The 57,041-nt window shown below is 70.4% G+C and carries 51 protein-coding genes and 3 tRNA genes (2 of these 54 cut by a window edge); 29 read left to right on the top strand and 25 right to left on the bottom strand.

The features are described from left to right. The 5 genes in view from ACFYQQ_RS18125 to rpmH are tightly spaced (at most 19 nt apart) and all read right to left on the bottom strand, a layout consistent with a single transcriptional unit that may run on beyond the window. Positions 1-432, bottom strand: partial view of a R3H domain-containing nucleic acid-binding protein gene (locus tag ACFYQQ_RS18125; protein WP_355792502.1) — the 5' portion only. 78 nt of this gene lie to the left of the window's left edge; 432 of the gene's 510 nt are visible here — the first part of the coding sequence; the start codon lies at positions 430-432; its stop codon lies beyond the left edge, outside the window. A gap of 15 nt (positions 433-447) precedes the next feature. Beyond that, on the bottom strand, positions 448-1,728 hold the full coding sequence (gene yidC / locus ACFYQQ_RS18120; RefSeq protein ID WP_355792499.1) for a membrane protein insertase YidC: 1,281 nt from the start codon (positions 1,726-1,728) through the stop codon (positions 448-450). A 3-nt stretch (positions 1,729-1,731) separates the two neighbouring features. Continuing rightward, on the bottom strand, positions 1,732-2,097 hold the full coding sequence (gene yidD / locus ACFYQQ_RS18115; RefSeq protein WP_355792496.1) for a membrane protein insertion efficiency factor YidD: 366 nt from the start codon (positions 2,095-2,097) through the stop codon (positions 1,732-1,734). Next, a complete protein-coding gene (gene rnpA / locus ACFYQQ_RS18110; RefSeq protein WP_355792493.1) occupies positions 2,094-2,465 on the bottom strand; it encodes a ribonuclease P protein component in 372 nt (123 codons plus the stop codon). The genes yidD and rnpA overlap by 4 nt, the downstream gene beginning before the upstream one ends. Before the next feature lie 19 nt (positions 2,466-2,484). Beyond that, positions 2,485-2,622: a 50S ribosomal protein L34 gene (rpmH, locus tag ACFYQQ_RS18105; protein ID WP_006381191.1), complete on the bottom strand. Its 138-nt coding sequence runs from the start codon at positions 2,620-2,622 to the stop codon at positions 2,485-2,487. A 398-nt stretch (positions 2,623-3,020) separates the two neighbouring features. Between rpmH and dnaA the strand changes: the two genes are divergently transcribed. The 9 genes from dnaA (at position 3,021) to ACFYQQ_RS18060 (ending at position 16,136) form a co-directional block, all read left to right on the top strand. Continuing rightward, complete coding sequence (gene dnaA, locus ACFYQQ_RS18100; RefSeq protein ID WP_388904835.1) at positions 3,021-5,069, top strand: chromosomal replication initiator protein DnaA; 2,049 nt, start codon at positions 3,021-3,023, stop codon at positions 5,067-5,069. Positions 5,070-6,226: 1,157 nt separating this feature from the next. Continuing rightward, a complete protein-coding gene (gene dnaN / locus ACFYQQ_RS18095) occupies positions 6,227-7,357 on the top strand; it encodes a DNA polymerase III subunit beta (protein ID WP_356163689.1) in 1,131 nt (376 codons plus the stop codon). A 139-nt stretch (positions 7,358-7,496) separates the two neighbouring features. Beyond that, positions 7,497-8,372 carry a phosphogluconate dehydrogenase (NAD(+)-dependent, decarboxylating) gene (gene gnd, locus ACFYQQ_RS18090; RefSeq protein ID WP_356238090.1) on the top strand — a complete coding sequence of 292 codons (876 nt, stop codon included), beginning with the start codon at positions 7,497-7,499 and terminating at the stop codon, positions 8,370-8,372. Positions 8,373-8,507: 135 nt separating this feature from the next. After that, positions 8,508-9,632 carry a DNA replication/repair protein RecF gene (recF, locus tag ACFYQQ_RS18085; RefSeq protein ID WP_355783113.1) on the top strand — a complete coding sequence of 375 codons (1,125 nt, stop codon included), beginning with the start codon at positions 8,508-8,510 and terminating at the stop codon, positions 9,630-9,632. Next, the gene (locus tag ACFYQQ_RS18080; RefSeq protein WP_355783110.1) at positions 9,629-10,204 is read left to right on the top strand and encodes a DciA family protein; all 576 of its coding nucleotides are present in this window, start codon (positions 9,629-9,631) and stop codon (positions 10,202-10,204) included. Before recF ends, ACFYQQ_RS18080 begins: the two co-directional genes overlap by 4 nt. Positions 10,205-10,481: 277 nt before the next feature. Continuing rightward, positions 10,482-12,584: a DNA topoisomerase (ATP-hydrolyzing) subunit B gene (gene gyrB / locus ACFYQQ_RS18075; protein ID WP_355783107.1), complete on the top strand. Its 2,103-nt coding sequence runs from the start codon at positions 10,482-10,484 to the stop codon at positions 12,582-12,584. A gap of 42 nt (positions 12,585-12,626) precedes the next feature. Then, positions 12,627-15,221 (top strand): DNA gyrase subunit A, encoded by a 2,595-nt coding sequence (gene gyrA / locus ACFYQQ_RS18070; protein ID WP_355783104.1) that lies wholly within the window; start codon positions 12,627-12,629, stop codon positions 15,219-15,221. Between the two features lie 18 nt (positions 15,222-15,239). Beyond that, positions 15,240-15,950: a DUF3566 domain-containing protein gene (locus ACFYQQ_RS18065; RefSeq protein WP_355783101.1), complete on the top strand. Its 711-nt coding sequence runs from the start codon at positions 15,240-15,242 to the stop codon at positions 15,948-15,950. Positions 15,951-16,062: 112 nt separating this feature from the next. After that, positions 16,063-16,136, top strand: a tRNA-Ile gene (locus ACFYQQ_RS18060). Between the two features lie 122 nt (positions 16,137-16,258). On the opposite strand, the gene ACFYQQ_RS18055 is transcribed toward ACFYQQ_RS18060, so the two are convergent. Next, positions 16,259-16,513, bottom strand: coding sequence for a lipopolysaccharide assembly protein LapA domain-containing protein (locus tag ACFYQQ_RS18055; protein ID WP_355783099.1), 255 nt, complete (start codon positions 16,511-16,513; stop codon positions 16,259-16,261). Between the two features lie 435 nt (positions 16,514-16,948). After that, positions 16,949-17,305: a DUF6344 domain-containing protein gene (locus ACFYQQ_RS18050; protein WP_355783096.1), complete on the bottom strand. Its 357-nt coding sequence runs from the start codon at positions 17,303-17,305 to the stop codon at positions 16,949-16,951. A 326-nt stretch (positions 17,306-17,631) separates the two neighbouring features. On the opposite strand from ACFYQQ_RS18050, the gene ACFYQQ_RS18045 reads away from it, so the two are divergent. Together ACFYQQ_RS18045 and ACFYQQ_RS18040 are read left to right on the top strand one after the other, a co-directional pair. After that, positions 17,632-17,760 (top strand): DLW-39 family protein, encoded by a 129-nt coding sequence (locus tag ACFYQQ_RS18045; RefSeq protein WP_003999697.1) that lies wholly within the window; start codon positions 17,632-17,634, stop codon positions 17,758-17,760. 250 nt (positions 17,761-18,010) lie between these two features. After that, entirely contained in the window at positions 18,011-19,510 is a 1,500-nt protein-coding gene (locus ACFYQQ_RS18040; protein ID WP_388904834.1) for a hypothetical protein, read from the top strand. Positions 19,511-19,677: 167 nt separating this feature from the next. Here ACFYQQ_RS18040 and ACFYQQ_RS18035 read toward each other — a convergent pair whose 3' ends face one another. Continuing rightward, positions 19,678-21,519, bottom strand: a complete 1,842-nt coding sequence (locus ACFYQQ_RS18035) for a protein kinase (RefSeq protein WP_355789713.1) — start codon at positions 21,517-21,519, stop codon at positions 19,678-19,680. Positions 21,520-21,790: 271 nt separating this feature from the next. After that, positions 21,791-22,339, bottom strand: a complete 549-nt coding sequence (locus tag ACFYQQ_RS18030; protein ID WP_355789710.1) for a DNA-binding protein — start codon at positions 22,337-22,339, stop codon at positions 21,791-21,793. Positions 22,340-22,521: 182 nt separating this feature from the next. Here ACFYQQ_RS18030 and ACFYQQ_RS18025 point away from each other — a divergent pair. Further along, a tRNA-Ala gene (locus ACFYQQ_RS18025) sits at positions 22,522-22,594 on the top strand. Positions 22,595-23,085: 491 nt separating this feature from the next. On the opposite strand, the gene ACFYQQ_RS18020 is transcribed toward ACFYQQ_RS18025, so the two are convergent. After that, positions 23,086-23,784: a DUF5324 family protein gene (locus ACFYQQ_RS18020; RefSeq protein WP_355787585.1), complete on the bottom strand. Its 699-nt coding sequence runs from the start codon at positions 23,782-23,784 to the stop codon at positions 23,086-23,088. A 430-nt stretch (positions 23,785-24,214) separates the two neighbouring features. On the opposite strand from ACFYQQ_RS18020, the gene ACFYQQ_RS18015 reads away from it, so the two are divergent. Beyond that, positions 24,215-24,748 (top strand): peptidylprolyl isomerase, encoded by a 534-nt coding sequence (locus ACFYQQ_RS18015; RefSeq protein ID WP_355787582.1) that lies wholly within the window; start codon positions 24,215-24,217, stop codon positions 24,746-24,748. 139 nt (positions 24,749-24,887) lie between these two features. Further along, a complete protein-coding gene (locus ACFYQQ_RS18010; protein ID WP_355787579.1) occupies positions 24,888-25,799 on the top strand; it encodes a rhomboid family intramembrane serine protease in 912 nt (303 codons plus the stop codon). A gap of 283 nt (positions 25,800-26,082) precedes the next feature. On the opposite strand, the gene crgA is transcribed toward ACFYQQ_RS18010, so the two are convergent. Then, on the bottom strand, positions 26,083-26,337 hold the full coding sequence (gene crgA, locus ACFYQQ_RS18005) for a cell division protein CrgA (protein ID WP_355787576.1): 255 nt from the start codon (positions 26,335-26,337) through the stop codon (positions 26,083-26,085). Positions 26,338-26,479: 142 nt separating this feature from the next. Between crgA and ACFYQQ_RS18000 the strand changes: the two genes are divergently transcribed. The 6 genes from ACFYQQ_RS18000 (at position 26,480) to ACFYQQ_RS17975 (ending at position 31,072) form a co-directional block, all read left to right on the top strand. Next, positions 26,480-27,259, top strand: coding sequence for a DUF881 domain-containing protein (locus ACFYQQ_RS18000; RefSeq protein WP_355787574.1), 780 nt, complete (start codon positions 26,480-26,482; stop codon positions 27,257-27,259). A 67-nt stretch (positions 27,260-27,326) separates the two neighbouring features. Continuing rightward, complete coding sequence (locus ACFYQQ_RS17995; RefSeq protein ID WP_355787571.1) at positions 27,327-28,049, top strand: class E sortase; 723 nt, start codon at positions 27,327-27,329, stop codon at positions 28,047-28,049. A gap of 37 nt (positions 28,050-28,086) precedes the next feature. Next, complete coding sequence (locus tag ACFYQQ_RS17990) at positions 28,087-28,284, top strand: hypothetical protein (protein WP_355787568.1); 198 nt, start codon at positions 28,087-28,089, stop codon at positions 28,282-28,284. After that, a complete protein-coding gene (locus ACFYQQ_RS17985; RefSeq protein WP_355787565.1) occupies positions 28,281-28,919 on the top strand; it encodes an aminodeoxychorismate/anthranilate synthase component II in 639 nt (212 codons plus the stop codon). Before ACFYQQ_RS17990 ends, ACFYQQ_RS17985 begins: the two co-directional genes overlap by 4 nt. Then, on the top strand, positions 28,916-30,229 hold the full coding sequence (locus ACFYQQ_RS17980) for a class E sortase (RefSeq protein WP_388904833.1): 1,314 nt from the start codon (positions 28,916-28,918) through the stop codon (positions 30,227-30,229). Before ACFYQQ_RS17985 ends, ACFYQQ_RS17980 begins: the two co-directional genes overlap by 4 nt. 90 nt (positions 30,230-30,319) lie before the next feature. Further along, positions 30,320-31,072 carry a class E sortase gene (locus ACFYQQ_RS17975; RefSeq protein WP_355781745.1) on the top strand — a complete coding sequence of 251 codons (753 nt, stop codon included), beginning with the start codon at positions 30,320-30,322 and terminating at the stop codon, positions 31,070-31,072. Positions 31,073-31,153: 81 nt separating this feature from the next. Here the strand turns inward: ACFYQQ_RS17975 and pknB are convergent, their stop codons facing one another. From pknB to ACFYQQ_RS17945, 6 genes are all read right to left on the bottom strand, one after another. After that, on the bottom strand, positions 31,154-33,163 hold the full coding sequence (pknB, locus tag ACFYQQ_RS17970; protein WP_355781748.1) for a Stk1 family PASTA domain-containing Ser/Thr kinase: 2,010 nt from the start codon (positions 33,161-33,163) through the stop codon (positions 31,154-31,156). A gap of 170 nt (positions 33,164-33,333) precedes the next feature. Beyond that, positions 33,334-34,815: a penicillin-binding transpeptidase domain-containing protein gene (locus tag ACFYQQ_RS17965; RefSeq protein WP_355781751.1), complete on the bottom strand. Its 1,482-nt coding sequence runs from the start codon at positions 34,813-34,815 to the stop codon at positions 33,334-33,336. Beyond that, entirely contained in the window at positions 34,812-36,257 is a 1,446-nt protein-coding gene (locus ACFYQQ_RS17960; RefSeq protein ID WP_355781754.1) for an FtsW/RodA/SpoVE family cell cycle protein, read from the bottom strand. Before ACFYQQ_RS17960 ends, ACFYQQ_RS17965 begins: the two co-directional genes overlap by 4 nt. 26 nt (positions 36,258-36,283) lie before the next feature. Then, on the bottom strand, positions 36,284-37,825 hold the full coding sequence (locus ACFYQQ_RS17955) for a Stp1/IreP family PP2C-type Ser/Thr phosphatase (protein WP_355781757.1): 1,542 nt from the start codon (positions 37,823-37,825) through the stop codon (positions 36,284-36,286). Positions 37,826-37,953: 128 nt separating this feature from the next. Further along, a complete protein-coding gene (locus ACFYQQ_RS17950; RefSeq protein ID WP_121405035.1) occupies positions 37,954-38,475 on the bottom strand; it encodes an FHA domain-containing protein in 522 nt (173 codons plus the stop codon). 10 nt (positions 38,476-38,485) lie between these two features. Beyond that, entirely contained in the window at positions 38,486-39,337 is an 852-nt protein-coding gene (locus ACFYQQ_RS17945) for a DUF3662 and FHA domain-containing protein (protein WP_356163700.1), read from the bottom strand. Positions 39,338-40,132: 795 nt separating this feature from the next. On the opposite strand from ACFYQQ_RS17945, the gene ACFYQQ_RS17940 reads away from it, so the two are divergent. Further along, positions 40,133-40,216, top strand: a tRNA-Leu gene (locus ACFYQQ_RS17940). Positions 40,217-40,533: 317 nt separating this feature from the next. On the opposite strand, the gene ACFYQQ_RS17935 is transcribed toward ACFYQQ_RS17940, so the two are convergent. Continuing rightward, positions 40,534-41,187: an NAD(P)H-dependent oxidoreductase gene (locus ACFYQQ_RS17935; RefSeq protein WP_355785212.1), complete on the bottom strand. Its 654-nt coding sequence runs from the start codon at positions 41,185-41,187 to the stop codon at positions 40,534-40,536. 175 nt (positions 41,188-41,362) lie between these two features. On the opposite strand from ACFYQQ_RS17935, the gene ACFYQQ_RS17930 reads away from it, so the two are divergent. From ACFYQQ_RS17930 to ACFYQQ_RS17915, 4 genes are all read left to right on the top strand, one after another. Next, positions 41,363-41,674, top strand: a complete 312-nt coding sequence (locus ACFYQQ_RS17930; RefSeq protein ID WP_388904832.1) for a winged helix-turn-helix transcriptional regulator — start codon at positions 41,363-41,365, stop codon at positions 41,672-41,674. Positions 41,675-41,769: 95 nt separating this feature from the next. Beyond that, positions 41,770-43,266 carry a DUF2252 domain-containing protein gene (locus tag ACFYQQ_RS17925; protein ID WP_355785217.1) on the top strand — a complete coding sequence of 499 codons (1,497 nt, stop codon included), beginning with the start codon at positions 41,770-41,772 and terminating at the stop codon, positions 43,264-43,266. Between the two features lie 422 nt (positions 43,267-43,688). Continuing rightward, a complete protein-coding gene (locus ACFYQQ_RS17920) occupies positions 43,689-44,489 on the top strand; it encodes a hypothetical protein (protein ID WP_355785229.1) in 801 nt (266 codons plus the stop codon). A 183-nt stretch (positions 44,490-44,672) separates the two neighbouring features. After that, positions 44,673-45,002 carry a rhodanese-like domain-containing protein gene (locus tag ACFYQQ_RS17915; protein WP_355785220.1) on the top strand — a complete coding sequence of 110 codons (330 nt, stop codon included), beginning with the start codon at positions 44,673-44,675 and terminating at the stop codon, positions 45,000-45,002. A 103-nt stretch (positions 45,003-45,105) separates the two neighbouring features. On the opposite strand, the gene ACFYQQ_RS17910 is transcribed toward ACFYQQ_RS17915, so the two are convergent. The 6 genes from ACFYQQ_RS17910 to paaA form a co-directional block, all read right to left on the bottom strand. After that, positions 45,106-46,239: an acyl-CoA dehydrogenase family protein gene (locus ACFYQQ_RS17910; RefSeq protein ID WP_355785223.1), complete on the bottom strand. Its 1,134-nt coding sequence runs from the start codon at positions 46,237-46,239 to the stop codon at positions 45,106-45,108. Positions 46,240-46,554: 315 nt separating this feature from the next. Next, positions 46,555-47,622, bottom strand: a complete 1,068-nt coding sequence (locus ACFYQQ_RS17905) for a 2Fe-2S iron-sulfur cluster-binding protein (RefSeq protein ID WP_355785226.1) — start codon at positions 47,620-47,622, stop codon at positions 46,555-46,557. Further along, complete coding sequence (locus tag ACFYQQ_RS17900) at positions 47,622-48,260, bottom strand: iron-sulfur cluster assembly protein (protein ID WP_356238084.1); 639 nt, start codon at positions 48,258-48,260, stop codon at positions 47,622-47,624. Before ACFYQQ_RS17900 ends, ACFYQQ_RS17905 begins: the two co-directional genes overlap by 1 nt. Continuing rightward, complete coding sequence (gene paaC / locus ACFYQQ_RS17895; protein ID WP_355793483.1) at positions 48,257-48,991, bottom strand: 1,2-phenylacetyl-CoA epoxidase subunit PaaC; 735 nt, start codon at positions 48,989-48,991, stop codon at positions 48,257-48,259. The genes ACFYQQ_RS17900 and paaC overlap by 4 nt, the downstream gene beginning before the upstream one ends. Further along, entirely contained in the window at positions 48,988-49,272 is a 285-nt protein-coding gene (gene paaB, locus ACFYQQ_RS17890) for a 1,2-phenylacetyl-CoA epoxidase subunit PaaB (protein ID WP_355793485.1), read from the bottom strand. The genes paaC and paaB overlap by 4 nt, the downstream gene beginning before the upstream one ends. Continuing rightward, on the bottom strand, positions 49,269-50,312 hold the full coding sequence (paaA, locus tag ACFYQQ_RS17885; RefSeq protein WP_355793487.1) for a 1,2-phenylacetyl-CoA epoxidase subunit PaaA: 1,044 nt from the start codon (positions 50,310-50,312) through the stop codon (positions 49,269-49,271). Before paaA ends, paaB begins: the two co-directional genes overlap by 4 nt. A 269-nt stretch (positions 50,313-50,581) precedes the next feature. On the opposite strand from paaA, the gene ACFYQQ_RS17880 reads away from it, so the two are divergent. From ACFYQQ_RS17880 to ACFYQQ_RS17870, 3 genes are read left to right on the top strand one after another with little or no spacing between them, the layout of a single operon-like run. Then, positions 50,582-51,601, top strand: a complete 1,020-nt coding sequence (locus ACFYQQ_RS17880; protein ID WP_356238083.1) for a DUF5819 family protein — start codon at positions 50,582-50,584, stop codon at positions 51,599-51,601. Next, on the top strand, positions 51,601-52,896 hold the full coding sequence (locus ACFYQQ_RS17875; RefSeq protein ID WP_355783028.1) for an HTTM domain-containing protein: 1,296 nt from the start codon (positions 51,601-51,603) through the stop codon (positions 52,894-52,896). The genes ACFYQQ_RS17880 and ACFYQQ_RS17875 overlap by 1 nt, the downstream gene beginning before the upstream one ends. After that, complete coding sequence (locus tag ACFYQQ_RS17870; RefSeq protein ID WP_355783031.1) at positions 52,893-53,696, top strand: TrmH family RNA methyltransferase; 804 nt, start codon at positions 52,893-52,895, stop codon at positions 53,694-53,696. The genes ACFYQQ_RS17875 and ACFYQQ_RS17870 overlap by 4 nt, the downstream gene beginning before the upstream one ends. A 21-nt stretch (positions 53,697-53,717) precedes the next feature. On the opposite strand, the gene paaN is transcribed toward ACFYQQ_RS17870, so the two are convergent. Continuing rightward, positions 53,718-55,424, bottom strand: coding sequence for a phenylacetic acid degradation protein PaaN (paaN, locus tag ACFYQQ_RS17865; protein WP_355783033.1), 1,707 nt, complete (start codon positions 55,422-55,424; stop codon positions 53,718-53,720). A 148-nt stretch (positions 55,425-55,572) separates the two neighbouring features. On the opposite strand from paaN, the gene ACFYQQ_RS17860 reads away from it, so the two are divergent. After that, on the top strand, positions 55,573-57,041 hold the 5' portion of the coding sequence (locus ACFYQQ_RS17860) for a 3-hydroxyacyl-CoA dehydrogenase (protein ID WP_355783036.1). The gene runs 46 nt beyond the window's last position; the window shows 1,469 of its 1,515 coding nt (coding positions 1-1,469); the start codon lies at positions 55,573-55,575; its stop codon lies beyond the right edge, outside the window.

The following is a 57,041-nucleotide window of genomic DNA, read 5'->3' as shown; positions in this document are numbered from 1 at the left end:
GTCGTGGACCACCTTGCGCTCGAAGGGCGTCATCGGGTCCAGCTTCACGGGCTGGCCGGAGTTCCGGGCGTCAGCCGCGGCCTTGGCGCCGATCTCGGAGAGCTCCTCACGCTTCTTCGCGCGGTAACCCCCGATGTCCAGCATCAGGCGGCTGCGGTCGCCGGTCTCCCGGTGCACGGCCAGGCGCGTGAGCTCCTGGAGGGCCTCCAGCACCTCGCCGTCCCGGCCGACCAGCTTCTGCAGGTCACGGCCGCCGGCGTCGCTGATGATCGAGACAGCGGCGCGGTCGGCCTCGACGTCCATGTCGATGTCACCGTCGAGATCGGCGATGTCGAGCAGACCTTCGAGGTAGTCCGCCGCGATCTCGCCCTCCTGCTCCAGACGGCTCAGGGTGTCGCCCTCGGCGGCGGCGGAGGTGGTGCCTTCCGTCACGGGATGGACTCCTTCTTACTTCTTGGACGGGGACTTGGGCCGCTGCGGACCCTTGCGCCCGGACTGGGCTTTGCTGCGGGTACCGGTGCCGGGCTGGGTCGCGCCACCTGCCGGCTTGGCGGTGCCGGGCGCGGCGTCCTGCGGCTGGTCGGACTTGGTCAGCGAGGTCTTCGGCTCGGCCTCGGCCGCTGCCTTGGCCGCGGCCGAGGCACGCTGGGACTTCGACTGCCGCTTCGGCTGCTGGCGCTTTGGCGTGGCGGCGACGGTCGTCGTGGTGCCGTCCTCGGTCTCCACGACGGTCGCGGTGTCGCTCTTCGCCACCGTGCCGTCGGCCTGGGCCGCGAGGCCCGCCTTCGTCAGGCTGTTGATGAACTTCCGCTCGAACTCGTTGCGGTCACGGCCCTTGGCGACGATGGCCTTGACGATGGCCTTCTCGCCGCGCCGGCGGATCTTGCCGTGGCTGACCACGTGCTTCTGCAGGCGCTCGAGGTAGGCGGCCTGGGCCTTGCTGCCCGGGGTCGGGTTGTTGCGGATGACGAACATCTGCTGGCCCATGGTCCACACGTTGGTGGTCAGCCAGTAGACGAGGACACCGACCGGGAAGTTGATGCCGAAGACGGCGAACATGACCGGGAAGACGTACATCAGCATCTTCTGCTGCTGCATGAACGGCGTCTTCACCGTGGTGTCGACGTTCTTCGTCATCAGCTGGCGCTGCGTGTAGAACTGCGACGCGGACATCATGACGATCATGACCGCGGTCACGACCCGGACATCGGTCAGGGTGGCGCCGAGGGAGGAGACCTTCTCCGCGCCGTCCGTGAACTTCGCCGCGAGCGGGGCACCGAAGATGTGCGCCTTACGGGCGCTCTCCAGCAGCTGATCGTCGATGACGCCGATCGTCTTGCCGGTCGCGATGCCGTTGAGCACGTGGTACAGGGCGAAGAAGAACGGCGACTGCGCCAGGATGGGAAGGCACGAGGAGAGCGGGTTGGTACCCGACTCCTTGTACAGCTTCATCATCTCTTCGGACTGGCGCTGCTTGTCGTTCTTGTAGCGCTCCTGGATCTTCTTCATCTCGGGCTGCAGCGTCTGCATCGCCCGGGTCGCCTTGATCTGCTTCACGAAGAGCGGGATCAGGCAGATACGGATCAGGATCACCAGGGACACGATGGACAGGCCCCAGGCCCAGCCCGTGTCGGCCCCGAAGAGCTTTCCGTACACGGAGTGGAACTGGACGATGACCCAGGAAACGGGTGTCGTGATGAAGCTGAAGAGACTGGCAATCGTGTCCACTAATCAGGCTCCTTGAGCATGGGACGGGGTCTCGGCGGCCGGGCTCGAGGGATGGTCGGACATGCCATGCCCTTCGATGGCCGGTTCGGCGGCGGAGGTCCCGCCCTTGCGTGCACGCCAGGCGTTGCGGATCATCTCGTGCCACCGCGGACGCTTGCGCTGCGGAACATGGTCCACACCGCCCAGCGACCACGGATTGCACCGGAGGATGCGCCAGGCGGTGAGTGCCGTTCCCTTGACCGCACCATGCCGGTCGATGGCCTGGTAGCCGTAGTGGGAGCACGACGGGTAGTACTTGCACACCGGCCCGAGCAGCGGGCTGATGGTCCACTGGTACAGCTTGATCAGCGCCAGCAGCGGGTACTTCATCGCGCGCCCCCTCCCAGCAGCCGCTCCAGGGCGGCATCCAGGTCTCGGGCCAGCTGTGCATGGTCGGCGTCGCCCGCACCGGGCAGCGCTCGTACTACTACCAGGCTACCGGGGGGCAACAGGGCCACTCGGTCCCGCATCAGATGGCGAAGCCTGCGCTTCACCTTGTTGCGTACGACCGCCCCGCCCACGGCCTTGCTGACAACGAAACCCGCACGCACCGGGGGAGCGCTCTCCCCAGGCGCGTGCGGGTCCGTTGCACCGCTACGTAGATGGACGACGAGAAGCGGGCGTCCGGCCCGGCGTCCTCGGCGTACCGCGGTCGCGAAGTCCTCGCGCCGCCTCAGCCGATGCTCGGTAGGCAGCACGTCATGACCTGTTAAGTGATCAGGCGGACAGGCTCGCGCGACCCTTGCCACGACGGTTCGCGAGAATCGCGCGGCCGGCACGGGTGCGCATCCGCAGGCGGAAGCCGTGGGTCTTGGCGCGACGACGGTTGTTCGGCTGGAAGGTGCGCTTGCTCACTCGGGGGCTCCAGAAAGAATCGGTGGTGGCGGGGTGCCGTCCTGGCTGTCACCGTGCGCCCACGAGTAGCTCGTATTACGCCCGAGTGCACCGCTTCCCGATCACTGAACGTGACCTGTGCCCATCGGAGGCAGGCGGCAGCAGCCATCGACAACTCGACCTGGTTACGGTACGCGCGGTTACGCCATCCGGTCAAACCAGCCTCTCGCAGGGGACACTGTCCACAGGCTGGGGACAACAACTTGAACCGCATGGGTCGCCCTGACTACCGTGGCCGAACTCCGATTCGTTCCCTTCTCCCTGCGCCATCTGATTCGTTCCCCCCTGCCCCACCCGAGTTACATCCCGACCTGTTCCCAGAACCACACGTTCGTGGGACCCGTGAGAGAGCGTGCCCTGTGGCTGACGTACCTGCCGATCTTGCCGCAGTGTGGCCACGAGTACTGGAACAACTTCTCGGTGAGGGCCGCGGGCAGGGTGTGGAGGCGAAGGACGAGCACTGGATCAAGCGCTGTCAGCCCCTGGCCCTCGTCGCGGACACGGCGCTGCTCGCGGTTCCGAACGAGTTCGCGAAGGGCGTACTCGAAGGCCGGCTCGCCCCTGTCGTCAGTGAGACGCTGAGCCGCGAGTGCGGCCGGCCGATCCGCATCGCGATCACGGTCGACGACTCCGCGGGCGAGCCCTCCGGCCCGCCCGCGCCCCCCCGCTACGAGGAGTCCGAGCTCCCCGCCGGTCCCGACCAGGGACGTGATCCGTACGACGGCCAGGGCCGCGACGGGCGCGAGGGGTACGACGGCCCGGCACGTGACACACGGGACGGCCGTGACGCACGTGACAGCCGTGATCCCCGTGACGGGCACAGCCAGGGCGGCCGGCACTCGCGTGACAGCCGGGACGGCTACGACCAGGGCCGCGACGAGCGGAATCCTTACGACAACCGGGACAACCGGGACAACCGCGACGGCTACGAGCGCTACGGGCGGCACCGCGCCGACGACCACCGGTCCGGCCGCCCCGAGCAGCTGCCGCAGGGTCCCGGCGACCACCTGCCGACCGCCCGCCCCGCCTACCCGGACTACCAGCGCCCGGAGCCGGGCGCCTGGCCGCGTCCGTCGCAGGACGACTACGGGTGGCAGCAGCAGCGGCTCGGCTTCCCCGACCGCGACCCGTACGCGTCGCCCTCGCAGGACTACCGCCCCCAGGCGATGGACCGCCCGCCCTACGAGCAGCAGCGCCAGGACTACGAGCCGCGCGACGGCCGTCGCGACCTCGACCGGCGCGACCTCCAGGAGCCGCAGTCGCCCTCCGGCCATGTGCACCGCGGTGGCTCGGTCGGCTCCTCGCTGCCCGCGGCGAGCGGCGCACCCGGTCCGCTGGCCGCCCAGCCGGCGCCGGCGGCGGGTCCCGGCGAGCCCACCGCGCGCCTCAACCCGAAGTACCTCTTCGACACCTTCGTCATCGGCGCCTCGAATCGCTTCGCGCACGCCGCCGCGGTCGCCGTCGCCGAGGCGCCCGCGAAGGCGTACAACCCGCTCTTCATCTATGGGGAGTCGGGCCTCGGCAAGACGCACCTGCTGCACGCGATCGGGCACTACGCCCGCAGCCTGTACCCCGGCACGCGCGTGCGGTACGTGAGCTCGGAGGAGTTCACCAACGAGTTCATCAACTCGATCCGCGACGGCAAGGGCGACAGCTTCCGCAAGCGGTACCGCGAGATGGACATCCTGCTGGTCGACGACATCCAGTTCCTCGCGGACAAGGAGTCGACGCAGGAGGAGTTCTTCCACACCTTCAACACGCTCCACAACGCGAACAAGCAGATCGTGCTGTCCTCGGACCGGCCCCCCAAGCAGCTGGTGACCCTGGAGGACCGACTGCGCAACCGCTTCGAGTGGGGTCTGATCACGGACGTCCAGCCGCCCGAGCTGGAGACGCGTATCGCGATCCTCCGCAAGAAGGCGGTGCAGGAGCAGCTCAACGCCCCGCCGGAGGTGCTGGAGTTCATCGCGTCCCGGATCTCGCGGAACATCCGCGAACTGGAGGGCGCGCTGATCCGGGTGACGGCGTTCGCGTCGCTCAACCGGCAGCCCGTGGACCTCGGACTCACCGAGATCGTCCTCAAGGACCTCATCCCGGGCGGCGAGGACTCCGCTCCCGAGATCACTGCGACGGCCATCATGGCGGCCACCGCCGACTACTTCGGGCTGACGGTGGACGACCTGTGCGGGTCCTCCCGCAGCCGCGTCCTGGTGACGGCCCGCCAGATCGCCATGTACCTCTGCCGGGAGCTCACCGATCTGTCGCTGCCGAAGATCGGCGCGCAGTTCGGCGGCCGTGACCACACGACCGTCATGCACGCGGACCGCAAGATCCGCGCGCTGATGGCGGAGCGGCGCTCCATCTACAACCAGGTCACCGAGCTCACGAACCGCATCAAGAACGGCTGACGCCAAAGCGATACGGCCGCACGGGCGCTCTCGGGTCTTCTCCCCGGGGGCGCCTTTCGCCGTCCCGGGACAGCCCCCGGGCGCCGTTCCCGGACAGTCCCCGGGCGTCCCCAGCGCCCAGGAGGGGGCTCGGCCGGCTCCCCCAGGCGCTCATCCAGATCCGGGGCCGCACCTCCATAGGCGGACCTTCCCAGTCGTCCCAGCCGATCCCCGGAACGCCCCGGAAGCGTTCTCCCGCGCCTTCGGAGTTCCCCCAGGGGGCATCTCCCGGGCTCCCGAACCGCCTCCAAAACCGTTCCGCGGACCTCCCGCGGCCCCTCCGAGGGCGTTTTCACCCCCCGAAATCGGCCCGTGCACCGACGCACAACCGTCATCCACTGTTCGAATAGGGCCGGGGTTACGGCCGCCCTCCACAGATGTGGGGACTTTCTCGCGTCCACATCCTGGGGACCGCGAAGTTGTCCAGACGGTGTCCACAGGGGACCCTGTCCAAAGTCCGTCGGGCCAGGTCAGGGGGCTGTGGATCCGTGGACGAAGGATCTCCACAGGCTGTGGACGAAGAAATGATCCACAGGCTGTGCAGGAAGTTGTCCACCGGCGGCCCACAGGACCGGGCCGCTTGTCCCCAGCCTCTCCCAGCTTCTCCACATGCCTGTCCACTGTTCGGCAACGCGGCGCGCCTTCTCACCGTCTCGAGTGAAAGGCGTCACACCAAGGTGTCTGGTTGGCCTGTGGGGAACGTGGGTAAAACTGGGGACGGCGTTGGGGAGAAGTGCCCCCTGCCTGTGCATCGGGTGTGCAGAACTTTTCCCCGTCCACAGAGAACCCCGGTTGTCCACCGCCGTCGCCCACAGGGCCGGTGGACAAAATTTGCCGTCTGAGCTGCGAAAACGGGGTTATCCACGGTTTCCACAGCCCCTACTACTACTCCCAACTAGAGAGAGCTGGGAATCCGTTTCGAAGTGGGGGCTGTGCACAACTCGGGGTCGGGAGCTCCGCTGCCGCTCGGCACGACTTGACCGAGGGGGGCACCGACTGTCAGTGCGGTGCGTCAGACTGGTCCCCGGTGTCCTTCCCGTCACAGGGACCGACGACACCGAGTCAGACAGCGAAGGCCAGCAGGGCGAGAGCGCCGGCAACAGACGGAGGCGGCAACGGTGAAGATCCGGGTGGAACGCGACGTACTCGCGGAGGCAGTGGCCTGGGCGGCACGCAGCCTCCCGGCCCGTCCGCCGGCGCCTGTCCTCGCCGGCCTCCTGCTGAAGGCCGAGGACGGCTCCCTGAGCCTGTCGAGCTTCGACTACGAGGTCTCGGCCCGCGTCTCCGTGGACGCCGAGATCGACGAGGAGGGCACGGTCCTCGTCTCCGGCCGCCTCCTCGCCGACATCTGCCGCGCGCTCCCCAACCGGCCGGTGGAGATCTCCACAGACGGTGTACGGGCGACCGTGGTCTGCGGCTCCTCGCGCTTCACCCTCCACACCCTGCCTGTGGAGGAGTACCCGGCGCTGCCCCAGATGCCGTCGGCGACCGGCACGGTCCCCGGCGAGGTCTTCGCCTCGGCGGCCGCCCAGGTGGCCATCGCCGCCGGCCGTGACGACACGCTGCCGGTGCTCACCGGTGTGCGGATCGAGATCGAGGGCGACACCGTCACGCTGGCCTCCACCGACCGCTACCGCTTCGCGGTCCGCGAGTTCCTGTGGAAGCCGGAGAACCCGGACGCCTCCGCGGTCGCCCTGGTGCCCGCCAAGACGCTCCTGGACACCGCCAAGGCCCTCACGAGCGGCGACAACGTGATCCTGGCCCTGTCCGGCTCCGGCGCGGGCGAGGGGCTCATCGGCTTCGAGGGCGCCGGCCGTCGTACGACCACCCGTCTGCTCGAAGGCGACCTGCCGAAGTACCGCACGCTGTTCCCGACGGAGTTCAACTCCATCGCCGTCATCGAGACCGCCCCCTTCGTGGAGGCCGTCAAGCGTGTGGCCCTGGTCGCCGAGCGGAACACCCCGGTGCGCCTCAGCTTCGAGCAGGGCGTGCTCATCCTGGAGGCCGGCTCCAGCGACGACGCACAGGCTGTGGAAAGGGTCGACGCCCAACTGGAGGGCGACGACATCTCGATCGCCTTCAACCCGACGTTCCTGCTCGACGGCCTGAGCGCCATCGACTCGCCCGTCGCCCAGCTCTCCTTCACGACCTCGACCAAGCCCGCCCTGCTCAGCGGCAGGCCCGCGGTGGACGCCGAGGCGGACGAGGCCTACAAGTATCTGATCATGCCGGTGCGCCTCAGCGGCTGACCCGCGGACAGACGAAGACCGCAGGTGGGGGCGTACGCCTGAGCGGCTGTGCCCACAGGTGTGCGTGAGCGTCCGGGTTTAGGCTCGGACGAGGCACGAAAGTGCTCTCACGCCACGTCGAAAACCTAAGGAACAACTGATGGAGCTCGGTCTCGTCGGCCTCGGCAAGATGGGCGGCAACATGCGCGAGCGGATTCGCCGCGCAGGCCACACCGTCATCGGATACGACCGCAACCCGGACGTCGCCGATGTCCACAGCCTCGAAGAGCTCGTGGGCCGGCTCAAGGGCCCGCGCGTGGTGTGGGTGATGGTCCCGGCCGGTGCCGCGACCCAGTCCACCATCGACGAGCTGGCCGCCCTCCTGGAGCCGGGCGACGTCGTCGTGGACGGCGGCAACTCCCGCTGGACCGACGACGAGAAGCACGCCGTCGAGCTGGGCATCAAGGGCATCGGCTTCGTCGACTGCGGAGTCTCCGGCGGTGTCTGGGGCCTGGAGAACGGTTACGCGCTGATGTACGGCGGTGCCGCGGAGGACGTCGCGAAGGTGCAGCCGGTCTTCGACGCGCTCAAGCCCGAGGGCGACTTCGGGTCGGTGCACGCGGGCAAGGTCGGCGCCGGCCACTTCGCGAAGATGGTCCACAACGGCATCGAGTACGCCATGATGCAGGCCTACGCCGAGGGCTGGGAGCTGCTGGAGAAGGTCGACTCCGTCACCGACGTGCGCGAGGTCTTCCGGTCCTGGCAGGAGGGCACGGTCATCCGCTCCTGGCTGCTCGACCTCGCCGTCAACGCCCTGGACGACGACGAGCACCTGGACAAGCTCAAGGGCTACGCCCAGGACTCCGGTGAGGGCCGCTGGACCGTCGAGGCGGCCATCGACAACGCGGTCCCGCTGCCGGCGATCACCGCGTCGCTGTTCGCCCGCTTCGCCTCCCGTCAGGAGGACTCGCCGCAGATGAAGATGATCGCCGCCCTGCGCAACCAGTTCGGCGGCCACGCCGTGGAGAAGAACTGATCCACACCCTGGGGGCGACGCCCCCGGGGAACGACCCGGTTGTCCACAACCGGGGGACGACCGTGAGGCCGGGACTGACCCGGCCCACGGGGGAAACACCCGAAGTACCACGTTGGGGGAGGTCGGCGAACGACCATGCACGTCACGCATCTGTCGCTGGCCGACTTCCGCTCGTATCCCCAGGTGGAGGTCCCGCTCGACGCCGGTGTCACCGCGTTCGTGGGCCCCAACGGCCAGGGCAAGACGAACCTCGTCGAGGCGGTCGGCTACCTCGCCACCCTCGGCAGCCACCGGGTCTCCTCGGACGCGCCGTTGGTGCGCATGGGCGCCGACCGCGCGATCATCCGGGCCAACGTCCGGCAGGGCGAGCGCCAGCAGCTCATCGAGCTGGAGCTGAACCCAGGCAAGGCGAACCGCGCCCGCATCAACAGGTCCTCGCAGGTCAGACCCCGTGACGTGCTGGGGATCGTCCGGACGGTGCTGTTCGCGCCCGAGGACCTCGCGCTGGTCAAGGGCGACCCCGGGGAGCGGCGCCGCTTCCTCGACGAGCTGATCACCGCCCGCTCCCCGCGGATGGCGGGCGTGCGCTCGGACTACGACCGGGTCCTGCGGCAGCGCAACACCCTCCTCAAGTCGGCCGCCCTCGCCCGCAGGCACGGCGGCCGGACCATGGACCTGTCGACGCTCGACGTGTGGGACCAGCACCTCGCGCGCGTGGGTGCCGAACTGCTCGCCCAGCGCCTCGACCTGGTCGCCGCGATCCAGCCCCTGGCCGACAAGGCGTACGAGCAGCTGGCACCCGGCGGCGGCCCGATCGCCCTGGAGTACAAGCCGTCCTCCCCCGACATCACCGGCCACGCGCGCGAGGAGCTGTACGAGCAGCTCATGGCCGCCCTCGCGGAGGCCCGCAAGCAGGAGATCGAGCGAGGCGTGACCCTGGTGGGCCCCCACCGCGACGAGCTGCTCCTCAAGCTCGGCCAGCTGCCCGCGAAGGGGTACGCCTCCCACGGCGAGTCCTGGTCGTACGCGCTGGCGCTGCGCCTGGCCTCGTACGACCTGCTCCGGGCCGAGGGCAACGAGCCCGTGCTCGTCCTGGACGACGTCTTCGCCGAGCTGGACACCCGTCGGCGCGAGCGGCTCGCCGAACTGGTCGCGCCGGGCGAGCAGGTGCTCGTGACGGCCGCGGTGGACGACGACGTCCCGGGCGTCCTCGCCGGGACGCGGTTCGCCGTGTCGGAGGGCACGGTGGAGCGCGTATGACGGAAAACACACCGGGAGCCGCCGGGGACGTTCCCGGGGATGCGTCCGGGGGCGGGGCCAAGAAGATTCCCGAGCCTTCGGGCGTCGACCTCGCGCGCGTGGCCCTGCGCGCCGCGAAGGAACAGGCACGCGCGCGTGGGGACGCGGCCCAGCAGAAGAAGCATGTACGGCGCGGTGGCGGACTGCGCTCCGGCGCGCGCGCCGACGGGCGGGACCCGATGGCGCTCGGCGCCGCGATCAACCGGCTGCTCACCGAGCGGGGCTGGGAGGCCCCGGCCGCGGTCGGCGGGGTGATGGGTCGCTGGCCGCAGATCGTCGGCGACGACCTGGCCAAGCACTGCGTGCCCCAGAAGTACGACGAGGACGAGCGCGTGCTGACCGTGCAGTGCGATTCGACGGCCTGGGCCACGCAGCTGCGGCTGCTGGCCCCGCAGCTGGTCGCACGGCTCAACGAGGACCTCGGGCACGGCACCGTGAGGGTGATCAAGGTGCTCGGTCCCGGTGGCCCCGCACGCCGTTTCGGCCCCTTGCGCGCCCCTGGGAGCACCGGTCCCGGTGACACCTACGGGTGACCTGACCCGTCAGTAGCTAGGGGTTGACACCCGGAAGCGCTGAGTGCCTCCGTGAGCCTCTTGGAGCCCCGCTCCGCATATGGGGAGTCGCGAGAGACCGGTTGAGGGCGGCACATGCGGACTCAGGTACCCGCAAACCCCCATCACTGTCGGCGCTACCGGTAGACTGGAAGCCAATCCCGCCCCGCTCGCGGGGAGCTTCGGGAAAAGGTGTGCAAGGCAGGCTTACCAACGCAACACGCCGCAGCCGCTCCGGCCACCGCCGGAAGCTTGGTTCGTGCTGTGCCAGAAAGGGCGCTTCGTGGCCGATTCCGGCAACCCCAACGAGAACATCGCCGCTACCGAAACGGATGAGGAGGGTAAGGCGCCCCGCTCACAGGCACACGCCGGCACAGCTGAGGCCCAGAGCGTCGCGTACGACGCCAGCGCCATCACCGTCCTCGAAGGGCTGGACGCGGTCCGCAAGCGGCCCGGCATGTACATCGGCTCGACCGGTGAGCGCGGCCTCCACCACCTCGTGTACGAGGTCGTCGACAACTCCGTCGACGAGGCCCTCGCCGGTCACGCGGACACGATCGAGGTCACGATCCTCGCCGACGGCGGCGTACGCGTCGTGGACAACGGCCGCGGCATCCCGGTGGGCATCGTCCCGTCCGAGGGCAAGCCGGCCGTCGAGGTCGTGCTGACGGTGCTGCACGCGGGCGGCAAGTTCGGCGGCGGCGGTTACGCGGTCTCCGGTGGTCTGCACGGCGTGGGTGTCTCCGTCGTGAACGCGCTGTCCACGAAGGTCGCCGTCGAGGTCAGGACCGACGGCCACCGCTGGACGCAGGACTACAAGCTGGGCGTCCCGACGGCCCCGCTGGCCAAGCACGAGGCGACCGACGTCACGGGCACCTCGGTCACCTTCTGGGCCGACGGCGACATCTTCGAGACCACGGACTACTCCTTCGAGACGCTGTCGCGGCGCTTCCAGGAGATGGCGTTCCTCAACAAGGGCCTGACGATCAAGCTCACGGACGAACGCGACTCCGCGAAGGCCGTGACCGGTGCGGACGAGGCGGGTGCGGACGAGAACGACGAGGTCAAGACCGTCACGTACCACTACGAGGGCGGCATCGTCGACTTCGTGAAGTACCTCAACTCCCGCAAGGGCGACGTCATCCACCCCACGGTGATCGACATCGAGGCCGAGGACAAGGAGCGCCTGCTCTCCCTCGAGGTCGCGATGCAGTGGAACAGCGGCTACAGCGAGGGCGTCTACTCCTTCGCCAACACCATCCACACGCACGAGGGCGGCACGCACGAAGAGGGCTTCCGGGCCGCTCTGACGGGTCTGATCAACCGGTACGCGCGCGACAAGAAGCTGCTGCGCGAGAAGGACGACAACCTCACGGGCGACGACATCCGCGAGGGTCTGACGGCGATCATCTCGATCAAGCTGGGCGAGCCCCAGTTCGAGGGCCAGACCAAGACCAAGCTGGGCAACACCGAGGCGAAGACCTTCGTCCAGAAGGTCGTCCACGAGCACATCAGCGACTGGCTGGACCGCAACCCGAACGAGGCCGCGGACATCATCCGCAAGTCGATCCAGGCGGCCACCGCGCGCGTGGCGGCCCGCAAGGCCCGCGACCTCACCCGCCGCAAGGGCCTGCTGGAGTCGGCTTCCCTGCCGGGCAAGCTCTCCGACTGCCAGTCGAACGACCCCACCAAGTGCGAGATCTTCATCGTCGAGGGTGACTCCGCCGGCGGTTCGGCCAAGTCCGGCCGCAACCCGCAGTACCAGGCGATCCTCCCGATCCGCGGAAAGATCCTCAACGTCGAGAAGGCGCGGATCGACAAGATCCTGCAGAACCAGGAGATCCAGGCGCTGATCTCCGCCTTCGGCACCGGAGTCCACGAGGACTTCGACATCGAGAAGCTCCGCTATCACAAGATCATCCTGATGGCGGACGCCGACGTCGACGGCCAGCACATCAACACCCTGCTGCTGACCTTCCTGTTCCGCTTCATGCGGCCGCTGGTCGAGGCCGGGCACGTGTTCCTGTCCCGCCCGCCGCTCTACAAGATCAAGTGGGGCCGTGACGACTTCGAGTACGCCTACTCGGACCGCGAGCGCGACGCCCTGATCGAGCTCGGCCGCCAGGCGGGCAAGCGGGTCCGCGAGGACTCGATCCAGCGCTTCAAGGGTCTCGGCGAGATGAACGCCGAGGAACTGCGCATCACGACGATGGACCAGGAGCACCGCGTCCTCGGCCAGGTCACGCTGGACGACGCCGCCCAGGCCGACGACCTGTTCTCGGTCCTCATGGGCGAGGACGTCGAAGCACGCCGCGCGTTCATCCAGCGCAACGCCAAGGACGTCCGCTTCCTCGACATCTGAGTCGGTCTCAGCTGACCGCCGCAGAAAGGATCTTCACCAGCAATGGCCGACGAGAACATTCCGAGCATCCCTGACGAAGAGGGCGAGATCGCCCTGCGCGTCGAGCCCGTCGGGCTCGAGACCGAGATGCAGCGCTCCTACCTCGACTACGCGATGTCCGTCATCGTGTCGCGCGCGCTGCCCGACGTACGGGACGGCCTCAAGCCCGTCCACCGCCGCGTCCTGTACGCCATGTACGACGGCGGCTACCGGCCCGAGAAGGGCTTCTACAAGTGCGCCCGCGTCGTCGGCGACGTCATGGGCAACTACCACCCGCACGGCGACTCCTCGATCTACGACGCGCTGGTCCGCCTCGCGCAGCCGTGGTCGATGCGGATGCCGCTGGTGGACTCCAACGGCAACTTCGGATCTCCCGGCAACGACCCGGCGGCCGCCATGCGGTACACCGAGTGCAAGATGATGCCGCTGTCCATGGAGATGGTCCGCGACATCGACGAGGACACCGTCGACTTCACGGACAACTACGACGGCCGCTCCCAGGAGCCGACCGTCCTGCCGGCCCGGTTCCCGAACCTGCTGATCAACGGCTCCGCCGGTATCGCGGTCGGCATGGCCACCAACATCCCGCCGCACAACCTGCGCGAGGTCGCGGCCGGCGCCCAGTGGTACCTGGAGAACCCGGAGGCCTCGCACGAGGAGCTCCTGGACGCGCTGATCGAGCGCATCAAGGGCCCCGACTTCCCGAGCGGCGCCCTCGTGGTGGGCCGCAAGGGCATCGAGGAGGCGTACCGCACCGGTCGCGGCTCCATCACGATGCGCGCGGTCGTCGAGGTCGAGGAGATCCAGAACCGCCAGTGCCTGGTGGTCACGGAACTCCCCTACCAGGTGAACCCGGACAACCTCGCGCAGAAGATCGCCGACCTCGTGAAGGACGGCAAGATCGGCGGCATCGCCGACGTCCGCGACGAGACCTCGTCCCGTACCGGCCAGCGCCTGGTCATCGTCCTGAAGCGCGACGCGGTCGCCAAGGTCGTACTGAACAACCTGTACAAGCACACCGACCTCCAGACGAACTTCGGCGCCAACATGCTGGCGCTCGTCGACGGAGTGCCGCGCACCCTCTCGCTGGACGCGTTCATCCGGCACTGGGTGGCGCACCAGATCGAGGTCATCGTCCGCCGTACGAAGTTCCGGCTGCGCAAGGCCGAGGAGCGCGCGCACATCCTGCGCGGCCTTCTGAAGGCCCTGGACGCCATCGACGAGGTCATCGCGCTGATCAGGCGCAGCGACACCGTCGACATCGCGCGCGAGGGCCTGATGGGCCTCCTGGAGATCGACGAGATCCAGGCCAACGCCATCCTCGAGATGCAGCTGCGCCGACTGGCCGCCCTGGAGCGCCAGAAGATCATCCAGGAGCACGACGAGCTCCAGGCCAAGATCCGCGAGTACAACGAGATCCTCGCCTCGCCCGTGCGCCAGCGCGGCATCATCAGCGAGGAACTCAACGCGATCGTCGAGAAGTTCGGCGACGACCGGCGCTCCAAGCTGGTCCCCTTCGACGGCGACATGTCCATGGAGGACCTGATCGCCGAAGAGGACATCGTCGTCACCATCACGCGCGGCGGCTACATCAAGCGGACCAAGACCGAGGACTACCGCTCGCAGAAGCGCGGCGGCAAGGGCGTCCGCGGCACGAAGCTGAAGCAGGACGACATCGTCGACCACTTCTTCGTGTCCACCACGCACCACTGGCTGCTGTTCTTCACGAACAAGGGCCGGGTCTACCGCGCGAAGGCGTACGAGCTGCCGGACGCCGGCCGTGAGGCGCGCGGACAGCACGTCGCGAACCTGCTCGCCTTCCAGCCGGACGAGGCGATCGCCGAGATCCTGGCGATCCGCGACTACGAGGCCGCGCCCTACCTGGTCCTCGCCACCAAGGGCGGACTGGTCAAGAAGACGTCTCTGAAGGATTACGACTCCCCGCGTTCGGGTGGCGTCATCGCGATCAATCTCCGTGAGACGGAGAGCGGTTCTGATGACGAACTGATCGGTGCGGAACTGGTTTCGGCAGAGGACGATCTGCTTCTGATCAGCAAGAAGGCGCAGTCGATCCGGTTCACCGCCACGGACGACGCCTTGCGCCCGATGGGCCGTGCCACCTCGGGTGTCAAGGGCATGAGTTTCCGCGCGGGCGACGAGCTGCTCTCGATGAATGTTGTTCGACCCGGTACGTTCGTGTTCACTGCTACGGACGGCGGGTACGCGAAGCGGACCGCTGTCGACGAGTACCGCGTCCAGGGTCGCGGTGGCCTGGGCATCAAGGCCGCCAAGATCGTCGAGGACCGCGGCTCCCTCGTCGGTGCGCTGGTGGTCGAGGAGACCGACGAGATCCTCGCCATCACGCTGTCCGGCGGTGTGATTCGTACGCGAGTCAACGAGGTCAGGGAGACGGGCCGTGACACCATGGGCGTCCAACTGATCAACCTGGGCAAGCGCGATGCCGTGGTCGGTATCGCTCGGAACGCCGAGGCCGGTCGCGAGGCGGAGGAAGTCGACGGCGTGGACGCCGAGGACGACACCGCCGAAGCAGTCGCGGCCGCGGGAACGGACGAGGGCGAGCAGACCCCGGCCGAGTAGCGCGAGGAGTGAGTCATCGTGAGCGGAGCCACGGGCGCCGGAACGACCGGCAAGGAAACGGACGGCGGCCGTGGCTCCGCCACTGATGCGACCGACTCCCATGACTCTCATGGATCCCAGGGGGGAACTGTGACGGACACCCGAGGTCCGCAGGCTCAGCAGTACGCGGCCGGAGCGGGCCCGGACACACCGGCCGCCACGGCTCCCTCCACGGCGGCGGCGCCCGCCGGCTCCGCGCTCCCGGGGGAACGCCAGCCGCAGCAGGCCGCCGCCGGCCCCTACCACCCGCCGCAGGCCTACCAGCCGGCCCCGGCGGGCGCGGTACGCCGTCCCCGGACCGGCGCACGCACCACGCCGCGCACCCGCAAGGCGCGGCTCCGGGTGGCCAAGGCCGACCCGTGGTCGGTGATGAAGGTCAGCTTCCTGCTCTCCATCGCGCTCGGCATCTGCACGATCGTCGCGGCCGCGGTGCTGTGGATGGTCATGGACGCGATGGGCGTCTTCTCGACCGTCGGCGGCACGATCTCCGAGGCCACCGGCTCCAACGAGTCGAACGGCTTCGACCTCCAGTCGTTCCTGTCGCTGCCGCACGTCCTGATGTTCACGACGATCATCGCGGTCATCGACGTCGTCCTGGCCACGGCGCTGGCGACGCTCGGCGCGTTCATCTACAACCTCTCCGCGGGCTTCGTCGGAGGCGTCGAGCTGACCCTCGCCGAGGACGAGTAGCAGCGGCTCTCCGGGGCCTTCCACAGGCCCCGGGATACCGATTTTGGGACTGGCCGCGTCGTGCGCTAATCTTCAGAGGTCAGCGCGCGGGACATACACCGCAGAGCGCGGCGGGGCTATAGCTCAGTTGGTTAGAGCGCATCCCTGATAAGGATGAGGCCACAGGTTCAAATCCTGTTAGCCCCACAGTACGAAGACCCCCGGTCCGGATGGATCGGGGGTCTTCGGCGTCCACGGGGCTCGTGAAGTCGAGGGACTGGCGACTCCCCGCCGCCGGTCCTGGCCGGGACCGTCTATCCAGGCGCCGGCTACCTGCGGGCCCTGCGGTAGGCGATCAGCAGGCCCAGGAGGATGCCGACGAGGAGCGTCACGGACAGGACGATCCACAGGGGGAGGGTGACCTCGGAGACCCAGAGCCGGATGGTCACCGACTTGGTGTTGGCGGCGATGAACCAGATGGCGAGGGCTGCGAGCACGAGGAAGCCGACGGAACGCAGCCGGAAGTCCCGTCCCTTGACCGTCAAGGTGGACGGCCCATGAGGTTTCTCGGTTTTCTGGGCCATAAAGCCAGTATCAGACGGTTCGCCGGGGCTGGCGACTCAGTGGTCCCGGGCCGCCTTCCGTGTTCGGGATGCAGCCGGGGGCAACCTCAGAAGTTGCTCAGGGCTTTGCCGTGGGAGTGCCGCCGGTTTGATCGTCGTGCCATGGTCGTCCCACGTCACAGCGGGACCGCGGCCTGCGGTCGATTCATGGGGGTTGCAGATGTTCGGAGTCATGGGCGTGGGCACCGGGGTTGCCATTCTCGTCACGATCGCCGCGATCACCGCGCTGGCCGTCGTCGCGGTCCGGTGGGCCGGGGGACAGAGGCGCTGACTCGATGGGTCCGTACACGTCGAAGGCCCGGCGACTCGCAGGAGTCGCCGGGCCTCTGCCCTGTGTGGCTTTGTACGCAAGTTCGCCGCTACGTCAGGGGCGTGCCTTGTGGTGGTGCCGTGGGCTCAGCGCTGGAGGGGTGTGAGGGGCTCCGTACCGGCCTCGGCAGGGGAGTCGGCGTCGCAGGGGGCGTCCGTGTCCGCGGCCGCCTCGTCGTCGGTCGCGCGGTGGCGGCAGCTCGGTGAGGAGCCGTGGGCCTCGGCGCGGATGCGCTGCTTCATCGTGGGGGGCAGGGACCGGCTGTAGGACCAGGCCCAGGGGGATGCCGTCGGCACGTTCACTGCGGTGCCGGTGTTGCGCGGTGCCTCGGCCTGCGGTACCGCGGCGGCCGCGACGGTCGTGATCAGTCCGAGCGTCGTGCACACCGCGAGGAAGGCGGTGACGATGGCGATCCACAGCTTCATGACCTTGTTCTGGGCCATGGCCCCTCACTTTCGGGTTGGGCGATTTGCGTACTTTCCTCATGATGTGTATGAGCGCCGCGAAGTGGTGGACCGACGCCCGTGGCGCGTCGATGTTCAGATGAACACCACCCGGATGGACGCAGGACGCCCGAAAACCCGGGATCTGCGGTGGGAAATCACAGTGTGTGATGAGTTGTCACCCTATGAACGCGCCCGGCCTCACGGTCCTACTGGGCTGCGCAGGGCGGGAGTTGAGGGCTGACGCAGGTCACCGATCGGTATCGGTCGGTGTGTATAGTCGGGCGCCAGAGGTCCCCTACGTCAAGGAAAGACGAGGTAGCGCGGTGAAGAAGCTTCTCCTGGTCGCACTGGCCGCCATCGGCGGGCTCCTCGTGTACCGCCAGATCCAGGCGGATCGCGCCGAGCAGGATCTGTGGACGGAGGCGACTGACTCCGTGCCCACGGGTTCGTGAGTAGCGACACCAGTCTCAGAACAGACCCCGGCCGTTCGTACGGTCGGGGTTTTGTGTTGTCACGGGCCGGGCGGGGCCGCCGAGGCGGCTGAATCGGGCGTGTGGGGACGGGGGAAGGCACCGTTCCCGGGTCCCGGCCGTGATCCGGGGAGTTTCGTTTCGGCCGCTCCTGACCGGAGTGCGGGCGCCGCGGGGGCGTGCGCGGCAGGATGGGCCACGGTCCGGGGGATACGACGAGGGGTGGCGCGGGATGGGGCGGCGCACGGTGGGGCGGCGCGGCCGGACACCGGTGGCGATGGTGGCGGTGCTGTGCACGGCGGGGGCCCTGGGCGTGACGGCGGTGGTGCCGGGACAGGCGGCGGCGAGTCCGTCGTCGTGGCCGGCCGGTGCCGCTCAGGGCGCCGGTGACCGTGCGGGAGCCGTTTCCGCGTCCCCTGTGCACGCCGGCCGACTGCTCCCCTCCGACGGTGACCCGGACCCGTACGCCTTCGACGAGGACGCGAGGACGGTCGAGGGCGCGGACGGCATCACCGGGGCCGCACGCCTGGAGCCCGGTGGGACGTACCGCAGTTCCATAGCCGAGGACGGCGAGGTCTACTACCGCCTCGAACTCGACGCGGCCTCCAACGCGTACGTCTCCGCCACGGCCGTGCCCGCCCCCGGAAGCGAGGTCTCGGCGGCGGACGGCATCAAGGTGACCGTGCAGGAGGCCGACGGTTCCACCTGCTCCACCAAGTCCGCCCACATCGGTGCCACCCAGAGCCCGCACCCGATCGCCGCCGCGGCGTCCCGTGAGATCGGGCGCACGAAGTACGTGTGCCAGGAGCCGGGGACGTACTACGCGGTCGTCGAGCGCAGCGGGCCGCTCGGATCCTCCCCGGAGGACTGGGACCTGGAGATCGGCTACGTGACGGAGCCGAGGCTGGGCAAGGCCGACGCGACGGCCGCCCCGGAGAACTGGGACTCGGCCCCGCCCGAGGGTCTCCTGGGAGAGGCCGGACGCCGCGCGGGCGGTACCGGCTTCAGCACCGCCGCTCCGCTCGGCCAGGGCGTCTGGCAGACCGGGATCGAGGCCGGGCAGACCCTCTTCTACAAGGTGCCCGTCGACTGGGGCCAGCAGGTCTACGCGGACGCCGAACTCGGCGGCGTGGACAGCGGCGGCCGCTATGTCGGCACAGCTCTGTCCATGGCGCTCTACAACCCGGTGCGGGGCTTCGTCGAGGACGTCGGCTCCGGGTACGGCGGCAGCCGGCGGTCGGCCGCGTTGCCCGTGCTGCCGCCGGTCGCGTACGACAACCGCCATGCGATCAGCGCCCGGGTGAGCGCGATGCGCTTCGCCGGTTCCTACTACCTCGTCGTGCACCTGGGTGCCGGGGTCGCCGAGAAATTCGGGGACGGTCCGGTCCAGCTGACGCTGCGTGTGCGGGTGCGCGGCGACGCGGGGGACGGCCCGGCCTACCTGGGCAGCGCCCGGCCGGAGGGCGCGTTCGAGGTCACCGCGGAGGACCGCGCCGAGGCGTCCGGAGCAGCGGGAAGCGGTCCTGCGGGCGGTACCGGGAGCGGCGACGGCGACGGCAACGGGGACGGCGGCACCGGCGGAGTCGGTGGGAAAGCCGCGATGAAGGTGGTCGCCGCCACGGGAATCGGCTCGGGCTGTGCGCTGGTGCTCACGCTGGTCTTATGGACGGCGCTGGCACGCCGGCGCGCGAGCCCGGCGCGTGCGGGCTCCGGGCGTAGGCGGGGCCGCTGAACCCCGGTTCCTGGAGGTGGGGGCGTCGGCGAGTTCGGCACGGCGCTCAGGGCCGGTCTCCCGGCGACGGCCCGGCTGGACGTCGCGCGGGAACCTCCGATTCCGCCCCGCTCCTCTGTCTGGACGCCACGTGCGCTCTCAGCAGGCTCCCGGGGCCTGTCGGCCGGTCAGATCCTCGCCAGCGCCCAGAAGCCCACGGCGAAGCAGGCGAGTGCCAGGAGCAGCATCGGCAGGGCCACCTTGGCGGGCGGTCCCGGGCGCCTGGTGCGGTGCCGTGCGGTCGACGGTGACGGACGCGGGGTCTGCGAGGCGGGTGCCGGGGCGGCGTACGGGGCCGTGGAGACGAGCGCGTGCTGCGGCAGCGCGGTCATCGGCGCAGCGGGTTGGTGGGCGGTGGAGACGTGCGTGGACGCGTAGGGGAGGGCGTGCACGGGAGTCGGCGTCGGCAGCTCGGCGGGGGCGGGCGGCGTGTACGGCTGCACGGGGACGGCCGGTTGCGGGCGGGGGGTCTCAGCCAGGGCGCGGGGAGGCGGCAGATGGAAGCTCCCGGTGTCCGACATGGTGGACGGCTGGGGCGCGGTGTCGTCGCCGACGGCCGACGGTGTCGGGTTCCCCGGAGAAACGGGGTGTGCCGTCGCGCCCGGGTGCCGGGCCTGTTCCTCCTGACCGGGAGAGTCCTGGGGAAGTACGGGTTCGGCTGCCGGGCGGGGAGGTATCGCACCGGCAGGCGGGCGGGGCGGTATGCCGGTTGCGGGGTGGGGCGGCACTCCGGCACCGGTGCCGAAGCCAGTCCCCGTGCCGAAACCGGTGCCCGTGCCAGTCCCCGTGCCGAAACCGGTACCCGTGCCGGAGCCGGTACCGGGATACGGGGGGACGGCGCCGTTGAGCGCATGCGGAGGTGTCCCGGTGCCGGGCGGCCGGGGCGTCGCACCGTGGCTCGGGCGCGGCGGGACCGTGCCGTCGGCCGGTACCTGGGGCGGCGTTCCGCCGTCGGGCCGCGGGGGGATGGGGGTGCCGTCGGGCAGCGAGGGGGCAGTGCCGGTGTCCGGCCACGGTGGCGTCGTGTCGGAGCCGTCGGGGGAGGCGGCGCCCGGGGGCGGGGGTGTCCGCGTCACTCCCGGTGCCCGGCGGAGCGGTCCCTCGGGGCCGAACCCCGCGGGCAGCGGGCCCACCTGGTCGAAGACCTCGACCAGCTCGTCGTCGGGCCCCGGCTCGGGCAGGAGTTCGATGGCGGAGGCGAGGGCCTTGCGCGCTCCCGTCGCCGTACGGAACCGTGCGTCGGGGTCGGGCTGGAGCAGCGTCGCGACGACCTGCCACAGGGGCTCGGGGATGCTCTGGGGCGCCCTGGGCGTGCCGTGGGCCGCGAAGTGCTCGATCAGCGCCTTGGCGTCGGGCTTGGCGCCTTCGAGGAGGTAGACGGCGACCAGTCCGACGGCGAACAGGTCGGCGGGGAAGTCGGGGTCGGCGCCCGTCATCTGCTCGGGCGCGAAGTAACCGGGCGTGCCGACCACGTAGTTGGTCTCCGTCAGCCGGGGCTCGCCCAGACGCATGGCGATGCCGAAGTCGGAGAGCCTGAGCCGCGGCCGGGCCGTGCCGGTCGCCTCCAGGAGCACGTTGGCGGGCTTGATGTCGCGGTGCACGACACCTTCCGCGTGCACGGCGGCGAGCCCGGCGAGGAGCTGGTCGAGCAGGGTGCAGACGAAGTGCGGGGGCAGGGGGCCGTAGTCGCCGACGAGATGGACCAGTGAGCCTCCGGCCACCAGGTCCATGGTGAAGAGGACCTTGTCGTCGTCCGCGGCCCAGCTGGCCGGGGCGAGGACATGGGGATGGTCGATCCGCAGCGCCTGCTCCCGCACGAACCGCAGCAGCGAATGCGCGTCGCTCTGCTGCAGGACCTTGGCGGCCACGTACCGGCGTCGCCGGTGGTCCCAGGCGCGCCAGACGGCACCGACTCCCCCGCGTCCGATCGGGTCGACCAGTTCGTACCGGCCGGCGAAGACCTCACCCATGGTCGTGCCTCGCTCCCCCTTCGGAGTCGGCCCGGCTGCCGCGTGCGCGGTGCCCGGTCGGCTGGAGCTCGTCGAAGTGCCCACGCCCCCGGGGCACTCCGGGGCGCCCCGCTGTCGGGCCGCCCGGCGGTGTCGGTTGCCGGGTGCCGTGCCCGGTCCGTCGTGCGGTCTCCCGCTGCGCATACCCCGTGAGGTGCCCGGCTGCCCGCCTCCCCGTGGCCGAAGGCCCAAGAGCCCTTCACCGCGGGGGTGTTGCCGCCGGGCGGTCTGCTCAGCTCTGGTGGGACTGGTAGTGCGCCACCGCGTCGGAGGTACGGCCCGCGCCGTACACCCGGAGGAACTCTGCCAGTTCCGGGTGGGTCGGGGCGAGGGTGTCCGCCGCTTCGATGATGTCCCCCGCCGCGGCCACGGAACGCAGCAGCGACTGGATCTCGCGGACCACCCGCTTCACCGTCGGCGCCCCTGAACTGCTGGTCGTCTGCGTGGTGTTGCTGAGCACCGAGCCCCCCTGGGACTTCTTGATCTCGTCCATCCGGGCGGTGGCCTCGGCCGCGCTGACACTGCCGTCCGCGACCTGCCCCGCCAGGTCCTGGAGCAGCTGGACCCGCTGGACCACCGCGGGGTTGCCGATCTTGGCGCGCTGGCCGCTCATCAGCTGCGACAGCATGGGGGCGGACAGCCCCAGTACCCCGGCGAGACGCGCCTGGTTGAGACCCAGATCGTCGATGAGCCTACGGAAGAGCGCCCCCAACGGCTCCCCGTACCAGTTCCGCTGCAGCTCCCGGGCTCTTGCGGTCGCTTCCTGCTGTGCGGCGTCCATTGCGTCTCCCCATCGCTTCCCCAAGTACGGCGGTTCGCTGCCGCGAACCACGCCGAGCATCTTACGGAGAGTGGTCGTCCACGGGGACCCCCTATCTTTTTGCGAGATCCCGGGGGTGACCCGGTACTCTGGTCTGCGGCGCCCGCCGGTGCGAGTCTCCTCCGGTCGGACGTTCCTCTTCCGGGGCCTTAGCTCAGTTGGTAGAGCGCTGTCTTTGCATGGCAGATGTCAGGGGTTCGACTCCCCTAGGCTCCACACCTCGGACCGGCCGGACGCCCTCAGCGGGCGGCTGGCCGGTTTTCGTATGCCCTTGTTTCTCCCGGTCTCCGACTCCTCCGAGGTCCCGGTGCAGCCGGTCGGTCGACGCGTGGGTGACCTGTGTCACACGTCGGGGCTTTGCTTCGTTGCATTTATTTGCGCAAATGGGTGTCGAAAACGGGGCCCGTCAGGTCTTCTCGTCGGCGCGCTGCGGCTCCGCGGTGTGGCGGTCGCCGATGGGCGGGCCTTACGGGGGCGGGGGCGGTCGCCGTCCCGTAACCGGTGCAATGCGCTCCGTTAAGGTTTTTGTGTGGATGTCATGTGTGCGGGTCATTGCAAACGTCATCGGGGACGAGTGCTGTAAACGCCGGTGCCCGCACCCGGAACCGGGGTTCCGGTTGATGTTCCACGTGAAACAACGCCGTGGGGCAGAAGACCCTCAAGTCTTCTGCCCCACGGCGTTGTTGAGGCCGGCGCGGTGGCCGGGATCAGCGGTTCTCGTCGCGGTCCGCCGACTCCTCCTCTGCTTCCTTGGCCTGAACCTCAGGGTCCAGGGCGGCCTGGCTGCCGTCCACGGCCGACAGGTGGCCGTTGTCCGGCACCTCGGTCGCGGCGGGGGGCTCGACCAGCCAGTCGGGGTTGGCCTGCTTGTCCCACCACTTCCAGGCGGCGAAGGCACCGCCGGCCACGACGCCCAGGATGGCCAGGCCCTTGGCGATCCGTCCGGCCCTGGCCCGCCGCTCGTGCTTGCGGACCAGCTTCTGGATCTCCTTGGGCGAGACCTGACCGCGCAGGGCGGCGAGTGCGGCGACTCCGCGGGCCGCGGCCTCCTTGCTCACGGGCTGGGCCACCGCGACCGCCTGGTCGATCCTCGGCTTCGAGTAATCGGCGGCCTGGCGGGCGGCCTTGCGGGTGCGGACCGCCGCGTCGTGGGCGGCCTGGTCGACTTTCGGCGGTACGTGCGAGCGGGCCTGTTCCAGCCGGGGCGCGAGATGAGCGTCGTACTGGACGCGGGCCTGGTCGGCGGCCAGCGACACCTTCGGCGCAAGCCGTACGCGTGCCTCGTTTGCGTAGTGTGCGGCCCTGTCCTTGGCCGTGTCGGCATAGGGCGCCACCACTTCCGCGGCGTGCAGCACGCTGTCCTTTGCCGAGCCGGTCGCGGCGCGCACGCTCTCGATGCGGGTCACGGGTTTCCTCCTCCTCGGTGGCGTACGGTATTTCACCTTTCCGCCCTCATCGGGATCATGCCCGTCGGTGACCACCGGGGCATGTGAGGACGGGCATCCGGGTCACGAATGCCCCCCTCCCGGGCGAGCCTGGAGCAGTCGCCGATCACGGGATGATCGGTGACCGTCAGGCGACGATCAGGTCCAATAGCGGATTAATACAGGGCAACAGGAGCTTGTCGACGACAATGCCACGGATCGTCGTGACGCGCCCCCATCCGGGAGGACTCGACCGGTTTTCTGCAGACACCACCCCCGGACGGCTGTCCGGGGACATGATCCGGGTGCCCGGTAGAAGGAGTACCAATCGCCGGGACGAGTGGTGGCGGGCTTCGGAAAGGCCGGTCCGTGCGAGGATCGGGGAGTCAGAGAAGGCAACGGAAGGCACATCGTGGCTGAGCAGCTCTACGCCACCCTGAAGACCAACCAAGGCGACATCGAGATCCGGCTTCTGCCGAACCACGCGCCCAAGACGGTCCGCAACTTCGTCGAGCTCGCCAAGGGCGAGCGGGAATGGGTCAACCCGGAATCGGGCCAGAAGACCACGGACAAGCTGTACGACGGCACGGTCTTCCACCGGGTGATCAGCGGATTCATGATCCAGGGCGGCGACCCGCTGGGCAACGGCACCGGCGGCCCCGGCTACAAGTTCGAGGACGAGTTCCACCCCGACCTTGCCTTCGACAAGCCGTACCTGCTGGCCATGGCGAACGCCGGCCCGGGTACCAACGGCTCGCAGTTCTTCATCACCGTCTCCCCGACGGCCTGGCTGACCCGCAAGCACACCATCTTCGGCGAGGTCACCGACGCGGCCAGCCAGAAGGTCGTGGACGCCATCGCGAGCGCCCAGACCAACCCGCGCACCGACCGTCCGGTCAACGACGTCGTGATCGAGTCCGTCGTCGTGGAGACCCGGCAGGGCTGAGCCCCCGGGGTTCCGCCGGGAACCAAACGCCCCGTTCGTCCGTAGGGATGGACGGGGCGGTGCGTTCGCGCACGAGCCCGGGCGGACCGCTGCGCGCCGGCCGCGCAGCCCGTCGTACGCAGAGGTGAGGGGACCCGTCATGGACAAGGTGCCAGGCAGCCCGCAGGGACCGGGCGACCACGGACCGCAGGACGCCCAGAGCCTGCCCGCCTGCTATCGGCACCCCGACCGCGAGACGGGCGTCCGGTGCACCCGCTGCGAGCGCCCCATCTGCCCCGACTGCATGGTCAGCGCCTCCGTCGGCTTCCAGTGCCCCGAGTGCGTGCGCGACGGATCCGGCACCGGACACGCCCCTGACGCCGCCCGGCCCCGCACCCTCGCGGGAGGCACGGTCGCCGCCGACCCCCGGCTCGTCACGAAGATCCTGATCGGCCTCAACCTCGCCGCGTTCCTGCTCCAGCAGACGGTCGGAGACCGGTTCACGAGCCGCTTCCAGCTCGTCGGCCGGGGCTACGACTCGGTGCTCAACTCGGTCCAGGGCGTCGCGGAAGGCCAGCCGTACCGGCTGCTGACGTCGATGTTCCTGCACAACGGCCTCACGCACATCGCCTTCAACATGCTTCTGCTGTGGTGGATGGGCGGGCCGCTGGAGGAAGCCCTCGGCCGGGCCCGCTACCTCGTCCTCTACGTGGTGTCCGGCCTCGCGGGCGGGGCGCTCACGTATCTGATCGCCGCGCAGAACCAGCCCTCGGTCGGGGCGTCCGGAGCGATCTACGGCCTGTTCGGTGCGACCGTCGTCCTGCTGCGCCACCGGGACTACGACCTGCGCCCGGTCCTGATCCTGCTCGCGGTGAACCTGGTCGTCACCTTCACCGTGCCCGACATCGCCTGGCAGGCCCACGTCGGCGGGCTGGTCGCGGGGCTCGTCGTCGGGTACGCCATGGTCCACGCCCCGCGGGAGCGGCGGAGCCTCGTGCAGTACGGGACCTGTGCCCTGGTCCTGGCCGTGGTGGTCGTCATGACGCTGGTCAGGACCGGTCAGCTGACCTGAGTGACCGATGTTGTCCACAGACTGTGGCGGATCTTGTGCACGCTGTGCGGGAACAACTGTGCCCCCTGTCGCTGACCCGAGTTTTCCCAGGTAGGACAGGGGGCGAACAGACTTCCGCATCCCGGTAGGCCAGTCACACCGGCGTCAACACCCGGTGGGTTATCCACAGATCGTCGTTCTTTTTCCCCACTGTGGAAAACTTCTGTGGATAACTCAGTGGATAGCTGGGGGCAGAGCTCCGTCCACCCGGCAGTGGGCCACCGTTATCCCACCGGGAACGACGTCACTTCCACTGCGTGGAGACGCCGAATCCCGCCGCGATGAAGCCGAAACCGACCACGATGTTCCAGTTGTCGAGCGCGTCGATCGGCAGTGAACCGTCGGTCACGTAGAAGACGACGATCCAGGCCAGGCCGATGAGGAACATGGCCAGCATGACCGGGGCGACCCAGCTGCGGCTGTTCAGTTTGATGGCCGTCGTCTGCTTGGACGGCGGCGGCGTGTAGTCGGCCTTCTTGCGGATACGTGACTTCGGCACGAGGGTCTCTCCTGTCGATGCGCTGCGTGGCCGCGCAGGGAACTGGGGCGGGCTCCGGGGCAGCGTACAAGGGGACACTGAGTGCTCCCCCGGGCGTCCGTTAGCGTAGTGCTTCCGCGGCGCCTAAGGAGATAAGGGTACGTTGAGCAATTCTGCCGACTCCCCCGGGACGGGTCCCACCCCTGGCCGCACGCGCCGTTTCCGGCCCGTGCGGGTGCTCACCGTAGCGGTGTTCGCCCTGGCGGGCCTCATCTTCTTCACCAGCTTCAACACGGCCAAGGGCACCAATATCCGTACGGATGCGTCCATGCTGAAGCTCTCCGACCTCATCCAGGAGCGGAGTCACAAGAACGGGCGGCTCGACGAGTCCAACGGGGCCCTGCGCGACGACGTGGAGTCCCTCGCCGAGCGGGACGACGGCCGCACGGCGGCCGAGGACGCGAAGCTGGCCGCGCTGGAGAAGAACGCCGGCACCCGGAAGCTGCGGGGCAAGGCCATCACGGTCACGCTGAACGACGCCCCGCCGAACGCGACCGCCAAGCTGCCGGGTTATCCCGAGCCCCAGCCGGACTACCTGGTGATCCACCAGCAGGACCTCCAGGCCGTGGTGAACGCGCTCTGGCAGGGCGGCGCCGAAGGCATCAAGGTCATGGACCAGCGGCTGATCTCCACCAGCGCGGTCCGCTGCGTCGGCAACACCCTGATCCTCCAGGGGCGGGTCTACTCGCCGCCCTACAAGATCCAGGCGGTCGGTGATCCCGCCAAGCTCCAGAAGGCGCTGGCGGCCTCCGCGGCGATCCAGAACTACATGGTCTACGTCAATGTCTACGGGCTCGGCTGGAAAGTCGAGGAGGACGGGAAGGTGACTCTTCCCGGCTACTCGGGCACAGTGGATCTCCACTACGCGAAGCCCGTGGAGTAGCGAGCGGTCCGCGGGCGGGCGCGGTGGCCGGAGTAGCGGAGCAGCTGCCACTGGGGGGCCTGTGTCGGTGCGTGTGGTCGTCCGGACGCTCAGCGAACTGTGCATCACCGTCGGCGCTCTGATCGTGCTCTTCGTCGTCTACGTGCTCTTCTGGACCGGCGTGAAGGCCGACGGCGTCATGGACCGTCAGATCGACGAACTCCAGGACCGCTGGTCGCAGGGGAGCGTCCGGCCGGTGCCCTCGGGAAGCGGCACACCAGGCGGAAGCGGAAGCTCCGCGGAGCCCGCCGCCACCGCACCGGCGAGACCCGGGCCGTACAAGAACGACGAGCCGTTCGCGATCATGTACGTGCCGCGTCTTGGTTTCACGTGGAACAAGCCCGTGCTGGAGGGGACCGGCACCGGCACCCTGAAGAAGGGGCTCGGGCACTACGCGCGCACCGCCCGGCTCGGGCAGCGGGGCAACTTCGCGGTCGCCGGGCACCGCCGGACCTACGGCGACCCCTTCAAGGACTTCCCCCGGCTGCGCCCCGGGGACGCGGTGGTGCTGACGGACGGCACGACCTGGTTCACGTACCGGATCGACACGAAGCCCTACCGGACACTGCCCGGTGATGTCGCGGTCGTCGACCCCGTACCGAGGAAATCGGGGTACACGCGTGTGGGCCGGTACCTCACACTGACGACCTGCGAGCCGGAGTGGGGGCACAGTCACCGGTTGATCGTCTGGGCGCATCTGGATTCCACCCAGCCTGTGGAGGCCGGGAAACCGGAGGCGCTGCGCCGTTAGTCTGGTGACGTACGGCGTGAGTCCGGTGGGGTAGGGCGTGACTCTGGTGCCGTGGTGCTACGGAAGGGACGGCATGTACGGCTGGATCTGGCGGCATCTGCCGGGGAACGTATGGGTGAGGGCGTTGATCTCCCTCGTCCTGGCCCTCGCGGTGGTCTACGTGCTCTTCCAGTACGTCTTCCCGTGGGCCGAACCGCTGCTGCCCTTCAACGATGTGACGGTGGACGACCAGTGAGCACGCGGATTCTCGTCGTCGACAACTACGACAGCTTCGTCTTCAACCTGGTCCAGTACCTGTACCAGCTGGGCGCCGAGTGCGAGGTGGTGCGCAACGACGAGGTGTCCACGGCGCACGCCCAGGACAACTTCGACGGCGTGCTGCTGTCGCCGGGACCGGGCGCCCCGGAACAGGCGGGCGTCTGCATCGAGATGGTCCGGCACTGCGCCCGGACCGACGTCCCCGTCTTCGGCGTCTGCCTCGGCATGCAGTCGATGCAGGTGGCGTACGGCGGGGTGGTGGACCGCGCGCCGGAGCTGCTGCACGGCAAGACCTCCCTCGTCGAGCACGGGGGCACGGGCGTCTTCGCCGGACTGCCGTCCCCCTTCACGGCCACGCGCTACCACTCGCTGGCCGCCGAGCCGCTGACCGTCCCGGCCGAGCTGGAGGTCACGGCACGCACGCACGACGGGATCGTGATGGGCCTGCGCCACCGTGAACTGCGGGTCGAGGGCGTGCAGTTCCATCCCGAGTCGGTGCTGACCGAGCACGGTCACCGGATGCTCGCCAACTGGCTGGCGGAGTGCGGGGACCAGGACGCGGTGGCGAGGTCGGCGGGGCTCGCCCCGGTGGTGGGCAGGGCCACGGCGTGACCGCGCTGCGCCCCGAGCGCGACAGCTCCCCCCACGGCGAGGCCGCGTACGGGGGCGCTGGCGCGTTCGAGGGCGCCGAGGCGTTCGGGGCGCCGGCGGGACGGCCCGCCGATCCCCTGACGGACCCGCTCATCGCGCAGCCCGGGCCGGGGGTCCAGGAGGAGTGGTACGACCCCGCCGGGTACGCGCGGGACTGGTACGGGTCGGCCGAGGGGACGTACGCGGCGCCGGCGCAGCCGTACCAGGAGACCCCGCAGCCCTACGCGCAGTACGGCGGGTACGGGCAGCAGGAGGGCCCGCGCGGGCACGAGGAGCCGTACGCGTCTCCCCGGACGGCGCCGGGTGTCCCCGCGTACGAGGCTCCGCACGCGGCTCCCACCCTCGTCCAGCCGGTCGTGGCGCCGCAGTTGCCGGACGACGAGACGGTGGCGCTGCGGATCGCGGACGTGCCGGGCGTGCCGGGCGGGGCCGGGAGCGAGTCCATACGCCCGCCAGGCGGCCGAGCGGCCCGCCGGAAGGCCGCCGGACGCCGAGGACGGCACGGAGGCGCGCAGACGGCCGTGGAGACGCCCGCGGACGGGCCGCCGGGGGCGCCCCGGTCCCGGCTGGAGGCGCGGCGCGCGGCGCGGGCCCGGCGGCCTGGTGCGGCCGTCGTGGTGAGCCGGATGATCGGCGAGGTCTTCATCACCACGGGCGTCCTGATGCTGCTGTTCGTGACCTACCAGTTGTGGTGGTCGAACATCCGGGCACACCAGCAGGCCGGCAGCGCGACGCACAACCTCCAGGAGGACTGGGCGAACGGCAAGCGGAAGCCGGGGGCGTTCGAACCGGGACAGGGGTTCGCCATCCTGCACATCCCCGATCTGGACGTCGTGGCGCCGATCGCGGAGGGCATCAGCAAGTCGAAGGTCCTCGACCGCGGGATGGTCGGGCACTACGACAAGGACAGCGTGAAGACGGCGATGCCCGAGGACAAGACGGGCAACTTCGGGATCGCGGGGCACCGGAACACCCACGGCGAACCGTTCCGGTACATCAACCGTCTCAAGCCGGGCGACCCCATCGTGGTCGAGACCCAGGACGAGTACTTCGTCTACGAGATGGCGTCGATCCTCCCGGTGACGCCGCCCTCGAACACCGCCGTGCTGGACCCCGTCCCCAAGGGGTCGGGTTTCACCAGCGCCGGGCGCTACATCACACTGACCACGTGCACGCCGGAATTCACCAGCAAGTACCGGATGATCGTCTGGGGCAAGCTGGTCGAGGAACGGCCGCGCAGCAAGGGCAAGCCGGACGCGCTCGTCCAGTAGGAGCGCGGGGAGCGGCTTCCCCGGGCCTTCCGGACGACCCGGGTGCCCCGGGACGCATTGTCGAGACGGACCAGACGGGGCGGATGCACAGTGGCAGCGAGGACGGACCACGACGAGCGCGCCGACACCGGTGCCGACGCCGGCGAGGTGCCCGCGCCTCGCCGCCGCGGCGGCCGGATCGCGATGGCCGTCAGTGTCTTCGGTGAACTCCTCATCACGGCCGGGCTGGTGCTCGGCCTCTTCGTCGTCTACTCGCTGTGGTGGACGAACGTGATCGCCGACCGGACGGCGCACAAGGAGGCCGACCAGGTCCGCGACGACTGGCTGGAGGGCCGCGGCGGCGGCCCCGGCGCCCTGGACACGAAGAACGGCATCGGCTTCCTGCACGTGCCGGCCATGCGGAACGGCGAGGTGCTGGTCAAGAAGGGCACGTCGTCCGAGGTCCTGAACAACGGCGTGGCCGGCTACTACACGGACCCCGTCAAGTCGGCCCTCCCGCAGGACAAGAAGGGCAACTTCGCGCTGGCCGCCCACCGTGACGGCCACGGCGCCAAGTTCCACAACATCGACAAGCTCGAAAAGGGCGACCCGATCGTCTTCGAGACCAAGGACGACTGGTACGTCTACAAGGTCTTTGCAGTCCTCCCGGAGACCTCGAAGTACAACGTGCGGGTCCTGGGCGCCGTCCCGAAGGAGTCGGGCGTGAAGAAGGCGGGCCGCTACATCACCCTGACGACCTGCACGCCGGTCTACACGTCCCGCTACCGCTACGTGGTCTGGGGCGAGCTGGAGCGGGTCGAGAAGGTCGACGCCGACCGTACGCCGCCGAAGGAAATGCGCTGACGGAAGGCGGTACGACGGAGCCCCGGCACCCTTCGTGGGTGCCGGGGCTCCGTGTGCAAGGACCCGGTGCGGGCGGACCGGCTAGTCCTCCGTGCGGAACACGGTGCCGGTGACGCCTCCGAAGAAGCCGCCGTTACCGCCGTTGCCCCCGTTGTCGCCCTGTTGCTGGCCGGTGGTGGTCAGGTTGACCGCGGTGCCCTGGTCGACCTGGCTGCCGGCCGGGGGATCGGTGATCAGGACGATGGCGTTGTCGTCATTGCCGCCCGTGATGTTCCCGACCTGAAGGCCCGCCTCCTGGATCGCCTTCTTGGCGTCCTTGAGGCGCTGGCCCGTCACACCCGGGACGGCCACCTTCTGCTTCTCGGCGGCCTTGCCGATCTGGATGGTGACCTTCGACTGCGGATCGACCGTGGAGTTGGCCGAGGGGGCGGTCTGGAGCACCTTGCCGACCTTCGCGGCGTCGGCGGTCTCGACGTCCTGGCACTCGCCGACCAGGTCGTTGGCCTGCATCTGCTGCTTGGCCTCGTCACAGGACTTGCCGGTGACGTCCGGGACGGTGGCCTGCTTCTTCTCCTTGGCGATGGTGAGGGTGATCGTCGATCCCTTCTCCACCTCCTTGCCCGGGTCCGGGTCCTGGGCGAGCACGGTGCCCGGATCCTGGCTGGACTCCTTTGACCTGGTCTCCACGTCGAACTGGTACTTGTCCGCCTCGAGCTTCTTCTTGGCCACGGCCAGGGGGTCGTCGATGACGTTCGGCACGGCGACCTTCGGGGCCCCGGTCGAGACTACGAGGTTGATCGTGTCGCCCTTGTTGACCTCGGTCTTGGCCACGGGGTCCTGGGAGCAGATGCTGCCGGTCTTCTGGTTCTCGCAGGGCTTCTTCGTGAACGTGAGCTGCAGCTCCCGGTTCTCCGCCATCTGGACGGCGTCGGCCTTGGTCTGGCCCACGAAGTCCGGTGCCGGGAACGGTTCGTCGCCCGAACCGCCGCCCCCGAAAGCCCACTTGCCGATGAGGATCGCACCCACGAGGACCAGGATTCCCGCGACGACCAGCAGGATCGTCGAGGTGTTGTTCTTCTTCTGGCGCCGGCGGTCGGGCCGGTCGTCGTAGCCGTACCCGGCGTCGTCCGGGTTCATCGGGGGCAGCATCGACGTGGCCTGCCCGTCCGTGGACCGCAGGGCCGTGGTCGCCTGGTCGTCGGGGTAGCCGCCGTAGCCGACGGAACCCATGGCGGCCGTGGCGCCCACGGGCTGGCCGTCGAGGCAGGCCTCGATGTCCGCGCGCATCTCGTCCGCGGACTGGTAGCGGTAGTCGGGGTCCTTGGTCAGCGCCTTGAGGACGATCGCGTCCATCTCGGGCGTGATCTCGGGGTCGAAGACGCTCGGAGGCTGCGGCTCCTCGCGGACGTGCTGGTAGGCCACCGCCACCGGGGAGTCCCCGACGAACGGCGGACGCACGGTCAGCAGCTCGTACAGCAGGCAGCCGGTGGAGTAGAGGTCGGAGCGGGCGTCGACCTGCTCGCCCTTGGCCTGCTCCGGGGAGAGGTACTGCGCGGTGCCGATGACCGCCGCGGTCTGCGTCATCGTCATGCCGACGTCGCCCATCGCGCGGGCGATGCCGAAGTCCATGACCTTGACCTGGCCGTTGCGCGTGAGCATGACGTTGGCCGGCTTGATGTCACGGTGGACGATGCCGGCGCGGTGGGAGTACTCCAGCGCCTGGAGGATGCCGATGGTCATCTCCAGCGTGCGCTCGGGCAGCAGCTTGCGCCCGGAGTGCAGCAGCTCGCGCAGCGTGGAACCGTCGACGTACTCCATCACGATGTACGGGATGGAGATGCCCTCGATGTAGTCCTCGCCGGTGTCGTAGACGGCGACGATCGCGGGATGGTTGAGCGAGGCGGCCGACTGGGCCTCCCGGCGGAAGCGGGCCTGGAACGACGGGTCGCGCGCGAGGTCCGCGCGCAGCGTCTTCACCGCCACGGTGCGGCCGAGCCGGGTGTCGTGGGCGAGGTGAACCTCGGCCATGCCACCACGGCCGAGCACCTGGCCCAGCTCGTACCGGCCGCCGAGGCGACGCGGCTCTTCCATAGCTACCTACCAGCCCTCTCCGTCAGTCCCGACCGCACCTTTGTGTGGTCCGGCGGTGTGCTGTCCGGGCATACCGTACCCGGATCGCTTTGTGTGACCTGGCCAAGACCGTCACCCGATACAGGACCGGTATCGCAACGTGCACCGATGCGCAGGGGACGTGACGGGGGTCACTTCTTGCTGTCGAGAACCGCCTTCATCACGTCCCTCGCGATGGGCGCCGCGAGGCCGCCACCGGAGATGTCGTCGCGGTTGGCGCTCTCGTCCTCGACGACGACGGCCACGGCGACCGGGGAGCTGCCGTCGCTCTGCTTGGCGTAGGAGATGAACCAGGCGTACGGGTTCTCGCTGTTGTCGACACCGTGCTGCGCGGTACCGGTCTTGCCGCCGACCGTGATGCCGTTCTCGTTGATCTGCGCCTTCTGGCCGGTGCCGTCCTTGACGACCGTCTCCATCATCGACTGGAGGATCTGGGCGTTCTCCTCGGAGAGCGGCTCGCTCATCTTCTGCGGCTCGGTCTGCTCGATCACGTCCAGGTTCGGCGCCTGGAGCTTGTCGACCATGTACGGCTTCATGAGCGTGCCGTTGTTGGCGACGGCTGAGGCGACCATGGCCATCTGGAGCGGGGTCGCGGCGGTCTCGAACTGGCCGATGGAGCTGAGCGCGGTCTGCGGCCGGTCCATCTTCGTGGGGAAGATGGACTTGCTGGCACGCACCGGCGTGAACTGCTCCTCGTTGAAGCCGAACTTCTCGGCCTGCTCGACCATCTTGTCGCGGCCGAGGTCGGCGCCGATCTTGCCGAAGACCGTGTTGCAGGAGACCCGGAGCGCCACGCGCATGGTGGCGTTCTCGCAGGGGATGTTCCCCTCGTTCTTCAGCTCCGTCGTCGTGTCCGGCAGGGTGTACGGCAGCGGCGTCTTGGTCTTCTGGTCCGCGCTGGTGTACTTCCCGTTCTCCAGCGCCGCGGCCGCGGTGACGACCTTGAACGTGGAGCCCGGCGGGTAGGTCTCGCGCAGCGCCCGGTTGAGCATCGGCTCGTCCGGGTCGTTCTTCTTCTGGATCTTCGTCCAGGCCTTGCTGTCCGTCGTCGTGGAGTTGCCGGCGAACGTCGACGGGTCGTACGACGGGGTGGAGGCCAGGGCGAGGATCGCGCCGGTCTGCGGGTCGATCGCGGCGACGGCGCCCTTGCCCTGCCTCAGCAGGCCCTGGTAGGCGGCTTTCTGCGCGGCCGAGTTGAGGGTGGTGACGACGTTGCCGCCCTGCTTCTTCTTGCCGGTCAGCATGTCGAGGGTGTTGCGGAAGAACAGCCGGTCGTCGTTGCCGGTGAGGATGCCGTCGTCGATGGACTCCAGCTGCGTGGCCCCGAAGGCCTGGGAGGCGTACCCGGTGACCGGCGCCCACATGGCGCCGTCCTTGTAGGTCCGCTTGTACGCGAAGTCGCTGTTGTCGGTCTTCTTCGAGCCGGTGATCGACTTGCCGTCGACGATGATGTCGCCGCGCGGGGTGGCGTAGCGCTCGATGGCGACACGGCGGTTCTTGGGGTCGTCCTTGAGGGAGTCGGCCTTGACGTACTGAAGCCAGTTGTCCCGGATCAGCAGGGCGAGGACGAGCAGCCCGCAGAAGATCGCGATCCGGCGCAGGGGCTTGTTCACGGGCGGACCACCTGGGTCATCTCGGCGTCGGGGTTGGGGGCGGGGGCGGGCGCGGGCCGCCTGGCGGTGTCGCTGATGCGGATCAGGATGGCGATCAGCGCCCAGTTGGCGATGACCGAGGAACCGCCGGACGCCAGGAACGGCATGGTCATACCGGTCAGCGGGATCAGGCCCATGACGCCGCCGGCGACCACGAAGACCTGGAGCCCGAAGGCGCCGGACAGACCGACGGCCAGCAGCTTGCCGAACGGGTCGCGGGCGGCGAGGGCGGTACGGATGCCACGCTCGACGATCAGGCCGTAGATCAGCAGGATCGCCATGACGCCGGCCAGGCCCAGCTCCTCGCCGAAGGTGGCGAGGATGAAGTCGGAGTTGGCGGCGAACCGGATCAGCTCGGAGTGGCCCTGGCCCAGACCGGTGCCGAGGGTGCCGCCGGAGCCGAACGCCCAGAGCGCCTGCATGGCCTGCTCGGAGTGGACGACGCCGTCGTTGGTCCCGGCCTGGCTGAGCGCGTACTCGCGCATCGGGTCGAGCCAGGCCTGGACACGGGTCTGGATGTGCGGTTCGAAGGTGGCCACGCCGACCGCGCCGGCGGCGGACATCAGCAGACCGAAGACGATCCAGCTGGTCCGCTCGGTGGCGACGTACAGCATGATCACGAACATGCCGAAGAACAGCAGCGACGTACCGAGGTCGGTCTCGAAGACCAGGATCAGGATGGAGATGAACCAGACCACCAGGATCGGGCCGAGGTCACGTCCGCGCGGCAGGTAGAGGCCCATCACCCGGCGGCTGGCGAGGGCCAGCGCGTCCCGCTTGACCATCAGGTAGCCGGCGAAGAACACCGCGAGGACGATCTTCGCGAACTCACCGGGCTGGATGGAGAATCCGGCGATCGAGATCCAGATCTTGGCGCCGTAGATGTTGGCGCCGAGCCCCGGCACCAGCGGCAGAAGCAGCAGCACCAGGGCCGCGACCATCGAGATGTACGTGTAGCGCTGCAGCACCCGGTGGTCCTTCAGGAACACCAGCACCACCACGAACAGCGCGATGCCGAGCGCGGTGTACAGCAGCTGGCGCGGCGCGGCGCCGCCGGCCTGGTTGATCGACTGCAGCAGCTTCGACTGGTCGAGCCGCCAGATCACCACCAGCCCGAGCCCGTTCAGCAGCGTCGCCAGCGGCAGCAGCAGCGGGTCGGCGTACGGCGCGAACTTGCGGACCACGAGGTGGCCGACGCCGGCGAGCAGGCCGAGGCCGAGGCCGTAGCTCAGCAGGCCGGGCGGCACCGAGTCGTTGATGGCGAGGCCCACGTTGGCGTAGGCGAACACCGGGATGACGACGGCGAACACCAGCAGCGCCAGCTCGGTGTTGCGTCGGCTCGGCGTACCGATCGAGCCGATCGTGGACGTCTGGTGCGTCGACGGGTTCGTAGTACTGCTCATGGTGTGACAGGGCCCCTCACGGCTGCTTACTGCTTACCGCACAGCGAGACCAGCTTCTGCTCTTCCTCGGAGAGGCTGGGGCCGGGTGTGGGAGTGGGTGCGGTCTTGGACTTGGAGGACGAGGGCTGCGACGCCGACGGGTTGGGCGTCGGCGACGACGTGGCCTTGGACGTCAGTGCGGACTTCGTGGTTCCCGTGACGCCACCGGCCTCGCCCTCGCCGGTCTTGGCGTTCTTCTCGTTCTCGGCGGAGCGGCGCTCGGCGTTCTTCTTGCACGCGGACGCCTGCACGGCCAGCTCGTCGATCTTGGACTGCGCGTCGTCGAGCCCGCCCTCGGCGATGGTCGCCTTGACCTGCTTCTGCTGGTAGGGCGGCAGGTACTTGAGTTCGATCTCGGGGTGGTCCTTCTCCACCTTCGAGAGCGAGACCCAGGCCAGGTCCTGGCTGATGCCCCGGTACAGCGCGACGTGCTCGTCCTTGGTGCCGACGTAGTACTGCGTCTGCGTCCAGCGGTAGCCGCCGTACAGGCCGCCGCCGATGACCGCGAGCGCGAGCACCGTGTAGAAGGACCTCTTCAGCCATTTGCGCCCCGAGCGCGGCTTCACGAAGTCGTCGTCCGAGTACCCGTCGAAGCTGCCGGTCGGGACGTAGCCGGTGGTGTCGCCGCTGCCGGGCGGGCCGAACTCGCCGCCGCCGCCCTGTCCGGGCACCTGGCGGCCGAGGTTCGAGGCGCGTCCGGCGGGGGTCTGCATGGCGCCGTTGTCGTGCGACTGGAGCTGGTTCTCGGCGACCGCGCCCACGACGACCGGGGTGTCGGAGAGCTGGGCGGCGAGGGTGTCGCCGCTGTCGATGTCGAGGACGTCCGCGACGATGACGGTGATGTTGTCCGGGCCACCGCCGCGCAGCGCGAGCTGGATCAGCTCCTGGACGGTCTCCTGCGGGCCCTGGTAGCTGGCGAGGGTGTCCTCCATCGTCTGATGGCTGACGACTCCCGACAGGCCGTCGGAGCAGATCAGGTACCGGTCGCCGGGGCGGACCTCGCGGATCGAGAGGTCGGGCTCGACGTGGTCGCCGCTGCCGAGCGCCCGCATGAGCAGGGACCGCTGCGGGTGCGTCGTGGCCTCTTCCTCGGTGATGCGGCCCTCGTCGACGAGGCGCTGCACCCAGGTGTGGTCCTGCGTGATCTGCGTGAGGACGCCGTCGCGCAGCAGGTACGCCCGGGAGTCGCCGACGTGGACGAGGCCGAGACGCTGACCGGTCCACAGCAGGGCGGTGAGCGTCGTGCCCATGCCCTCCAGCTGGGGGTCCTCCTCGACCATCATGCGGAGCTGGTCGTTGGCGCGCTGCACGGCGGTGCCGAGCGAGGTGAGGATGTCGGAGCCGGGCACGTCGTCGTCGAGCGCGACGATGGTGGAGATCACCTCGGAGGAGGCGACCTCGCCGGCCGCCTGGCCGCCCATCCCGTCGGCGATCGCGAGCAGGCGTGGACCGGCGTAACCGGAGTCCTCGTTGCCCTCTCGGATCATGCCTTTGTGCGATCCGGCGGCGAAGCGCAGTGACAGACTCATGCGCACCTCGCCCGTCGGCTCCGGGTACATCCGCACGGTGCCCACCCTCCGGTCGGGAGCGCGCGGGGGTCCGTCGTGTGGACCGCTGCTGCGTGCTCGCTCCGCTCGCGCCTATTCATGACGTAGTACTACTTCCGCAGCTCGATGACGGTCTTGCCGATGCGGATCGGCGCGCCCAGCGGGACCGGTGTGGGAGTCGTCAGCCGGGCCCGGTCGAGATAGGTGCCGTTGGTGGAGCCGAGGTCCTCGACGATCCACTGGCCGTCCCGGTCCGGGTAGATCCGGGCGTGCCGGCTGGACGCGTAGTCGTCGTCGAGCACGATCGTCGAGTCGTGCGCCCGGCCCAGGGTGATGGTCTGCCCCTGGAGCGCGACGGTCGTGCCCGTGAGGGTGCCCTCCGAGACGACCAGTTTGGTGGGGGCGCCGCGGCGCTGGCGCCCGCCGCCGCTCGGCGCCGCCTGCTGGCGCTGCTGCGGGGGCGCGGCCTGGCGCGCGGCCTGCTGCGGCCGCGCGGCTTCCCTGCGCGAGCCGCGCTGTGTGACGCGCGTTCCGAACAGGTCGCTGCGGATGACCTGCACGGCCACGATCACGAACAGCCACAGTACGGCCAGGAAACCCAGCCGCATGACCGTGAGGGTCAGCTCTGACATTGCCCCCGCTTCACCCTTCGGCTTGCCGGTAAATGATGGTGGTGCTGCCCACGACGATCCGCGAGCCGTCGCGGAGCGTAGCGCGGGTGGTGTGCTGCCCGTCCACCACGATGCCGTTGGTGGACCCGAGATCCTGGATCGTCGAGGGCGTTCCGGTCCGGATCTCACAGTGCCGGCGCGAGACGCCGGGGTCGTCGATCCGCACGTCGGCTTCGGTGCTGCGGCCCAGCACCAGCGTCGGGCGGGAGATCTGATGGCGGGTGCCGTTGACCTCGATCCAGTGCCGTGTTCTGGTGCCCGGTCCGGGGGCCGCCGCGGCGCGCTGTCCCAGGGGGGCGACGCCGGGGCGTCCGCCGGGCGGCGGCGCGGACGGCATGGGAGGAGCTGCCGAGGGCTGGGCGGACGGCGGGTAGCCGTATCCGCCGGGTCGCCCCGCGGCCGGACCCGCGGGGCCCGCCGGGGCGGACGCGGGGGACTGCTGGTTGGTGGAGGAGGCGAGCGTACGGCTGCGCACCCGGTACAGACCGGTGTCCAGGTCGTCGGCCTTCTCCAGGTGGACCTTGATGGGGCCCATGAACGTGTAGCGCTGCTGCTTGGCGTAGTCGCGCACCATGCCCGCGAGTTCGTCGCCGAGCTGGCCCGAGTAGGGGCTGAGGCGCTCGAAGTCCGGCGTGCTCAGCTCCACGATGAAGTCGTTGGGTACGACGGTCCGCTCGCGATTCCAGATCGTGGCGTTGTTGTCGCACTCCCGCTGGAGCGCTCCCGCGATCTCCACGGGCTGGACCTCGGACTTGAACACCTTGGCGAAGGTGCCGTTGACCAGACCTTCGAGACGCTGCTCGAACTTCTTCAGGACTCCCATGGGGCACCTCCTCCTTAGACGTCGTCCTGCGTGCCGCTTGCGTCCGTACCGCTCGCCGCGCTGCCGCGTGCGGTGCTTCCTGTGCTGCTCACCGCGGTGTCACCCACGTGTCTACTGCCCAGCGCGGTGCCACTTACGGCGTACTGCTGATCGTCTTCGTCCTGATACTGCTTACTGATCGTATCCACGCGCCGGGAAAACGGGTGGTTCCCCCTGTCGGCCCGGTCGACGAGTGTCGAGACCTCGCGAAGCACCGAGCCGGGGTTCCCTCCCGGAGTTCCCTCCGGAGCGCCTCTTCGAACTCCTCACGACAAGGATCGTAGAGGCGGCCCGGGACCAGTGTCCCGCACCTGGCTGTGCACCTTGTCCGGCTCCTGTACAGATGGCCAGGACCGGTACGAGGTTGATACGTGAACCGGTTCCGCTCGGTACGGGGGAACGGAGCGGGACGGGACGAGAGGGGCGAGGGGGACGAGGGGGGGCCAGAGCGACCAGGGGCGGGCGGGACGGGGCCGGCGGGGACGAGGAAGGGCGAGAGGGGACGGCCGGGAGCGCGGAGCGCCCCGCGCGACCTCCCGTGTCCACGCGTCCCCTCCGGCGCGGGCACCGCCCCGGGCCTGGCCCGAGGCCCCGGCGGGGCCTCCCGGACGCCGGGCGCGTGCTTCGCCGGCCGAGGTCCGCCGAGCGTGCGGGGGCCGGGGAAAGGGATGTGATTCCACCCCGGACAGCGTGCTAATCTTCTGCATGTCGACAGGCGCTCGCACCACTTGGTGGGAGACGGACGACACACCCAATGCGCGGGTGGCGGAATAGGCAGACGCGCTGGATTCAGGTTCCAGTGCCCGAAAGGGCGTGGGGGTTCAACTCCCCCCTCGCGCACAGCGAACGGACCTTCACTCCGACGAAAGTCGGGGTGGGGGTCCGTTTCTCGTTGCCCGAAAAGACCGGATCCCGGCCTGCCCGTCGCGGGCGACCCCGGGTCCGGCGGTGAGCTATCTCACTGCACGACCGTGAGGCTTCCGTCCCACGCCCACGACGCCGGTAGCCCGGGAGGCGCCGGCTCGTTGAGACAGGGCGTGGGTACATCCCCTTCGTACGAGCAACTGCGCGCCGTGTCACCGAGTCGTGAGGTCGGTCACACGGCGCGGGCCGTACTGGGTGGTGGTGGCCGCGAGGCCACGGGTGCCCGGTTGGGGTCAGGCGGCCAAGTGGGCCGTGACCTCCTTGGCCTTGGCGGTGGCGGCGTCGAGGGCCTGCGCGCGCGAGGCCTCGAAGAGCGGGACGAGCTCGGACATGGCCGGGTTCTGCGGCGCCATCGTGAGCTCCGGGACGATGAAGTGGACGTCCATGGCCAGGCTGTCCGCGAAGACCGCCTGGAGGTAGTTCTGCACGTACTCGTAGGGCTCGCGCGGGGTGCCCGGCGCGTAGGAGCCGCCGCGGCTGGCGACCACGGTGATCGGCGTGCCCTTGATCTTCGAGTCCTCGGCCATGGCGGTACGGCCGATGAGGATCACGTTGTCCAGCCACGCCTTGAGGGTCGAAGGGATCGAGAAGTTGTACATCGGGGCGCCGATCAGGACGGCGTCCGCCCTCTCCAGCTCCTCGATGAGCTTCACGCGCTCGGCGAAGGCGGCGGCCTGCTCCGGGGTGTGCGCGTCCGGGGCGGCGAAGCCGGCGGTGTGGGCGTCGGCGGTGATGTGCGGCACGGGGTTCGCGGCGAGGTCGCGGTAGATCACCGTGCCGTCGGGGTGCTGCTCCTCCCAGGTCTTGCGGAAGGCGTCCGTCACGGCGCGGGAGGCCGACGCGGCGGTCGGGAACACGGACGAGTCGATGTGCAGGAGCGTGGCCATCGGAATCTCCAATGAAGGGCGAAGCGGCCCGGGCTGCGGGCTTCTTTTTCGTACCTAACTAGAGATAACACAGTCACTTACTTTTTTTCATCCCCTTGCGTGAGCGCAGTACTCTGGAGGCATGGCGGAGTCGGTGCCCCACCACGCAGGACCGTGTCAAAAGGTCGATGACGGGATGACGCGGGTCTTCCAGCTGCTCGGAAAGCGCTGGACCGGCCTGGTCGTGTCCGTGCTGATCCAGCGGCCCGTGCACTTCGCCGAACTGCGCCGGGCCATCCCCGGCATCAGCGAACGGATGCTCTCGGACCGCCTCACGGAGTTGGGCGTGGCGGGACTGGTCGTTCGCGAGGTGAACGACGGACCGCCGCTGCGGGTCGCCTACCGCCTGACCGAGGCGGGCGCCGCACTGGAACCCGCGCTCAAGGAACTGGGCGTCTGGGCCGAGCGGTACCTGCCGGAGGGCGGGCCTTGCCGCGGCGGGAAATAGCTGGTCCGCGGAGTTGTCCACAGGGTCTGACGCGTCTCGGCCCCCGGCGGTACGGTCATCACGAGTTGATGTTGTGCACGGGGGAGGCGGTCACGATGACCGAGCAGGACGCAGAGGCTGCTGAGCGGGACGCAAAGGCCCCCGAGCAGGACGCGGGTGCTTCGGAGCGGCGCGCACCGAGGAACTTCCGCGTGCGGGGGTTCGCGGAGCGGCCCTTCCAGGAGACGCCCGGCAGCGGGGAAGCCGGAGGACACCGGGGTCCCAAGGCCGAGGGCAAGGCCCTGCGGCAAGCCGTGCCGCGCGCCGCGCACGCCGAGCTGACGCCCGACACCGGCCGGCCGGACGCGGTGACCGCGGTCGAGCAGTCCAACGCCGGCCGCATCCCCGAGCTCACGCCGATCCGCGTCGGCAGAATGGCCGCCTCACCCTTCGCGTTCCTGCGCGGATCGGCCGGCCTCATGGCGTACGACCTCGCGCGCACCCCCATGACCGGCATCGCGGCGCAGCTCTGCGGTGACGCCCACGCGGCGAACTTCGGCCTGTACGGCGACGCCCGCGGCGGCCTGGTCATCGACCTGAACGACTTCGACGAGACGGTGCACGGCCCCTGGGAGTGGGACCTCAAGCGGCTCGTCACCTCTCTCGTGCTCGCCGGACGGGAGGCCGGGGCGGACGAGCACACCTGCCGCAAGGCGGCACACGACACGGCGGGTGCCTACCGCCGCACCATGCGGCTGCTGGCGAAGCTGCCGGTCCTCGACGCGTGGAACGCCATCGCGGACGAGCAGCTCGTCTCCCATGCCGACGCCCACGACCTGCTCGGCACTCTCGAGCGGGTCTCCGAGAAGGCGCGGGCCAACACCAGCGGACGGTTCGCGGAGAAGTCGACCGAGACCGTGGAGGGCGGCGGCCGGCGGTTCGTCGACGCACCGCCGGTGCTGCGCCGCGTACCGGACGGGGAGGCCGCGGCGGTGGCGGCGTCCCTCGAGGACTACCTGACGACCCTGTCCGAGGACCGCCTCCCGCTCCTCGCCCGGTACGCGGTGCACGACGTCGCCTTCCGCGTCGTCGGCACCGGAAGCGTCGGCACCCGCTCGTACGTGGTCCTGCTCCTGGACCACCGTGGGGAACCTCTCGTCCTCCAGGTGAAGGAGGCCCGGCCCTCGGCGCTGGTCCCCCATCTCCGGACGGCCGGCTATACCGTGCCCGACGTGGAGCACGAGGGCCGGCGCGTGGTCCTCGGCCAGAAATGCATACAGGTCGTCAGCGACTTCCTGCTCGGCTGGACGACGGTCGACGGGCGCCCCTTCCAGGTGCGGCAGTTCCGCAACCGCAAGGGCAGCGTCGACCCCGCCGCCCTCGCCCCCGGCCAGGTGGACGACTACGGCCGGATGACGGGCGCCCTGCTCGCCCGCGCCCACACGCACAGCGCCGACCCGCGCCTGATCGCCGGCTACTGCGGCAAGAACGAGGAGCTGGACGAGGCGATGGCCGCCTTCGCCGTGGCCTACGCGGACCGTACGGAGGCGGACCACGCGGAGCTGGTGGCGGCGGTCGCGCAGGGCCGCGTGGCCGCGGAGGCGGGCGTGTGACGGGAGGGTCGGGCGGCGTCGCGGGTCGGCCCGGGAAACCCCGGGGGCCCGTGGCCTAGGCTGGACGGGTGACGACCCCGGAAGCCGAGCACAGCCAGCCCGACCGCAGCGAGGCGGACGCCGCCCGCACGACGGAGGACGCCAGCTCCCGCAGCACCGCGAGCCCGCAGCCCGACGAGGGCACGGGGGCTCAGTCCTCCGGCGGACAGAGCGTTCCGGCCGCCGGGGGCGAGCGGGTCGGTTCGGATGCGCAGAGCGCCGCGAGCGTCGAGGGCGGTCAGGTCGCTGCGGATGCGCGGAGTGGCGCGGGCGTTGAGGGCGATCAGGTCGGTGCCGATGATGGTGCCGGTGCCGGTGCCGGTGCCGGTGCGGGCGCGGGCGCGGCGGCTGAGGCAGGCGCCGTCGGAGCGGGTGCCGGTGTCGTGGCCGATGAGGACGCGCGGCCCGAGGCGCGGCTGGAGCGGGCCGTGCGCGCGGCCGAGCAGGCGCTGATCGAGTACGAGATCGCCGTGGAGACCTTCCGCGTCGAGGTCGAGAACTTCTCGCGGCTGCACCACCAGAAGCTCGGGCCGATGTACGCGCGGCTCGACGAGCTGGAGGCCCAGATCGCCGAGGCGCAGGCCGCCCGCACCGGTGACCCGGAGGACGTGCGCAAGGCGGACGAGGCGCGGGCCCGGGTCATGCCGATGCCGGGCGTCGAGGAGCTGTTCCACGGCTGGATGGACTCGGAGGGCCTGTTCCCGGAGGCCGCGGCGATGCTCACGGACCAGCCGGTGCGGCCCCCGCAGCGCGTGCGGCCCAGCGACGAGGCCCGCAGGCTCTACCGCGAACTCGTCCGCAAGGCCCACCCGGACCTGGCGCAGGACGACGGCGAGCGCTCGCGGCGCGACGAGTTCATCACCCGGGTCAACGCGGCCTACGCGCGCGGCGACGAGGTCCTGCTGCGGGAGCTGTCCGCCGAGTGGGCCGCCGGTCCCGTGCCGGAGGAGTGGAAGCCGAGCCGCAGCGAGGAGCTCTACGCCCGCCTCGAATGGCTCTCGCAGCGCAAGGAACTGCTCACGCTCGTAGCCAGTGACTTGGAGGAGAGCGCGATCGGCGCGATGCTCAAGCTGGCTCCGGACGACCCCGACCGGCTGCTGGAGGAGATCGCCGAGCAGCTCCTGGCCCAGGTCGGGCAGCGCGAGGCCCAGCTGGCGGAGCTGATCGGTCAGCAGCGGAGCTGATCGGTCGGCGAGGGGCGTGCGCTGTCGGTCCGCCGACGGGTGGCTGTGGCTGTGGTGGACCTCGGGCGCCTGAGGCTGCCGGTGGACCTCGGGCAGCTGGGGCTGTCGGTGGGCGCCGGATGGCTGGGGCGACGGAGTGCTGGTGCGGTCAGGTAGCGTCGAGGCATGCATTTTGGAGCTGGTGTGCCCACCGTCGAGGTCAAGGACCTGACGGACGGAGACTTCCTGCTGGACGTCCGCGAGGACGACGAGTGGCAGGCGGGTCATGCCGAGGGGGCGCTGCACATCCCGATCAGTGAGTTCGTGGCCCGCTACGGCGAGCTGACCGAGGCGGCGCCGCAGGACGGCAGGGTCAATGTGATCTGCCGCTCCGGGGGACGTTCGGCGCAGGTGGCCATGTACCTCGTACAGCAGGGCGTCGACGCGGTGAACGTCGACGGCGGCATGCAGGTCTGGGCCGCCGCGGGCCGCCCCGTCGTGAACGACAAGGGCGAGCAGGGGTTCGTGCTCTGAGCAGGTAACCGCGGAGGCGGATGACCGGCGGGGCGAGGGCGGGGGCCAGGGGTTGGGGTCCCCGCCGTCGGTGGCCGTGAGCCGTCATCCGGTGAGCCGCCGTTCAGCTCAAGGGGTGGGCTGCCAGGAGGTCGCCCAGGGCCTCCTCGTGGGCTGCCGCCGGGCCGAGGGAGAGTTCGAGCTGCTTGGCCCAGGCGTGGTAGCGGTGCAACGGGTACTCCACGTCCGCACCGAAGCCGCCGTGCAGATGCTGCGCGGTCTGCACGACACGTCGTACGCCCTCGGACGCCCAGGTCTTGGCGACGGCCACGTCGGCCGCGGCGGGCAACGCACCGCTCGCACCCGTGGAGATCCGCCACGCGGCCTGCCACAGCGTGACCTCCATGGCGCGCAGGTCGATGTAGCGGTCGGCGGCCTGTACGGCCACGGCCTGGAACGTGGCGACGGGGAAGCCGAACTGCTCACGCTTGCTCGTGTACGCGCTCGTCATGCCGAGCACGCGCTCCCCCAGCCCCAGCGCCAGCGCACACGTCCCGACGGTCAGCAGCTCGCGCAGTTCCTCCCAGGCGCCGTCCGCCTCGATGACGTCCCGTGCGGCGATCCGCGCCGAGTCCAGGCGCAGCTCGCCCAACCGCTCGCCGGTGGTGGAGAGTTGCTCGGCGAGTACGGCTCCCTCGTGGACGCGGGGGAGGAGGGCGAGGACGGTCCGGCCGGCGGCGGTGTGTGCGGGTACGACGATGACGTCGGCGTCGTGCGCCCAGGGCACGGCGGTCTGCAGGCCGTCCAGGATCCAGGAGTCGCCGTCCTCGCGGGCGGTCACGGCGAGTTCGGCCAGGTCGTGGCCGGTGCGGCCGTTCGCGGCGACGGTCAGCACGAGTTCGCCACGGCCGGCCCGTGCCGGCAGGTCCGCCTTCGCCTCGGGGCTGCCGTGCGCCTGTACGGTCACCGCGGCCGCGGTGTTCTCCAGCAGCGGTACCCGGGCCAGTACCTTCGCGGACTCGCGCAGCACCAGGCACAGCGCGACGGCGTCCAGGCCCGCGCCGCCGGACTCCGCGTCCAGCAGCAGGCTCAGCAGGTCGGCGTCGGCGAGCTTCGCCCACAGCGGCCGGTCGAAGTCCTCGGCGACGGCTCCCGCGGTCATGGAGGGGCTGGGTACGGCGTCCGGTGCCACCCCGGCGAACACCGCCCTCGCCGCTTCGGCCGCCGCCTGCTGCTCCTCGGTGAAGGTGAAGTCCACGGTCCCGCCCCTCCCACGCACCCGGCCACCCGTCCTGCCACCGTCGTGCCGCCCGAACCGGTGGAACCGGCGGATCGTCGGTCGGGTGGCTCCGACGGATCTGACGGTTCGTCAAGATAGAACAGGTTCTACAAGAAGGGAACGGGTGACGAGGGCAGGGGTGGAGAGGGAGGGGTCCGAGGGCGGGTTGGGGTCCGTCCCGCACAGCGCGGCGACGAGCACCGTCGCCGCTGTCGTCACCGGGAATCGGTCACGTCACCGGGAGCGCAGGCCGTCCGGTGACCCGGCAGGGGTGCCGGGTCACCGGAGACGGGGTCAGCGGTCGAAGTCCAGCTCCACCTTCTCCGTGGCCGGATGGGACTGGCAGGCCAGTACGTAACCCGCGTCCGTCTCCTCCGGCTCCAGCGCGAAGTTGCGGTCCATGCGCACCTCACCCGAGACCAGGAAGGCGCGGCAGGTGCCGCAGACCCCGCCCTTGCAGGCGTAGGGGGCGTCGGGGCGGTTGCGCAGCACTGTCTCCAGGAGGGACTCGCCGTCCTGGACGGGCCAGGTCCCGCCCCGGCCGTCGAGCCGGGCGGTGACCATGCTGTGGGCGGGAGCCGGTGTGGTGACCGCGGGCGCGGCGACGGTGTCCACGTGGAAGATCTCCTCGTGCAGCCGCGTGCGAGGCACCCCGAGGCCGCGCAGCGCCCGCTCCGCGCCCTCGACGAGACCGAGCGGCCCGCACAGGAACCAGCCCGCTACTTGGTCCACGGGCAGCAGCGCCGGCAGCAGCGCGGTCAGGCGCTCCTCGTCGAGCCGGCCCGTCGGGAGTCCGGCCTGCTGCTCCTCCCGGGAGAGCGCCGTCACCAGCTGGAACCGCTCCGGGTAGCGGTCCTTGAGGTCGGCGACCTCCTCCAGGAACATCGTCGAGGCGGCCGTCCGGTCGCTGCGGATCAGGCAGAACCTGGCCTCCGGTTCGCGCGCCAGCAGGGTCGTCACGATCGACAGCACCGGCGTGATGCCGCTTCCGCCGACCACTGCCGCGTACAGCCCGGGGGCCGGGTCCAGGGTGAAGCGTCCGGCCGGTGTCATGACGTCCACCTCGTCGCCGGCCAGGATCTCCTTGAGCGCGTACGTCGAGAAGGCGCCGCCGTCGACGAGCCGCACGCCGACGCGCAGGGTGCGCGGGCCTTCGGGGTCGGCCGGGTCGGGCGCGGGGGAGCAGATCGAGTACGTCCGCCGGATCTCCGTGCCGTCGACGACGCGGCGCAGGGCGAGGTGCTGGCCGGGGGCGTGCCGGAACTCCTCGCGCAGGGCGGGCGGCACGGCGAAGGTCAGGGCGACGGAGTCGTCGGTGAGCCGGTCGACCGCGGCCACCGGGAGCGGGTGGAACCGGGCCATCACAACTCCTTGAAGTGGTCGAACGGTTCACGGCACGTCAGGCAGCGCCGCAGTGCCTTGCAGGCGGTGGACGAGAAGCGGCTGAGCAGTTCGGTGTCGCCGGAGCCGCAGAGCGGGCAGCGCACGGGTTCCGCCGCCGGCGTCCGGGCCGCCGTGAGCTCGTCAGCGGGGGCCTCGGCGCCGGCAACTGTCGCGCCCGGGGTCGTCGGCGCAGGCGTCGCTTCCTGCGCGGTGAGCGTGCGGGTCGGGCCGAGGCCGACCGTCACCGGGCCCGCCGGGCGGCCGCCGCGCGGCGGCGCTATGCCGAACTCGCGCAGCTTGCGGCGGCCTTCGTCCGAGATGTCGTCCGTCGACCAGGCCGGGCTGAGCACCTTGTGCACGGACACCTCGGCGACCCCGTGCTCGTGCAGCACGCGCTCGATGTCGACGGTCATCGCCTCGATGGCGGGGCAGGCGGTGTACGTAGGGGTGAGCTCGACCTCGACCGAGCCGCCCTCGCGGACGTGCACCGCGCGGAGTACGCCCAGCTCCTCCAGGGTGAGGACGGGCAGCTCCGGGTCGAGGACGGAACCGGCGAGCCTGCGCAGTTCCTCCTCGAGCGCGGTCGTGCGGCCCTCGGCCGTGGGGGCGGGGGTCACCACGACGCTCCCGGGTGGCTCCGGTGCAGGTGCTGCATCTCGGCGATCATCCGGCCGAACGATTCCGTGTGCAGGCCCTGCCGGCCGGCGCCCGCCGTCCACGCGCCGGACTGCGGTCCCTGCGGCACGTCGAGGGTCGCGCGGCGCAGGACGTCGGTGACGGAGGTCAGCCAGTCGGTCCGCAGCGCCTCCCAGTCGAGGTCCAGGCCCTCGACCGGCTGGAACATCTCGCCGGTGAACCGCCACAGCGCGTCGCAGGCCTGCCGCATCCGCTCGTGGCTCAGCTCGGTGCCGTCGCCCAGCCGCAGTGTCCACTGCTCGGCGTGGTCCCGGTGGTAGTCGACCTCCTTGACGGCCTTCGCGGCGAGCGGCGCCAGCGCGCCGTCACCGGCCGCCAGGCGCCCGTAGAGGAGGTGCTGGTAGGTGGAGAAGTACAGCTGGCGGGCGATCGTGTGGGCGAAGTCGCCGTTCGGCTGCTCGACCAGCTGGAGGTTGCGGAAGGCGCGCTCCTCGCGGAGGTACGCCAGCTCGTCCTCGTCGCCGACCATCGACAGCAGCACCCTGGCCTGGCCGAGCAGGTCCAGCGCGATGTTCCCCAGGGCCACTTCCTCTTCGAGGACGGGGGCGTGGCCGGCCCACTCCCCCAGGCGGTGCGAGAGCACCAGGGCGTCGTCCCCGAGGCAGAGGGCGGCGGCGGCCGTGGTGCCGGCCGCGGGCAGCGTGGGCGTCACAGGTGCTTCACCCCTTCCGGGATCTCGTAGAACGTCGGGTGCCGGTAGGGCTTGTCGGCGGACGGCTCGAAGAAGGGGTCCTTCTCGTCGGGCGAGGAGGCGGTGACGGCGGTGGACGGGACGACCCAGATGGAGACGCCCTCGCCGCGGCGGGTGTACAGATCGCGCGCGTTGCGCAGGGCCAGCTCGGCGTCCGGGGCGTGCAGGCTGCCGGCGTGGGTGTGGGAGAGGCCGCGGCGCGAGCGCACGAAGACCTCCCAGAGGGGCCAGTCGGTGGTCATGCTCGCGCCTTTCCGTGTACGTCCTCGGGCCGGCCGGTGCCGGCCGCGTCCGTCCTGGCCGCCTGCTTGCCCGCGTACGCGGCGGCCGCGTCGCGGACCCAGGCGCCTTCCTCGTGGGCCTGCCTGCGCTGGGTGAGCCGCTGGTCGTTGCACGGGCCGTTGCCCTTGAGGACCTCGCGGAACTCGGCCCAGTCGATCGCGCCGAAGTCGTGGTGGCCCCGCTCCTCGTTCCACCGGAGGTCCGGGTCGGGGAGGGTCAGGCCGAGGGACTCCGCCTGCGGCACGCAGATGTCCACGAAGCGCTGGCGCAGCTCGTCGTTCGAGTGGCGCTTGATCTTCCACGTCATCGACTGCGCGGAGTGCGCGGACTCGTCGTCCGGCGGGCCGAACATCATCAGGGACGGCCACCACCAGCGGTTCACCGCGTCCTGGGCCATCTCGTGCTGTTCCGGGGTGCCGCGGCTGAGGGCCAGCAGCAGCTCGTAGCCCTGCCGCTGGTGGAAGGACTCCTCCTTGCAGACGCGGACCATCGCGCGTGCGTACGGGCCGTAGGAGCAGCGGCAGAGCGGGACCTGGTTCGTGATCGCGGCGCCGTCCACCAGCCAGCCGATCGCGCCGACGTCCGCCCAGGTCAGCGTCGGGTAGTTGAAGATCGACGAGTACTTCTGGCGGCCGCTGTGCAGCTTGTCCAGCAGCTCGTCGCGGCTGGTGCCCAGGGTCTCCGCGGCGCTGTACAGGTACAGGCCGTGCCCCGCCTCGTCCTGCACCTTGGCCATCAGGATCGCCTTGCGGCGCAGGGAGGGCGCGCGCGTGATCCAGTTGGCCTCGGGCTGCATGCCGATGATCTCGGAGTGCGCGTGCTGCGCCATCTGGCGCACCAGCGTCGAGCGGTACGCGTCGGGCATCCAGTCGCGGGGCTCGATGCGCTCGTCGGCCGCCACGGCGGCGTCGAAGGCGCGCTCGTACGCCTCCTGCGCGGCGCCGTCCGTCGCCGGGTCCGCCTCCGTGCGGGCCGTACGCTGCGCGGCTGCTGTTGCCATGCGGTCCCCCTCGACCTCTCGCTCCTGGCTACCGACCGATCGTTCGGTTCGCTCGAAACCATGGTCGGGCGAGCGTCGTAAGGTGTCAACCGCTGTGGATAACCTCACGGGGCCCGGTTCGACCGCTGGGGCCCGTGGGGCTGTGCTGGACCGCGGGTCTGAGTACCGTTCCGTTCCGGTGCGAACGTCGGGGCGCGTGGTGCGCGAGTGATACCGCGCCGTACGGCCGGACGGCGGGGAAGCGGACCGGGATCGGGAAACGGGGCGGAATGGACGCGTACGACGAGGGCTCGGACGCCCGCCACGGGCCCGACCACCCCGGCAGACCCGTACCGCCCCCGCCCGGTAGCTTCGTGCCGCCCCCGCCCGGTGGTTCCCCGCCGCCTACGCCCGGGGGACCTGTGCCGCCCCCGCCCGGTGGTTCCGTGCCGCTTTCGTCCGACGAGCCCGACCACCACGGCGCCTCCGACAGCCCCGTACCGGACGACCCGGTCCTGACCCGCCCCGGCGCCGAGGCCGACGCGAGCCCTTCCGGTGAGCCGGAACCGGTCCGTCCCGGCCCGGAAGCCGTGCGCACCGAGCCGGTCGAAACGGCTGCGCAGGTGTGGCCGGACCACGCCGGCCGCGCGGCGGTGGCGCCGGACCGGGTCGGGCTCGCCGCGCTGTCGCTGCCCTACCGGATCGCGGCCGCCGGGGCCCTCGCCTTCGTCATGGTGGCCGCCTGCGTGCACCTCGGCATGGTGTTCCTGCATGTCGCACCCTCGAACACGGCGACCAAGCAGCACGGCCGGACCGTCGAGGAGTGGATCTACCCCGAGTTCGAGCAGAACTGGAAGCTGTTCGCGCCCAATCCACTCCAGCAGAACATCGCGGTCCAGGTCCGGGCCGAGGTCAGGACCGCGGACGGCGGGCGTCGTACGACCGGCTGGTACGACCTGTCGGCGCGCGACGGCGAGGCCATCGACGGCAATCCGCTGCCGAGCCACACCCAGCAGAACGAACTGCGCCGGGCCTGGGACTTCTTCGTCGCCTCGCACGACAGCGAGAACCGTCCGGCGGGCCTGCGCGGCGACCTCGCCGAGCGCTACCTGCGCCGCATCGTCGTGCTGCGCCTCGACCGGGAGCGGGTGGACGCCGACGGGGGCGTCGTGGAGCGCGTGCAGGTCCGCTCCCGCACGACCAACGTGCCGCCTCCCGACTGGAGCACGGAGCCGGTGTCCGACAAGCCGGTGCTCCGCGTGCTGCCCTGGTGGCGGGTGCCGACGGGCGGGGCGGGGGCGAGCGCCTGATGAACCGGTTCTCCCTCTGTCTCGCGCGCGGGATCGCCCGCGTCACCGAGACCGCCCTCGGGCCGTACCAGTCGGCGGTGATCCGTATCGGCTTCTCGGCCACCTGGCTGCTGTTCCTGCTGCGCGAGTTCCCGCACCGCCAGGAGCTGTACGGGCCCGACGGGCCCTGGAGCTGGGACCTGGCGCAGCAACTCGTGGCGAGCAACCACTCCTTCACGGTCCTGCTGTGGTCGGACAGCCAGCTGTGGTTCGAGACGGTCTACGCCCTGGCCGTGCTGTCGAGCCTGCTGCTGATGCTCGGCTGGCGGACCCGGACCATGTCCGTGCTGTTCATGGTCGGCGTGCTCTCCCTGCAGAACCGCAGCGTCTTCATGGGGGACGGCGGTGACAACGTCATCCACCTGATGGCGATCTACCTCGTCTTCACGCGCTGCGGGCAGGTGTGGTCGCTGGACGAACGGCGGGCCCGGCTCCGGCAAGCGGCACGCGCGCGTGGAGCGTTCCCCGGCCACGACGTGCTCCAGGGGACGCGGGAAACCCCGGAAGCCCCGGAGGCGAGGGGGACGGCGGACGGGTCCGATCCCGTCGGAGCCGCCCTGTGGGCCGTACTGGGTTTCGCCCTGCTCGCGGCGACGCTGACGGGGAAGATCGACGGCGGTCTGCTCGGGGGCTGGCCGGCCGTCTACTGGGGGCTGTGGGCCGGGCAGGGGCTGTGGTGGGCCGTCGGGCGCCGCGCGCGCACCGCCCAGCCGCGGATCCTGCTCGACGTCGTCGCGAACCTCGCGCACAACGCGGCCCTGCTGGTGATCATGGCCGAGGCGTGCCTGATCTACGCGACGGCCGGCTGGTACAAGATCCAGGGTTCGCGCTGGCAGGACGGCACCGCCGTCTACTACCCGCTCCACCTGGACTACTTCTCGCCCTGGCCCGCGCTCTCCGACCTGCTGTCCGCACACGGGACCGCGGTGCTGCTGGTGACGTACGGGACGGTCGTGGTGCAGGTCGCCTTCCCGTTCACGCTGTTCAACCGGCGGGTGAAGAACGTGCTGCTCGCGGTCATGATGACCGAGCACGCCGTGATCGCCGTGGTCCTGGGCCTGCCGTTCTTCTCGCTGGCGATGATCGCCGCCGACGCGGTGTTCCTGCCGACGTCCTTCCTGCGGCGCGTGGGCGGACGGGTGGCACGCGCGCGTGGGGGGCTGTTCCGCGGCAGGTACAGGGGCCGCACGGTCCCTGGCCCGCGTGGTGAGCAGCCGGATCCCGTGGAGGGGACGCACGTAGGCTTCACGGCATGAACGACCCGGGCGACAGGCGAGGCACGAACGGCGACGGCGGCACCGGCGGCGCGAACGACGCCGTGCGGGCCTGGCTCCGGCTCGCCGACGATGCGGTGCTGCTCGACGGCTTCCACGCCCTCAAGCACGCCGTGCGCTTCGGCGCCTCGGTCCCGGTGGCCGTCAGCGCCGACCGGTCCGCCACACTCGCCCTGGCGGACGAGCTGGCCCCCGACGTACGGGAGGTGCTCGACGGGCTGCTCAGCGAGGTCCCGGAGACGACGCTGCGGGCTCTGGTGCCACGTCCGCACCCCACCGCGGTGGCCGCGCTGGCCGTACGACCCTCCCGGACCGCCCACCTGGAGGCCCTGGCGCGTCCGGGCCGCACGGCGCCGGTCGTCGTGCTCGACAATCCCAGGAACCTGGGCAACGCGGGCGCCGTCATCCGGCTCGCGGCGGGCTTCGGGGCGACCGGAGTGGTCACCACCGGCACGCTCGACCCCTGGCATCCCACGGTCGTACGCGGCGGGGCGGGGCTGCACTTCGCGACCGCCGTGGAGCGGCTGACGGTCGCCGAGCTGCCGCCGGGGCCGGTCTTCGCCCTCGATCCGGAGGGCGAGGACATCCGCGGGCTGAAGCTCCCCGACGACGCCGTCCTCGCCTTCGGCTCCGAGCGCAGCGGGCTGTCCGCCGAACTGCGCGCCCGCACCGACCACCTGGTGTCCCTGCCGATGCGCCCCCAGGTCTCCAGCTACAACCTCGCGACCAGCGTCGCGATGACCCTGTTCCACTGGAGCACCACCGGGGGCGCCTCGGCTTGAGGCCCGGCGGGCCCGGGCGGCCTACGCCTCCCGGCGGACCTCCACGATCCTGAAGCGGTTCGCGACGAAGGCGCCGTCGCACAGGGCGGAGTTGGCCGCCGCGTTGCCCCCGGAGCCGTGGAAGTCGGAGAAGGCCGCCGTCTGGTTCACGTAGACCCCGCCGGTCAGGTTCAGCGAGAGCTGGGCGCACTCCTCGAAGCAGACCTCCTGGACGGCCTGCTCGACCTCGTCGGAGGTGGTGTACGCGCCGACCGTCATCGCGCCCTTGTCGCGGATGCTGCGCCGCAGCAGGTCCACGCCGTCCGCCGCCGAGTCGACGGCGACCGCGAAGGAGACGGGGCCGAAGCACTCGCTCAGGTAGGCGGCCTCGTCCTCGGCGCCGTCCCAGTACTTCCGGGCGCCGTCGAGCTTCACGATCACCGGGGTGCGCACCACGGCGCCCGGGAACTCGGGGTTGGCGACCTCCCGGGAGGGGAGGGCGACTTCGCCGAGGCCGGACGCGGCCTCCAGGCGGGCCTTCACGTCGGGGTTGACGATCGCGCCGAGCAGGGCGTTCGCGCGGGCGTCGTCGCCGAGGAGTCCGTCGACCGACCTGGCGAGGTCGGTGACCACCTCGTCGTACGACTTGGGGCCCTCCTCGGTGCGGATGCCGTCACGGGGGATCAGCAGGTTCTGCGGCGTCGTGCACATCTGGCCGCTGTAGAGGGACAGCGAGAAGGCGAGGTTCGACAGCATGCCCTTGTAGTCGTCGGTCGACTCGACGAGCACCGTGTTGACGCCGGCCTTCTCCGTGTAGACCTGGGCCTGACGGGCGTTGGTCTCCAGCCAGTCGCCGAACTCCGTGGAGCCCGTGTAGTCGATGATCCGGATCTCGGGGCGGACCGCCAGGGTCTTGGCGATGCCCTCTCCGGGGCGCTCGGCGGCCAGCGCGACCAGGTTCGGGTCGAAGCCGGCCTCGGTGAGCACCTCGCGGGCCACGGCCACGGTCAGCGCGAGCGGCAGCACCGCGCGCGGGTGCGGCTTGACCAGGACCGCGTTGCCCGTGGCCAGGGAGGCGAAGAGGCCGGGGTAGCCGTTCCACGTCGGGAAGGTGTTGCAGCCGATCAGCAGGGCGATGCCGCGCGGCACCGGTGTGAACTGCTTGGTCAGCGCGAGCGGGTCGCGCTTGCCCTGGGGCTTGGTCCACTCCGCGGTGTCCGGCGTGCGGACCTGCTCCACGTACGCGTACGCCACCGCCTCCAGGCCGCGGTCCTGCGCGTGCGGGCCGCCCGCCTGGAACGCCATCATGAACGCCTGGCCGCTGGTGTGCATGACCGCGTGCGCGAACTCGTGCGTCCGGTCGCTGATCCGCTTGAGGATCTCCAGGCAGACCACCGCGCGCGTCTCCGCGCCCGCGTCCCGCCACGCCCGCATGCCCGCGCGCATGGCCGGCAGCAGTACGTCGACGTCCGCGTGCGGGTAGCTGACGCCCAGCTCGATCCCGTACGGCGAGACCTCGCCGCCGACCCAGTCGTCCGTGCCGGGCTGGCCGAGGTCGAGACGGGTGCCCAGCAGGGCGTCGAAGGCGGCCTTGCCCTCCGCCATGCCCAGGCTCCCGTGCTCCCCGTAGGCCTTGGGGTGCTCGGGGTGCGGGGACCAGTACGCGCGCGTGCGGATCGCTTCCAGCGCCTGGTCGAGGGTGGGCCGGTGCTGGGCGATCAGCTGGTGCGCGGTGAGTTCGGCGGCCATCTAGGACCAACTCCTCGTCTCAGGAGCTCCTCGTCGAGCTCGCGAGCTGGGCAGGAATGGACGGACACGGTTAGAGTAACCGAACGATCGGTCGGGACAAGGGGGACCGCCGCATCTGTGGAAAACCGTGTGCGGGAGGATCGCGAGCATGACAGCACTCGACCTCAGCAGCCCCGTGGCCGTCGTCGGTACCGGCACCATGGGCCAGGGCATCGCCCAGGTCGCGCTGGTCGCAGGCCGGCCCGTGCGGCTGTACGACGCCTTGCCCGGACGTGCCGAAGCGGCCGCCTCCGCGATCGGCGCGCGACTGGACCGGCTCGTCGACAAGGAGCGGCTCAGTGCCGCCGACCGGGACGCCGCGCGCGCCCGGCTGCACCCGGCGGCAAGCCTCGGCGAACTCGCCGACTGCGTACTCGTCGTGGAGGCGGTGCTCGAACAGCTCGACGTGAAGCAGCAGTTGTTCCGCGACCTGGAGGACGTCGTCGGGGAGGACGCCCTGCTCGCCACGAACACCTCCTCCCTGTCCGTGACGGCCATCGGCGGCGCGCTGCGCAACCCGGGCCGCCTGGTCGGGCTGCACTTCTTCAACCCCGCTCCGCTGCTGCCCCTGGTGGAGGTCGTCTCCGGGTTCGCCACGGACGTCACGTCGGCCACGCGCGCGTACGAGACGGCCCGCGCCTGGGGCAAGACCCCGGTCGCCTGCGCGGACACCCCCGGTTTCATCGTCAACCGCATCGCCCGGCCCTTCTACGCCGAGGCCTTCGCGGTCCACGAGTCCCAGGCCGCCGACCCGGCCACCATCGACGCCGTCCTGCGCGAGTCCGGGGGCTTTCGGATGGGGGCCTTCGAGCTGACCGACCTGATCGGCCAGGACGTCAACGAGTCCGTCACGCACTCCGTGTGGCAGGCGTTCTTCCAGGACGTGCGCTTCACGCCCTCGCTGGCGCAGCGGCGGCTCGTGGAGTCGGGCCGGCACGGCCGAAAGTCGGGTCACGGCTGGTACGACTACGCGGACGGCGCCGAGCGCCCCGAGCCGCACACCGCGGAGAAGGCGCCCGCGCCCGCCCACGTCACCGTCGAGGGCGACCTCGGCCCCGCCTCCGAACTCGTCGCGCTGATCCGCAAGGCGGGCATCCAGGTCCGCGAGGAGGAGGAGGACCACGGCACCCGGCTGCTGCTGCCCTCCGGCGGTCAGCTGGTCCTCGCCGACGGACAGACCTCGGTCGAGTTCCGTGACGTCGTCTACTTCGACCTGGCGCTCGACTACCGCCGGGCCACCCGGATCGCCCTGTCGGCCTCCCAGGACACCGCCGCCCGGACTCTCTCCGAGGCGACCGGTCTCTTCCAGGCGCTCGGCAAGGACGTCAGCGTCATCGGGGACGCCCCCGGCATGATCGTCGCCCGGACGGTGGCCCGGATCATCGACCTGGCGCACGACGCCGTCGCCAAGGGGGTGGCCACCGAGGAGGACATCGACACCGCGATGCGGCTCGGCGTGAACTACCCCCTGGGTCCCTTCGAGTGGAGCCGCAGGCTCGGCCGGACCTGGGCGCACGACCTCCTGGAGGAGCTGCACCTGCGCGAGCCCTCGGGCCGTTACGCGCCCTCCCTGGCGCT

This window comes from Streptomyces sp. NPDC005496 (assembly GCF_042872045.1).
In the GTDB taxonomy this organism is placed as follows: Bacteria; Actinomycetota; Actinomycetes; order Streptomycetales; family Streptomycetaceae; genus Streptomyces.
This window is presented reverse-complemented; position numbering and strand designations above follow the sequence as displayed.

Bases quoted from the DNA above. Each gene is read 5' to 3' on its own strand.
- yidD (WP_355792496.1), bottom strand. From the start codon at position 2,097: ATGAAGTACCCGCTGCTGGCGCTGATCAAGCTGTACCAGTGGACCATC.
- gnd (WP_356238090.1), top strand. From the start codon at position 7,497: ATGGAGCTCGGTCTCGTCGGCCTCGGCAAGATGGGCGGCAACATGCGC.
- recF (WP_355783113.1), top strand. From the start codon at position 8,508: ATGCACGTCACGCATCTGTCGCTGGCCGACTTCCGCTCGTATCCCCAG.
- ACFYQQ_RS18080 (WP_355783110.1), top strand. From the start codon at position 9,629: ATGACGGAAAACACACCGGGAGCCGCCGGGGACGTTCCCGGGGATGCG.
- gyrA (WP_355783104.1), top strand. From the start codon at position 12,627: ATGGCCGACGAGAACATTCCGAGCATCCCTGACGAAGAGGGCGAGATC.
- ACFYQQ_RS18055 (WP_355783099.1), bottom strand. From the start codon at position 16,513: ATGGCCCAGAAAACCGAGAAACCTCATGGGCCGTCCACCTTGACGGTC.
- ACFYQQ_RS18050 (WP_355783096.1), bottom strand. From the start codon at position 17,305: ATGGCCCAGAACAAGGTCATGAAGCTGTGGATCGCCATCGTCACCGCC.
- ACFYQQ_RS18040 (WP_388904834.1), top strand. From the start codon at position 18,011: ATGGGGCGGCGCACGGTGGGGCGGCGCGGCCGGACACCGGTGGCGATG.
- ACFYQQ_RS18035 (WP_355789713.1), bottom strand. From the start codon at position 21,519: ATGGGTGAGGTCTTCGCCGGCCGGTACGAACTGGTCGACCCGATCGGA.
- ACFYQQ_RS18030 (WP_355789710.1), bottom strand. From the start codon at position 22,339: ATGGACGCCGCACAGCAGGAAGCGACCGCAAGAGCCCGGGAGCTGCAG.
- ACFYQQ_RS18010 (WP_355787579.1), top strand. From the start codon at position 24,888: ATGGACAAGGTGCCAGGCAGCCCGCAGGGACCGGGCGACCACGGACCG.
- pknB (WP_355781748.1), bottom strand. From the start codon at position 33,163: ATGGAAGAGCCGCGTCGCCTCGGCGGCCGGTACGAGCTGGGCCAGGTG.
- ACFYQQ_RS17960 (WP_355781754.1), bottom strand. From the start codon at position 36,257: ATGAGCAGTACTACGAACCCGTCGACGCACCAGACGTCCACGATCGGC.
- ACFYQQ_RS17955 (WP_355781757.1), bottom strand. From the start codon at position 37,825: ATGAGTCTGTCACTGCGCTTCGCCGCCGGATCGCACAAAGGCATGATC.
- ACFYQQ_RS17950 (WP_121405035.1), bottom strand. From the start codon at position 38,475: ATGTCAGAGCTGACCCTCACGGTCATGCGGCTGGGTTTCCTGGCCGTA.
- ACFYQQ_RS17945 (WP_356163700.1), bottom strand. From the start codon at position 39,337: ATGGGAGTCCTGAAGAAGTTCGAGCAGCGTCTCGAAGGTCTGGTCAAC.
- ACFYQQ_RS17935 (WP_355785212.1), bottom strand. From the start codon at position 41,187: ATGGCCACGCTCCTGCACATCGACTCGTCCGTGTTCCCGACCGCCGCG.
- ACFYQQ_RS17930 (WP_388904832.1), top strand. From the start codon at position 41,363: ATGACGCGGGTCTTCCAGCTGCTCGGAAAGCGCTGGACCGGCCTGGTC.
- ACFYQQ_RS17925 (WP_355785217.1), top strand. From the start codon at position 41,770: ATGACCGAGCAGGACGCAGAGGCTGCTGAGCGGGACGCAAAGGCCCCC.
- ACFYQQ_RS17905 (WP_355785226.1), bottom strand. From the start codon at position 47,622: ATGGCCCGGTTCCACCCGCTCCCGGTGGCCGCGGTCGACCGGCTCACC.
- paaB (WP_355793485.1), bottom strand. From the start codon at position 49,272: ATGACCACCGACTGGCCCCTCTGGGAGGTCTTCGTGCGCTCGCGCCGC.
- paaA (WP_355793487.1), bottom strand. From the start codon at position 50,312: ATGGCAACAGCAGCCGCGCAGCGTACGGCCCGCACGGAGGCGGACCCG.
- ACFYQQ_RS17880 (WP_356238083.1), top strand. From the start codon at position 50,582: ATGGACGCGTACGACGAGGGCTCGGACGCCCGCCACGGGCCCGACCAC.
- ACFYQQ_RS17875 (WP_355783028.1), top strand. From the start codon at position 51,601: ATGAACCGGTTCTCCCTCTGTCTCGCGCGCGGGATCGCCCGCGTCACC.
- ACFYQQ_RS17870 (WP_355783031.1), top strand. From the start codon at position 52,893: ATGAACGACCCGGGCGACAGGCGAGGCACGAACGGCGACGGCGGCACC.
- paaN (WP_355783033.1), bottom strand. From the start codon at position 55,424: ATGGCCGCCGAACTCACCGCGCACCAGCTGATCGCCCAGCACCGGCCC.